General features: G+C 76.6%; 44 protein-coding genes and 2 tRNA genes (1 of these 46 running past the window's edge). 21 read left to right on the forward strand and 25 right to left on the reverse strand.

The annotated features are described in order from the left end of the window. The first annotated feature begins 177 nt into the window (after window positions 1–177). Window positions 178–1731: an NPCBM/NEW2 domain-containing protein gene (locus ACRYM2_RS04995; protein ID WP_432520348.1), complete on the forward strand. Its 1554-nt coding sequence runs from the start codon at window positions 178–180 to the stop codon at window positions 1729–1731. 38 nt (window positions 1732–1769) lie between these two features. On the opposite strand, the gene ACRYM2_RS05000 is transcribed toward ACRYM2_RS04995, so the two are convergent. From ACRYM2_RS05000 to rsmI, 3 genes are all read right to left on the reverse strand, one after another. Next, window positions 1770–4502 (reverse strand): glycosyltransferase family 2 protein, encoded by a 2733-nt coding sequence (locus ACRYM2_RS05000; protein ID WP_432520349.1) that lies wholly within the window; start codon window positions 4500–4502, stop codon window positions 1770–1772. 23 nt (window positions 4503–4525) lie between these two features. Then, window positions 4526–5611 (reverse strand): acyltransferase family protein, encoded by a 1086-nt coding sequence (locus tag ACRYM2_RS05005; RefSeq protein WP_432520350.1) that lies wholly within the window; start codon window positions 5609–5611, stop codon window positions 4526–4528. A 114-nt stretch (window positions 5612–5725) separates the two neighbouring features. Then, a complete protein-coding gene (gene rsmI, locus ACRYM2_RS05010) occupies window positions 5726–6580 on the reverse strand; it encodes a 16S rRNA (cytidine(1402)-2'-O)-methyltransferase (RefSeq protein WP_432520352.1) in 855 nt (284 codons plus the stop codon). Window positions 6581–6699: 119 nt separating this feature from the next. Here rsmI and ACRYM2_RS05015 point away from each other — a divergent pair, with 119 nt between their 5' ends. Next, window positions 6700–8157, forward strand: a complete 1458-nt coding sequence (locus ACRYM2_RS05015; protein ID WP_432520353.1) for an asparagine synthetase B family protein — start codon at window positions 6700–6702, stop codon at window positions 8155–8157. Between the two features lie 18 nt (window positions 8158–8175). Here the strand turns inward: ACRYM2_RS05015 and ACRYM2_RS05020 are convergent, their stop codons facing one another. Both ACRYM2_RS05020 and ACRYM2_RS05025 read right to left on the reverse strand, forming a co-directional pair. Then, on the reverse strand, window positions 8176–9729 hold the full coding sequence (locus ACRYM2_RS05020; protein ID WP_432520354.1) for an MOP flippase family protein: 1554 nt from the start codon (window positions 9727–9729) through the stop codon (window positions 8176–8178). Further along, window positions 9726–11000: a polysaccharide pyruvyl transferase family protein gene (locus tag ACRYM2_RS05025; RefSeq protein WP_432520356.1), complete on the reverse strand. Its 1275-nt coding sequence runs from the start codon at window positions 10998–11000 to the stop codon at window positions 9726–9728. The genes ACRYM2_RS05020 and ACRYM2_RS05025 overlap by 4 nt, the downstream gene beginning before the upstream one ends. A gap of 192 nt (window positions 11001–11192) precedes the next feature. Between ACRYM2_RS05025 and ACRYM2_RS05030 the strand changes: the two genes are divergently transcribed. The 7 genes from ACRYM2_RS05030 to ACRYM2_RS05060 all read left to right on the forward strand — a co-directional run bounded on the left by ACRYM2_RS05030 (window position 11193) and on the right by ACRYM2_RS05060 (window position 22739). Next, on the forward strand, window positions 11193–12824 hold the full coding sequence (locus ACRYM2_RS05030; protein WP_432520357.1) for a dolichyl-phosphate-mannose--protein mannosyltransferase: 1632 nt from the start codon (window positions 11193–11195) through the stop codon (window positions 12822–12824). A gap of 63 nt (window positions 12825–12887) precedes the next feature. Next, window positions 12888–13751 carry a beta-1,6-N-acetylglucosaminyltransferase gene (locus ACRYM2_RS05035; RefSeq protein ID WP_432520358.1) on the forward strand — a complete coding sequence of 288 codons (864 nt, stop codon included), beginning with the start codon at window positions 12888–12890 and terminating at the stop codon, window positions 13749–13751. A gap of 419 nt (window positions 13752–14170) precedes the next feature. Further along, window positions 14171–16828 (forward strand): NPCBM/NEW2 domain-containing protein, encoded by a 2658-nt coding sequence (locus tag ACRYM2_RS05040; RefSeq protein ID WP_432520359.1) that lies wholly within the window; start codon window positions 14171–14173, stop codon window positions 16826–16828. A gap of 257 nt (window positions 16829–17085) precedes the next feature. Continuing rightward, the gene (locus ACRYM2_RS05045; RefSeq protein ID WP_432520360.1) at window positions 17086–17997 is read left to right on the forward strand and encodes a hypothetical protein; all 912 of its coding nucleotides are present in this window, start codon (window positions 17086–17088) and stop codon (window positions 17995–17997) included. Between the two features lie 10 nt (window positions 17998–18007). After that, a complete protein-coding gene (locus ACRYM2_RS05050; protein ID WP_432520362.1) occupies window positions 18008–19318 on the forward strand; it encodes an O-antigen ligase family protein in 1311 nt (436 codons plus the stop codon). A 45-nt stretch (window positions 19319–19363) separates the two neighbouring features. Then, window positions 19364–20110 carry an acyltransferase gene (locus ACRYM2_RS05055; protein WP_432520363.1) on the forward strand — a complete coding sequence of 249 codons (747 nt, stop codon included), beginning with the start codon at window positions 19364–19366 and terminating at the stop codon, window positions 20108–20110. A gap of 1540 nt (window positions 20111–21650) precedes the next feature. Then, the gene (locus ACRYM2_RS05060; RefSeq protein WP_432520365.1) at window positions 21651–22739 is read left to right on the forward strand and encodes a DUF4124 domain-containing protein; all 1089 of its coding nucleotides are present in this window, start codon (window positions 21651–21653) and stop codon (window positions 22737–22739) included. A 24-nt stretch (window positions 22740–22763) separates the two neighbouring features. On the opposite strand, the gene ACRYM2_RS05065 is transcribed toward ACRYM2_RS05060, so the two are convergent. Together ACRYM2_RS05065 and ACRYM2_RS05070 are read right to left on the reverse strand one after the other, a co-directional pair. After that, window positions 22764–23678: a glycosyltransferase family 2 protein gene (locus ACRYM2_RS05065; RefSeq protein WP_432520427.1), complete on the reverse strand. Its 915-nt coding sequence runs from the start codon at window positions 23676–23678 to the stop codon at window positions 22764–22766. Then, window positions 23671–24561 carry a glycosyltransferase family 2 protein gene (locus ACRYM2_RS05070; protein WP_432520366.1) on the reverse strand — a complete coding sequence of 297 codons (891 nt, stop codon included), beginning with the start codon at window positions 24559–24561 and terminating at the stop codon, window positions 23671–23673. The genes ACRYM2_RS05065 and ACRYM2_RS05070 overlap by 8 nt, the downstream gene beginning before the upstream one ends. A gap of 124 nt (window positions 24562–24685) precedes the next feature. On the opposite strand from ACRYM2_RS05070, the gene ACRYM2_RS05075 reads away from it, so the two are divergent. After that, window positions 24686–25969: a glycosyltransferase family 4 protein gene (locus ACRYM2_RS05075; RefSeq protein WP_432520367.1), complete on the forward strand. Its 1284-nt coding sequence runs from the start codon at window positions 24686–24688 to the stop codon at window positions 25967–25969. A gap of 32 nt (window positions 25970–26001) precedes the next feature. On the opposite strand, the gene ACRYM2_RS05080 is transcribed toward ACRYM2_RS05075, so the two are convergent. The 13 genes from ACRYM2_RS05080 to galU all read right to left on the reverse strand — a co-directional run bounded on the left by ACRYM2_RS05080 (window position 26002) and on the right by galU (window position 37792). Further along, window positions 26002–27168, reverse strand: coding sequence for a glycosyltransferase (locus ACRYM2_RS05080; RefSeq protein WP_490055056.1), 1167 nt, complete (start codon window positions 27166–27168; stop codon window positions 26002–26004). Next, window positions 27165–28085, reverse strand: coding sequence for a glycosyltransferase (locus tag ACRYM2_RS05085; protein WP_432520369.1), 921 nt, complete (start codon window positions 28083–28085; stop codon window positions 27165–27167). The genes ACRYM2_RS05080 and ACRYM2_RS05085 overlap by 4 nt, the downstream gene beginning before the upstream one ends. Window positions 28086–28102: 17 nt before the next feature. Then, window positions 28103–29056, reverse strand: coding sequence for a glycosyltransferase family 2 protein (locus ACRYM2_RS05090; protein ID WP_432520371.1), 954 nt, complete (start codon window positions 29054–29056; stop codon window positions 28103–28105). Then, window positions 29053–29877 (reverse strand): WecB/TagA/CpsF family glycosyltransferase, encoded by an 825-nt coding sequence (locus ACRYM2_RS05095; protein WP_432520372.1) that lies wholly within the window; start codon window positions 29875–29877, stop codon window positions 29053–29055. The genes ACRYM2_RS05090 and ACRYM2_RS05095 overlap by 4 nt, the downstream gene beginning before the upstream one ends. A 71-nt stretch (window positions 29878–29948) precedes the next feature. Next, window positions 29949–30881, reverse strand: coding sequence for a glycosyltransferase family 2 protein (locus ACRYM2_RS05100; RefSeq protein WP_432520373.1), 933 nt, complete (start codon window positions 30879–30881; stop codon window positions 29949–29951). 165 nt (window positions 30882–31046) lie between these two features. Next, window positions 31047–32609 carry a sugar transferase gene (locus ACRYM2_RS05105; RefSeq protein WP_432520374.1) on the reverse strand — a complete coding sequence of 521 codons (1563 nt, stop codon included), beginning with the start codon at window positions 32607–32609 and terminating at the stop codon, window positions 31047–31049. 275 nt (window positions 32610–32884) lie between these two features. Further along, window positions 32885–32957: transfer RNA gene (locus tag ACRYM2_RS05110), tRNA-Ala, on the reverse strand. An 83-nt stretch (window positions 32958–33040) separates the two neighbouring features. Beyond that, window positions 33041–33901, reverse strand: a complete 861-nt coding sequence (locus ACRYM2_RS05115; protein WP_432520375.1) for a hypothetical protein — start codon at window positions 33899–33901, stop codon at window positions 33041–33043. Window positions 33902–34001: 100 nt separating this feature from the next. Next, entirely contained in the window at window positions 34002–34601 is a 600-nt protein-coding gene (locus ACRYM2_RS05120; RefSeq protein WP_432520376.1) for a GNAT family N-acetyltransferase, read from the reverse strand. Continuing rightward, window positions 34598–35107 (reverse strand): MogA/MoaB family molybdenum cofactor biosynthesis protein, encoded by a 510-nt coding sequence (locus ACRYM2_RS05125; RefSeq protein WP_432520377.1) that lies wholly within the window; start codon window positions 35105–35107, stop codon window positions 34598–34600. The genes ACRYM2_RS05120 and ACRYM2_RS05125 overlap by 4 nt, the downstream gene beginning before the upstream one ends. Beyond that, complete coding sequence (moaC, locus tag ACRYM2_RS05130; protein ID WP_432520379.1) at window positions 35100–35576, reverse strand: cyclic pyranopterin monophosphate synthase MoaC; 477 nt, start codon at window positions 35574–35576, stop codon at window positions 35100–35102. The genes ACRYM2_RS05125 and moaC overlap by 8 nt, the downstream gene beginning before the upstream one ends. Further along, window positions 35573–36847, reverse strand: a complete 1275-nt coding sequence (gene glp, locus ACRYM2_RS05135; RefSeq protein WP_432520381.1) for a molybdotransferase-like divisome protein Glp — start codon at window positions 36845–36847, stop codon at window positions 35573–35575. Before glp ends, moaC begins: the two co-directional genes overlap by 4 nt. A 24-nt stretch (window positions 36848–36871) precedes the next feature. Then, entirely contained in the window at window positions 36872–37792 is a 921-nt protein-coding gene (gene galU, locus ACRYM2_RS05140) for a UTP--glucose-1-phosphate uridylyltransferase GalU (protein ID WP_432520382.1), read from the reverse strand. A gap of 182 nt (window positions 37793–37974) precedes the next feature. Between galU and ACRYM2_RS05145 the strand changes: the two genes are divergently transcribed. The 5 genes from ACRYM2_RS05145 (at window position 37975) to ACRYM2_RS05165 (ending at window position 44340) form a co-directional block, all read left to right on the forward strand. After that, entirely contained in the window at window positions 37975–38604 is a 630-nt protein-coding gene (locus ACRYM2_RS05145; protein WP_432520384.1) for a 5-formyltetrahydrofolate cyclo-ligase, read from the forward strand. Window positions 38605–38649: 45 nt separating this feature from the next. Continuing rightward, window positions 38650–40152 (forward strand): potassium/proton antiporter, encoded by a 1503-nt coding sequence (locus tag ACRYM2_RS05150; RefSeq protein ID WP_432520386.1) that lies wholly within the window; start codon window positions 38650–38652, stop codon window positions 40150–40152. A 21-nt stretch (window positions 40153–40173) separates the two neighbouring features. Continuing rightward, entirely contained in the window at window positions 40174–43134 is a 2961-nt protein-coding gene (locus ACRYM2_RS05155) for a phosphodiester glycosidase family protein (protein ID WP_432520387.1), read from the forward strand. A gap of 85 nt (window positions 43135–43219) precedes the next feature. Then, window positions 43220–43570 (forward strand): FmdB family zinc ribbon protein, encoded by a 351-nt coding sequence (locus ACRYM2_RS05160; RefSeq protein ID WP_432520388.1) that lies wholly within the window; start codon window positions 43220–43222, stop codon window positions 43568–43570. Window positions 43571–43665: 95 nt separating this feature from the next. Next, window positions 43666–44340: an SAF domain-containing protein gene (locus ACRYM2_RS05165; protein WP_432520390.1), complete on the forward strand. Its 675-nt coding sequence runs from the start codon at window positions 43666–43668 to the stop codon at window positions 44338–44340. 8 nt (window positions 44341–44348) lie between these two features. On the opposite strand, the gene ACRYM2_RS05170 is transcribed toward ACRYM2_RS05165, so the two are convergent. The 4 genes from ACRYM2_RS05170 to ACRYM2_RS05185 all read right to left on the reverse strand — a co-directional run bounded on the left by ACRYM2_RS05170 (window position 44349) and on the right by ACRYM2_RS05185 (window position 52287). Next, window positions 44349–46442 (reverse strand): putative bifunctional diguanylate cyclase/phosphodiesterase, encoded by a 2094-nt coding sequence (locus ACRYM2_RS05170; protein WP_432520391.1) that lies wholly within the window; start codon window positions 46440–46442, stop codon window positions 44349–44351. A 213-nt stretch (window positions 46443–46655) separates the two neighbouring features. Continuing rightward, complete coding sequence (locus ACRYM2_RS05175; protein WP_432520392.1) at window positions 46656–46826, reverse strand: hypothetical protein; 171 nt, start codon at window positions 46824–46826, stop codon at window positions 46656–46658. Continuing rightward, entirely contained in the window at window positions 46823–50587 is a 3765-nt protein-coding gene (locus tag ACRYM2_RS05180; RefSeq protein ID WP_432520394.1) for a hypothetical protein, read from the reverse strand. Before ACRYM2_RS05180 ends, ACRYM2_RS05175 begins: the two co-directional genes overlap by 4 nt. 35 nt (window positions 50588–50622) lie before the next feature. Further along, window positions 50623–52287 carry a PP2C family protein-serine/threonine phosphatase gene (locus tag ACRYM2_RS05185; protein WP_432520395.1) on the reverse strand — a complete coding sequence of 555 codons (1665 nt, stop codon included), beginning with the start codon at window positions 52285–52287 and terminating at the stop codon, window positions 50623–50625. A gap of 143 nt (window positions 52288–52430) precedes the next feature. Here ACRYM2_RS05185 and ACRYM2_RS05190 point away from each other — a divergent pair, with 143 nt between their 5' ends. Both ACRYM2_RS05190 and ACRYM2_RS05195 read left to right on the forward strand, forming a co-directional pair. Continuing rightward, window positions 52431–53207, forward strand: a complete 777-nt coding sequence (locus ACRYM2_RS05190; RefSeq protein WP_432520396.1) for a histidine phosphatase family protein — start codon at window positions 52431–52433, stop codon at window positions 53205–53207. Next, a complete protein-coding gene (locus ACRYM2_RS05195) occupies window positions 53204–54121 on the forward strand; it encodes an NAD(P)H-hydrate dehydratase (RefSeq protein ID WP_432520398.1) in 918 nt (305 codons plus the stop codon). The genes ACRYM2_RS05190 and ACRYM2_RS05195 overlap by 4 nt, the downstream gene beginning before the upstream one ends. A gap of 42 nt (window positions 54122–54163) precedes the next feature. On the opposite strand, the gene ACRYM2_RS05200 is transcribed toward ACRYM2_RS05195, so the two are convergent. Then, the gene (locus ACRYM2_RS05200) at window positions 54164–54577 is read right to left on the reverse strand and encodes a hypothetical protein (protein WP_432520400.1); all 414 of its coding nucleotides are present in this window, start codon (window positions 54575–54577) and stop codon (window positions 54164–54166) included. 262 nt (window positions 54578–54839) lie between these two features. Between ACRYM2_RS05200 and ACRYM2_RS05205 the strand changes: the two genes are divergently transcribed. From ACRYM2_RS05205 to ACRYM2_RS05220, 4 genes are all read left to right on the forward strand, one after another. Beyond that, a tRNA-Arg gene (locus ACRYM2_RS05205) sits at window positions 54840–54912 on the forward strand. 111 nt (window positions 54913–55023) lie between these two features. Beyond that, window positions 55024–56340, forward strand: coding sequence for a methyl-accepting chemotaxis protein (locus ACRYM2_RS05210; protein WP_432520401.1), 1317 nt, complete (start codon window positions 55024–55026; stop codon window positions 56338–56340). Between the two features lie 148 nt (window positions 56341–56488). Then, a complete protein-coding gene (locus ACRYM2_RS05215) occupies window positions 56489–56764 on the forward strand; it encodes a hypothetical protein (protein WP_432520402.1) in 276 nt (91 codons plus the stop codon). A 44-nt stretch (window positions 56765–56808) separates the two neighbouring features. After that, window positions 56809–57671 carry the 5' portion of a sodium:solute symporter family protein gene (locus ACRYM2_RS05220; RefSeq protein WP_432520429.1) on the forward strand. 817 nt of this gene lie beyond the right edge of the window, so 863 of the gene's 1680 nt are visible here — the first part of the coding sequence; the start codon lies at window positions 56809–56811; its stop codon lies off the right edge, out of view.

Below are 57671 nucleotides of genomic sequence, written 5' to 3' on the forward strand. Positions count from 1 at the left end.
CCCGCACCGCCTCGGCGGTGCGGGGCCCTGCTGCGCGGGTCAGCTACTCAGCGTGATGTCTAGAAGCGGGGGCACCGCACACGGGTGATTGGGCGCGGGCGCGCTGAAGGAAGGGGCCGGGGCGACCCGATGGGTCCACCAACGCCACGAACCGCCTCGTCACCCGGAGGACCCCCCATGCTCCGCCGTCGCCTGTCCGCCACCCTCGCCGCCACCGCATCCGCCCTCGTCGCCCTGACCGCGGGTGCCTCCGCCCAGGCCATCGCCGCACCGGCCGCCACCGTTACAGCCGCGAACGCCGACTCGGTGATCTCGCGCACGATGCCCGCCGGGGGCGTCTTCAGCGCGGGGACCGCGTGGAAGCTCGACGTCAGCAAGGCTCCCAAGCACGCCAACTCCGCGGGCATGGTCAAGACGGTGGCCGACCAGACCGCCGCCCAGTACGGCGGGGTCGCGGCCTTCAACGCCTACCAGTACAGCACCAGCGTCTACACCGTCTCGGCGAGCACGCCGAAGGTGGACGTGAAGTGGAACAACTGCCAGGGCAAGTCCTGGACCCCGGCGGGCCTGATCGGCCCGGGCGGGCAGTTCACCCAGGTCCCGATCCCCGCCGACGCCGTGCCCGCCAAGGGCACCGACAGCCAGCTGACCGTCTACTCCCCCTCCACCGACCAGCTGTGGGAGTTCTGGGTCACCAAGAAGGTCGACGGCGTCTGGAGCGCCTGCTGGGGCGGGCGCATCGACGGCGTCTCGCACAGCGAGGGCTTCTTCCACGACGGCTTCGGCGCCAGCGCCAGCGGCCTGGCCCTGGCCGGCGGCACCATCGGCATCAAGGACGTGCAGTCCGGTGTCATCGACCACGCCCTGGCCCTGCACCTGCCGGCGCCCGGGACGTGGAAGGAGTTCAGCTACCCCGCCCAGCGCAGCGACGGCTTCGACACCTCCGCCAACCGCGTCCCCGAGGGCACCCGGCTGCGACTGGACCCCAGCATCGACGTGAACGCGCTGAACATGCACCCGGTCGCCAAGATGGTCGCCAAGGCCGCGCAGAAGTACGGCTTCATCGTCACCGACAAGGCCGGCTGCACCGCCGTCGTCGCCGAGAGCCCCGCCGCCGCGATCGCCGCAACCGGCGTCGACCCGTGGAAGGCCCTGCTGGGCAGCACCCCCAGCTACTCGGTGATGAAGAACTTCCCGTGGGGCAAGCTGCAGGCCCTGCCCAAGGACCACGGCAAGCCGGTCCCCGGCTCCACCGCGGGCGGCGAGGTGGTGGCCGTGCCGACGACGCCGGTCGGCCCGATCACCAGGTACGCCTCGGACACGCAGTACCGGGCGCTGCGCAACGGCTGGGGCCCGGTCGAGAAGGACCGCAGCAACGGCGAGATCAAGGCCGGTGACGGGCGGGTCCTGAAGATCGCCGGCGTCAGCTACGCCAAGGGCTTCGGCGTGCACGCGCCGTCCGAGATCGTCGTCCCCGTGGGCACCGCGCGCACGTTCTCCGCGAAGGTCGGCATCGACTCCGAGGTCGGCGCGAGCGGCGCCGTGCAGTTCCAGGTGTGGGCCGGCGGCACCAAGCTGGCCGACAGCGGCGTGGTGCGCGGCGGCCAGGCGGCGAAGACCCTCGTCGCCGACGTGCGCGGCAGGACCGAGATCCGCCTCGTGGTCACCGACGGCGGCAACGGCACCGCCGGTGACCACGCCGACTGGGCGGACGCCGGCTTCTCCTCCTGACCCCGGTGAGCGGCAGGCGGGTCGCCCGGTCCCGGACGTCAGTCCGGGACCGGGCGGCCCGCCTGCTGCGCGCTGCGCCGCGCACGCCACCACGCCGCCGGCCCGTCCAGGAAGCCGCGGACCTCGGTGGCCAGCACGTCGGCCGGGTAGTCGTCGCGGCCGCGGGCCACCTCCACCGCCCGGCGCGCCAGGTGCCGCGGCACCCCCACCGCGACCCGGCCCAGACCGCGGACGTCGCCGTGGCGGGCGGCGACCTGCAGGTGGTAGGCGACGTGGCCGCTGGAGTAGGCCCGCACCTGCCGGCGCAGCCCCGCCCGGTCCGCGCGGTGGTGGTGGCGCACGACCGCGGTGGGCTGGTAGACGATCGTCCAGCCCGAGCGCAGCACCCGGTAGAAGTACTCGGTGTCCTCCCCCACCCCCGAGGGCCGGCCCGGCCCGAGGGTCTCGTCGAAGGGGCCGAGACCGGCGAGCACGTCGCGGCGCACCGCCGCGTTGGCCGTGGCGCCGATCTCCCAGGTGCGCGCCGGCCCGCGCGAGCCCACCAGCCAGGAGCGGTCGTAGGTCCAGCGGTGCGGGCCCCGGCCGAGCCCGCCGTAGTCCTCGAAGACCTGCGGGTCGAGCAGCTCGAGGTTGGCGGGGACGACGTTGCCGGTCACCGCCCCCACGGCGGGGTCGGCGAAGGGCGCCAGCAGCTCCTCCAGCCAGCCGGCGGTGGTCTCCACGTCGTCGTCGACGAGGACGACGACGTCGCCGCGCAGGTGCGGCAGGCCCGCGTTGCGCGCCGGGGACAGCCCCGGCCACGGCTCGTGGACGACCTGGACGCCCGGCAGTCCCGCCGTCACCGCCCTGGTCGCCGAGGGGTCGGGCGAGTTGTCCACGACGACGACCTGCAGCGGGCGCCCGGTGCTCGCCAGCAGCGCCTGCAGGCTGCGCCGCAGCTCCTGCGGGCGGTCGCGGGTGGCCATGAGCACGCTCACCGGCACGTCGGCGGGCAGCCGCTCGGGATCGGCGGCCAGCGCGGCCCGCAGCGCCGCCGCCAGCGGGCGCGCTCCCCCGGTCCGGGCCGCGGCCAGGTCGTGCCAGGAGGTGCCGGGGCGCAGCAGCGCCGGTCCCAGCCGGTCGACGAGCTCGCGGGCCAGCCGGGCGGCGCCGACGCGGGAACCGTCGGCGGCGACGGCGAACGCCGCCTGCGGTGCGCCCGCCCGCTCGACGAGCACCCGCAGCCGGCGCTGCCCCGGCGAGGGCGGGCCGGCCGGCAGCTGCGCGGCGAGCGGCCCGGCGCCCAGCAGGTCCACCCGCACGACCGGGTCGGCCCGGCGCGGGCGGCGGCGCCCCGCGGGGCGGTGGACCAGCGCGGGCGCGGGCGGTTCCCCGGGGTGGCGGGCGGCCTCGGCGGCGGCCTGCCGCCGGGCGGCCCGGTAGTAGCGGCCGACGACGGCGTCCACCGCGCCGCGGGTGTCGGCGCGGGTGAGCTCCGGCGGGTACAGCTGCGGCCACACCAGGCTGCGCAGGTGGGCGCGCGCGTGCTGGCGCACGAACCAGCGGGCCGCGAACGCCCCGAGCTCGGCGGCCTGGACGCCGCCGTAGTTGCCCGACGCCCCCGCGAAGATGCTGTAGGCGCCGGTGCCGTTGCCCCGCAGCTGCCGGGCGAGCTGGTCCATGCCGGTGCGGTGGCGGTGCAGGACCACGGCGGCGGGTTCGTAGACGACGAGGCCGCCGGCGGCCAGCACGCGGAAGTACATCTCCAGGTCGCCGCCACCGCCGGTGGGCGTGCCCACGTCGAGGGCGGTGTCGAAACCGCCGAGGGCCAGGGCCCGCTCGCGCCGCAGCGCCGTGCTGGCCCCGGTGCCGGCCCCGCCCGTGCCGGGGTGGCGGCGGGCGGCCACCTCCCCGCTGTCGACCGCCGCGGAGAACCACCGCCGGCGGTACCCGCGGCCGAACCCGCCCACGGCCTCGAAGAGGACCTGCGCGGGGGTGCTGAACTCCGCCGGGGCGACGAGGCCGGTGACGACGACGGCGTCGGGCTCCTCGGCGAAGGCGCGGGCCAGCTCGGCGGCCCAGCGCGGGTGCACGAGGACGTCGTCGTCGGCGAAGGCCACGACCTCCGTGCGGGCCTCCAGCAGCGCGCGGTTGCGGGCCCAGTCCAGCCCGGCGCGCGGTTCGCGCACGTACCGGGCGCCGAACTCCTCGGCGACCAGCCGCGTCCGCTCGTCGCGGGAGGCGTTGTCGACGACGAGGACCTCGGCCACCGGGCCCTGCAGGCGGGCGATCGAGGCCAGGCAGCGGCGCAGGTCCTCGGGGCGGTCGCGGGTGCAGACGGCCACGGTCAGCGTCGGGAGGTCCGCCGGGGGCGCCGGGTGCGGCACGTGCTCCAGGCCGTTCGCGAGCGCCGCCCGCAACCCGCCGGGCACGAGCAGGGCGTCCAGCAGCAGGTGCTCCAGGACCTGCCGCTCGAACTCGCGGGCCGCGCGGGCGGGCAGGGCGCCGAGCACCACGGCCGGCGGGCCCGGGACGGTGAGGTCGCCGACCGGCACGCCGTGGAACCAGACGAGGGCGTGCACCCCCTCGGGCTCGTGCTGCGGGGGTGTCGAGGGCGTGCGCAGCCGCGCGGTGGCGGCGTCGAGGTCCACGTCGGCCACGGCCAGGGCGCGGTAGCGGCGGCGGGTGCCGGGCGGGCGGTAGCGGTCCAGGCCCTGCGGGCGGCGGACCGCGGCGACGCCCTGCTGCAGGGCGGTGCGCGCCAGGCGGGCGGCGCGGGGGGTGGGGCTCACGCCTCGATGGTGGCGGACGCCGTTCAGCTCGCCGGTGAGGACGCCGGGCGCGGCGCGCCCCCCGCTCCGCGGCGCGGCCAGCGCCCGCCCAGCACGAGCGCGCGCGCCCAGGCCGAGCGGCGGGCCACCAGCTCGACGAGGACGCCGGCCGCGATCCCCGCCAGCAGACCCACGAGCACGTTGAGCGTCACCGACGACGCGCCGACCCGCTCCAGGACCAGGCGCGCGGCCGAGGTGCCGAAGACGTGGCAGGTGTAGACCGTGAAGGAGAAGCCGCCGAGCACGGCCAGGGGGCGCCAGCTGCGGCGCACCAGCAGCAGGCTCAGGCAGGCGGTGACGCCGAGCAGCGCGGCCACGGCGTCGTGGCGCTCGGGGACGCGGGCGACCACGCCCTGCAGGCCGAGCTGGGACCACAGCGCCAGCAGGAGGGCCGCGGCGACGACGGCGGCCCGGGCCGGGCGCGGGGCCGTGCGCCAGCCGAAGCGGTGGGCCGCGACGCCGGAGAGGAAGAACGGCAGCAGGAAGAGGGCGTCGCGCAGCGCCAGCACGTTCGTCGGGGACGGCACGAACGCGTCGGCGAGGACCGCCAGCCCGATGAGCGGCACCACCGCTGTCCACCGCTCCAGCAGGCGGAAGCGGTCGGCGAGGCCGACGAGCAGGAAGACCCAGAAGACCGCCTCGAGGAACCAGAAGTGGGCGACCGGGACGACGTGCCAGAGGTACCAGGGGGTCTGCTCGCCACCGTCGGCCACCCCGGCCGCCCGGCGCACGAGGGCGAACGCGGTGCCGACGACGAGCATCGGCACGAGCAGGCGGCGGGCCTTGCCCTGCGCGAAGCGCGGCCAGCGCTCGCGCAGCGGCCGCAGCGCGTAGACGTAGCCGGACAGGAAGCTGAACAGCGGCATCCGCAGGTAGACGAGGGAGTCGACCAGGTAGGACCAGGGGTTGCCGCGGTCCAGGCGCAGCCCGTCGGTGGGCCCACCACCGCGCACGTGGTAGAGCACCACGAGCAGGCAGGCCAGACCGCGCAGGGTGTCGACGGAGGGGTCCCGTCCCGGTGGGGACGCGAGACGGCGCGCGAACTCGCGCACCGGTTCCACGGCTGCCACGGACGCCTCCCACCGGTCGCCACGAACTGCGTTCGGGCCCCGTCGCCGCTCCGCCGGGACCGTACACGAAGATCACGGCGGGTGACCAGGGCGCTGCACCGCGTCCGGCAGCGTTCAGCCGCGGCTGGCGAGGACCGCGTCGTAGAGCAGCTTCCTGCTGATCCCCTCGCGCAGGGCGATCGCGCCGGCGACCTCCTTGAGCCGGCCACCGGCCGCCACCTGCTCGTGGGCCTCGGTCACCAGCCGGTCCAGGTCCGCGGCCGGCGCGGGCGGGGCGCCGCCGACGACGATGCAGACCTCCCCCCGCACCTCGCCCTGCTCGGCCCAGGCCACCAGCTCCGCCAGCGGGCCCCGCACGACCTCCTCGTAGGTCTTGGTCAGCTCCCGGCACACGGCCGCGGGGCGCTGCGCCCCCAGGGCGTCGCGCATCGCGGCCAGCGTCGCCGCCGTCCGGTGCGGGGACTCGAAGAAGACCGTCGTCCGCGGCTCGGCGGCCAGCGCGGCGAAGGCGCGGGCGCGCTCGCCGGGCTTGCGCGGCGGGAAGCCCTCGAAGGCGAAGCGGTCGGTGGGCAGCCCGGACAGCGCCAGCGCGCTGAGCACCGCCGAGGGGCCCGGCAGCACCGTGACGCGCAGGCCCGCGGCCACGCACGCGCGCACCAGCCGGTAGCCCGGGTCCGACACCGACGGCATGCCGGCGTCGGAGACGAGCACGACCGTGCGCCCGGCCGCGACCGCCTCGACGACCTCGGCGGCCCGCGCCTCCTCGTTGTGCTCGTAGCAGCTGACCACCCGGCCGCGGGGCGTCACGCCGAGGGCCTGGCACAGCCGGTGCAGCCTGCGGGTGTCCTCGGCCGCCACGAGGTCGGCGCTGCCCAGCGCCTCGACGAGCCGGGCGGAGGCGTCACCGGGGTTGCCGATGGGGGTCGCGGCGATGAGCAGGACGCCGGACGCGTCCTCCGAGGCGGTCACGGGTCCCGATGATGCCCCAGCGGCGCCGGTGCGTCGCCCGCGCCGGGGCGCGGCCGGCGGCGACGACCCCGCCGCAGGGGGGCAGACACGCCGTGTAACACGCTGTTAACGTCCGGCTCGTGGAGCTCTACGACCAGTTCGTGCTCTCGCGGGGTTCGCGCCCGCACCCCTCCGGCTGGGCGGAGCGGACCAGCGGCCCCTGGGTCCTGGCCACCAGCCCGACGCTGCCGGTGACCCCGCTGCGGGACGGGGACGGCGGGCTCGCGGGCTGGCTGCTGGGCTGGGTCGTCGGGCCGGGCGGTGAGCTGCTGCACGAGCGCGCGGAGCTGCCGCTGGAGGCCGTCGAGGCGCCCGGCGGGGACGTCGAGGAGCGGCTGTACCGCTTCTCCGGCCGGTGGGCGTGCCTGCTGCTCGGGGACCGGCCCCGCGTCCACCTGGACCCCGCCGGCTCGCTGGCCGCCGTCTACTCCGAGCAGGAGCAGGCGCTGGCCTCCACCACGACCGTGCTGTCCTTCGGCGACGCCGCGCGCGAGGACCGCTACGCGCAGCGCGTGCTCGGCCCCGGCCAGTACCACCCCGCCGGGCTCACCAGCGACCCCAAGGCGCGGCGCCTGCTGCCCAACCACCGCCTGGACCTCGGCACCTGGGAGGCGGTGCGGCACTGGCCGCCGGCACCGGTGCAGCGGGTGGACCCGGCCGACGCGGCGGGGCTGCAGGCGTGCCAGGAGGCGATCGCCGGGGGTCTGCGCGAGCACGTGGAGGCCCTGGCCGCCCGCCACCGGCTCGTGCTGCCGCTGACCGCCGGCCGCGACAGCCGGATGCTCATGGCCGCGGCCCGCCGGGTGCTGGACCGCTGCACCTTCGCCGTCTTCGCCTACGAGGACGAGCGCAGGGCCGACCTGGCCTACGCCCGCGAGGTGGCCCGGCGCTTCGGCCTGCGCCTGCAGGTGCTGCCGCTGCACGAGGTGGACGAGGCCGCCGCCCGCTCCTACCTCGAACGCGTCGGCTACGACGCCAACGAGGGCAAGGCCGGCGACTTCGACCTGGCGGCCCGCGCCCTGCCGCTGGACCACGCGTGGCTGACCGGCTTCGCCGGCGAGGTCGGGCGCGGGGCGTACTGGAAGGCCGCGACCATCCCCCCGGAGCCGACCGCCGAGGAGCTGCTGCAGCTGATCCGCCTGCCCCACGACCCGGCGCACGTCGAGGCGCTGGCGGCCTGGCGGGCGGGGGTCCCCCACCAGGACGTCCACGAGCTGCTGGACCTGGCCTACCTGGAGCTGCGCGTGGGCTGCTGGGCCAGCCCGCAGCTGTACGGGGCGGCGCCGTTCGCGCTGAGCACGATGCCCGTCGACCAGCGCTCCGTCTTCACCGCGATGCTCCGGCTGCCCCCGGCGCTGCGCATCGAGCAGCGGCCGAACCCGCCGGCCGTCCGGATCAACTGGCCGGAGCTGGCGGAGCTGCCCTACGAGCGGGCGCCGGGACCGCGCGGCTGGCCGGACGCGGCGCGCACCGGGATCGCCGCCGCGCGCGAGCGGCTGGCGCTGGGCACCCGCGCCGCGCGCCTGCTGCGGCGCTGACCGGGCCCGCCCGGTTCGTCAGGAGCTCTGGCGGCGCCTGACGAGCCGGACGGTCTCCAGCAGCCGGGCGCGCTGCAGCAGCAGCGAGCCCGCCAGGTACAGCACCACGCCGAGCACCACCTGGACGGCGACCACCGCCGGCGACGCCGGGTCCCAGCCGAGCGCGTGCGGCAGGGCCCACACCAGGGCGCCCATCACCGCGGCGGTCAGCAGCGTCGGCGCGGCCCCGCGCAGGGTGGTGCCGACCCGCAGCCCCACGACCCGGCCGGAGACGTGCAGGGCGACCGGCGCCATGACCCAGGACTTGGCGAGAACGCCCCAGGCGACGCCCACGATGCCCCAGTGCAGACCGGCCACCATGGCGACCACGCCGACGACGGACCCGATCACCCCCATGACGAACATCGTCGTGGTGCGCCCCTGGGACTGGTAGAGCCAGCCGACGCTCGTGCTGACGCACTGCGGCACGCCCGCGATGCACAGCACCTGCAGGACCGGGACGACGGCGGTCCACTGCTCGCCCCACAGCAGCGGGACGAGGCCCTCCGCGGTGGCGGCGAGCCCGACGAGGACGGGGATCGTGACGAAGTTGATCGTCCCCAGCGACCGCAGGTACATCGAGCGCACCCGCGGGTGGTCGTCGCGCACCGCGGCCAGGGCGGGGAACATCACCCGTCCCAGCGTGCCGGTGATCTGCGTGACCGGCAGCAGCATGAGGTTGTACGCGCGCCCGTACAGGCCGAGCGGGGCGGCCCCCAGGAACCGGCCGATGATGAGGTTGTCCGCGTTGCGGCCCCAGTAGTTCACGACGTTGAACCCGAGCATGCCCCCGGAGAAGCGCCAGAGCTCCCGCAGGCTCCTGCGGTCGATGAAGTGGCGGGGACGCCAGCGGACCACGCAGAACAGCACGATCGAGGTGAGCGAGGTCGTCACCAGCGGGCCGGCGACGAGCGCGAAGGTCCCCGCCCCCAGCAGCGCCGCGACCACGGTCGTGACGTGGCCGGCGAGGGCCGTCGACAGGTCGACCGCCGCCAGCGCACGGAACCTCAGCTGCCGCTGCAGCAGCGAGTAGTGCACCACCCCCAGGGCCAGCGTGAAGGTCAGGGCGACGAAGGGCATGAGGCTCGTCATCCGCGGGGCGTCGAAGAACTCCGCGACCAGCGGGGAGATCGCCCACATGAGACCGGCGTAGAGGACACCGCTGAGGGCGTTGATCCAGAAGACCGTCGACAGGTCCCGCTCGCTGGGCGAGCGCTGGTGCACCAGGGCGGCCCCGAGCCCCATCTCGAAGAACAGCGTGGCGAAGCCCGTGACGACGTAGATGCTGGCCAGCAGGCCGAAGTCCGCCGGCGCCAGCAACCTGGCCAGCACCAGACCGGCCAGGAACTGCAGGCCCTGGGTGCCGAGCTTGCTCATCCCCGCCCACTTGGCGCCGGAGACGACCGCGCCCTTCATGGAGCCGGAGGTGTCCACCGTCGCGGCCGCCGCGGCCGCCGCGGTGCGCTCGTCGGCGGCGGCGACCTGCTCGCCCGTCGTCCGCTCGCCCGCCGCGGGTTCCACGCCGTGCGTCACGCGGACCTCCGCTGCAGGACACCCGCCACGAGGGCGCCGACCTCCTCGGCGCCCGCCGCCATCGCCGGCACCGCGGCGGCCACCTGCTTGCGCACCCGCGGGGCGTCGTCGAGCAGCGCGAGGACGCGCTGGCTCAGCACCTGCGGCGTGACGTCGTCGATGTCGACGGTCCACTCCGGCAGGCCCAGCTGCCCCCACACCTCGGTCGTCTTGTACTCGTAGGCGATCGTCAGCGTCGGGACCCCGGTGCACACGGCGCTGATGGCGCCGTGCAGGCGGGTGGACAGCATCGCGTCGAAGCCGGCCAGGACGTCGATGAGCTCCTCGGGGTGGTGGGCGGCGCGGTCGACGACGACGTGCTCGCGGACGTCCTCGGGCAGCCCCTCGGCCACCCGCAGGGCGAACTCCGAGTCGTCGCGCACGTACTCCGGCCGGCCCTGACAGGTCGAGACGAAGGTCACCTCGGCCCCGCGCTCGCGCACCGCGCTCGTCACGGCCGCGCGCAGCGAGTCGGCGTAGTCGGCCATGCCGCGCTGCTTGTCCTTGTCGCGGAAGTGGGCCCACTCCCGCACGCTGACGGCCAGCCGCGGCGGCCCGGCGCCCTCGACGCGCTCGGCGTCGGCCAGCTCCGGGCGGGCCAGGGCGAAGACGACGTCGGGGACGACGCGGCAGCGGGCGGGGTCGGCGCCGATCTCGACGACGTGCTGCAGGGAGCGCTCGTCGCGCAGCAGCACCAGGTCGGCGGCGGCGAGGACCGGGCGCAGGCCCTCCCGGTTCTCCGGCTTGCGGAAGGGACCCGCCGACTGCGGGAGGAAGACGAGCGGCTTGCGCAGCCGGCGCGCCACGTCGAGGTCGAAGACCTTGTCGGCCAGGTTGTAGTTGTCCGTGAGCGTCGTGCCCCCGGTGTAGGCGATGACGTCCGCCCGGACCATCTCCTGGAAGGGGCGCGCCACGGACGAGGGCAGCACGGCCCGCGCGGGCGCGGACAGCCCGCGCCCCACGAGCGAGGCCGCCACCTTGACCCGCGCGCAGCGGGCCCGGTGGAGGACGGCCCGCGCACGCGCCGGCAACCGGCGGCCGGGCGCCAGCGCAGGCAGCAGGAAGGGGACGAACGGGATGTCCGGCAGGTAGGTGGCCGCCGCCTCGGGGTGGGTGTCGGACACCGAGACCCGTGCACCGGGCCACTGCCGCTGGAGCACGCGGCGCTGGGCGATCAGGATGGCTGCATCGCCGCCGTTGAGCGAGACGAGGCCGAGGATGTGCACGTGCATCCGAAGCGACTGCCTTCCGTCCGTTGACTGACCCCGTCACCAGGTGCGGCTCCGGGCCGACCTGATGGACCGGACGGACGGCATTGTCACCCCTGGTCGGCGCAGTCATGTAACCGCACGTGCACGCTCGGCGGCAACCAGCGAGGTCGCCTCCCAGCGCGCACCGGCCGGGCGCCGGGGGCCGCACCTACGATGCCGAGGGTGAGCACCGCCCTCCGCACCCCGTCCCCACCGGCCCAGGACCTGCGCGAGCGGCTGCTGGGCGGGCCCTCGGAGATCGACGGGGAGTCCTGGAAGCGCAGCTGGCTCCCCCTGCTGCTCGTCACCGCGATCGGCGGCTTCCTGCGCTTCTTCCAGCTCGGCCGCCCCCACCAGCTCGTCTTCGACGAGACGTACTACGTCAAGCAGGCGTGGTCGCTGCTGCAGCACGGCGTCGAGCTGCGCAACGACCCCGCGCTGGGCAGCACCCCGGACGCCCTGTTCACCGCCGGCACCCCCGACGTCTTCGACACCGCCGGCGACTTCGTCGTCCACCCCCCGGTGGGCAAGTGGATGATCGCCGTCGGCCAGTGGATCTTCGGGGTCGACTCCTCCTTCGGCTGGCGCTTCTCCGCCGCCGTCGTCGGGACCCTGTCGATCCTGCTCATCGGCCGCGTCGCGCGCCGCATGTTCCGCTCGACGCTGCTGGGGGTCACCGCCGCGGTCCTGCTCTCGGTGGAGGGCCAGCACTTCGTGGAGAGCCGCACCAGCCTGCTGGACGTCTTCCTCATGTTCTGGGTGCTGGTGGCCTTCGCCTGCCTGCTCGTCGACCGCGACCGGGCGCGCGAGCGGCTGGCCCGGGCGGTGGCCGCCGGCCCGGTGAGCGGGCTGGGGCCCCGGCTGGGCTTCCGCGGCTGGCGGCTGGCGGCCGGGGTCAGCCTCGGCCTGGCGTGCGGGGTGAAGTGGTCGGGCCTGTACGTGCTGGCGGTCTTCGGGCTGCTGACGGTGCTGTGGGACGCCGGTGCCCGGCGCGCGGTCGGCGTGCGGGCCTGGCTGCCCGCCGCGGCCTGGCGCGACGGCCTGCCCGCCTTCGTTCTGCTCGTGCCGACCGCCCTGGTGGTCTACGTCGGCACCTGGGCGGGCTGGTTCGCCTCCGACGCGGGCTGGGACCGCTCCTGGGGCGCCGAGCACCCCGCCACCGGCGCCGGTCGCCTCGTGCCGGACGCGCTGCGCAGCCTGTGGCACTACCACCAGCAGGCCTACGCCTTCCACGTCGGCCTCGACAGCCCCCACCCGTACTCGGCCAACCCGTGGTCCTGGCTCGTGCAGGGCCGCCCGACGTCCTTCTTCTACGAGTCCAGGACGCTGGGGCAGGAGGGCTGCGACGTCACCGACTGCGCCAAGGCGATCACCTCGCTGGGCACCCCGGTGCTGTGGTGGGCGGCCGCGCTGGCGCTGCTGGTCGTCGTCGCCCGCTGGGCGCTCGTGCGCGACTGGCGGGCCGGTGCGGTGCTGGCGGGGTACGCGGCCACCTACCTGCCCTGGTTCCAGTACCAGCACCGCACGATCTTCACCTTCTACGCCGTCGTGCTCACCCCCTTCGTGGTGCTGGCGCTCGTCCACGTGCTGGGGCTCGTGCTGGGCCCGGACCCCCGGGCGGCCGCCCTGCGCGGCGGGGTCCGCCTCGAGGCCGCCGTGCGGCGCCGGCGATGGGGGGCCCTGGTCGCCGGCGCGGTCGTCGTGGCGTGCGTGGCCTGCTTCGCCTTCTTCTGGCCGGTCTACACCGCCCAGGTGATCCCGTACGAGAGCTGGCAGCGCCGGATGTGGCTGCCCAGCTGGGTCTAGGCCCCGCCCCCGGCAGCCGGCGGTCGTGGCTGCCGCCACCCGCGGCGTGCCAGGATCACCGCCATGCGGGTGACCTACCTGGTGCTGGCCCACCACAAGCCGCAGCAGCTGGCGTCCCTGCTGCACCTGCTGCTCGCCGAGGGGGACCGGGCGGTCGTCCACGTCGACGCGGCCGCCGACGAGGCCCCCTTCCGCCGCGCCGCGGCGGACCTCGGCCCGTCGGTCGCCTTCACCGGGACCCGGCACCGGGTGCGCTGGGGCGGGTTCGGGATGGTCGCCGCCACGCTGAGCGCGCTGCGGCAGGCCGTGCGCTCCCTCCCGGCGGACCACTACGTGCTCCTCAGCGGCGCCGACCTGCCGATCAAGCCGATCGCGGCCCTGCACCGGGAACTGGCCGCCGGTCAGGTGCGCATGAACTGCTGGCCGATGCCGGACGAGCGGCGCGGCAAGCCGATGTCGCGCCTGGAGCGGTGGTACGTGGCGCCGCGGCACCGCGACAGCAGGGTCGCGGCCCGGCTGAACCGGTTGCTGGAGCGGTTGCCGCGGCGCGACGTCGCCGCGGCCCTGGGCCCCGCGCGCCCGCACGCGGGCTCGCAGTGGTGGACGATGCCGCACGGGTGCGCCGAGCAGGTGCTCGACTTCGTCGACCGCTCCCCCCGCTTCGTGCGCTTCTTCCACCACGTCCGGGTACCCGACGAGATGTTCTTCCAGACGGTCGTGAAGGCCCTGCCGACCGACTGGGACGTGCGCCCCAACCTGACGTTCACGCGCTGGAGCTCGCCGGGCCGGCTCAGCCCGGACACGCTCACGTCGGCCGACGTGGCGGCGCTGTCGCGCACGGAGGCGTTCTTCGCGCGCAAGTTCGACCTCGACGCCGACCCGCGGGTCCTCGAGGAGGTCCGCACCCGGCTGCTCGCCCCCGGCTGAGGCCGGCGCCCGCAGGGCCGCGGCCCGGCCGGGGAACCCGTGCCCACCCGATCGGGACACGGGGTGAAACACCCCCGCCCCGGCCGGCGATGTCGCCTTGGGAACTCGTCGAGGAACCCGTCGAGGAACCCGTCGAGGAACCCGCTGCGGAACCCCGGGTCGGGCGTGGATCACCCTGCGCGAGGGGGTCGCGGCGGCTGCACAGGCGTTCGGGCGCATCGTCACGCTGCGCGACGACTACGGCTCACCCGAAGGAGTGGAGGCCCGGGGCACCCGCTCCCCCGGCGGCGGGGGACGGCGTGTGACATCGGCCGCGTGAAACTCCGCAGCCGGGTGAACCCGCGGCGCCGGGTTGAAGGCCGGGCCGTGGCGGGCCCGATGGGTCGGGTGTCGAAGAGAACTCGTCACCTGGAGCTCCCGTGATCCGCAAGCGCCTCACCGCCGCCCTCGTCATCGCCACCGCCTGCGCCGTGCCCGTCACGGGCGCCGGCACCGCCGCCGCCGTGAGCGCCTCGTCCACCACGGGCAGCACCGCGGCACCGTCGGCGGTGGAGATCGGGATGCCCGCCGGTGGCGTTTTCACCAGCGGGACGGCGTGGAAGCTCGACGTGAGTTCCGCTCCGCTGCACCCCAACAGCGCCGGCATGGTGAGCAACGTCGTCCAGCAGACCGCCGCCCAGTACGACGGTGTCGCGGCCTTCAACGCCTACCAGTACAGCACCAGCTTCTACACCGTCCCGGCGGACCAGCCCCGCGTCGACGTGCAGTGGAACAACTGCCAGGGCAAGAGTTCCACGCCGCCCGGCCTGCTCGGGGAGGGCGGGCAGTTCACCCAGGTCCCGATCCCCGCCGACGCCGTGCCCGCCAAGGGCACCGACAGCCAGCTGACCGTCTACTCCCCCTCCACCGACCAGCTGTGGGAGTTCTGGGTCACCAAGAAGGTCGACGGCGTCTGGAGCGCCTGCTGGGGCGGGCGCATCGACGAGGTCTCCAAGAGCCACGGGTACTTCGCCGGGAGCTTCGGCGCCAGCGCCAGCGGCCTGGCCCTGGCCGGCGGCACCATCGGCATCGAGGACGTGCAGTCCGGTGTCATCGACCACGCCCTGGCCCTGCACCTGCAGGCACCCGGGCGCGCCGACGAGTTCAGCTACCCCGCCCAGCGCAGCGACGGCTTCGACACCTCCGAGAACAGGGTTCCGGAAGGAACCCGGCTGCGGCTGGACCCCAGCATCGACGTGGACGCGCTGAAGGTGCACCCGATCGCCAAGATGGTCGCCAAGGCCGCGCAGGAGTACGGCTTCATCGTCACCGACAAGGCCGGCTGCACCGCCGTCGTCGCCGAGAGCCCCGCCGCCGCGATCGCCGCCACCGGCGTGGACCCGTGGAAGGCGCTCATGGGCAGCACCCCCAGCTACTCGATCATGAAGGGCTTCCCCTGGGACTCCCTGCAGGCCCTGCCCAAGGACCACGGCAAGCCCGAGGTCCTCGACGGCAGCGCGGGCGGGGTCTGGACCGACCACGACCCCGAGGGCGTGGACGTGACGTACGTGTCCGACACCGCGTTCCGCACCGTGCGCAACGGCTGGGGCCCGGTCGAGAGGGACCGCAGCAACGGCGACATCGCCGCCGGCGACGGCCGCCAGCTCAAGGTCGGCGCCATCACGTACGCCAAGGGCCTCGGCGTCCACGCCGGGTCCGAGGTCGTCGTCCCCACCCGCGGCGCGACGACCTTCACCGCGAAGGTCGGTGTCGACAACGAGGTGGGCACCAGCGGCTCGGTCGTCTTCCAGGTCTGGAACGGCACCACCAAGCTGGCCGACAGCGGCGTGCTGCGCGGCGGCCAGGCGGCCAAGGCCCTCAGCGTCGACGTCTCCGGCGCGACCGAGATCCGCCTCGTGGTCACCGACGCCGGCAACGGCAAGACCGGCGACCACGCCGACTGGGCCGACGCCCGGCTCTTGACGCCGACCGGCGCGGTCCCGGTCCCCACGCCCACCACGCCCCCCACCACGGCGCCCACCGTCCCGGTGAGCACCACGTACGCCTCGGACACCGCCTACCGCGTCGTCCGCAACGGCTGGGGCCCGGCCGAGGCCGACCGCAGCAACGGTGAGCTGAGCGGCACCGACGGCGGCACCCTCACCGTGGCCGGGCAGGCGTTCGCCAAGGGCTTCGGCGTCCACGCGGCCTCCGAGATCGTCGTCCCCACCGGCGGTGCGAGCACCTTCAGCGCCGAGGTCGGCATCGACGACGAGGTGCTCCCCCGCGGCACCGCGGTCTTCCAGGTCTGGAACGGCGAGACCAAGCTGGCCGAGACGGGCGTGGTCCGGGCCGGCTCGACCGCGCGCAAGCTCTCCGTGGACGTCTCCGGGGCCACCGAGATCCGCCTCGTCGTCACCGACGGCGGGGACGGCACCTCCGGCGACCACGCCGACTGGGGCGACGCGAAGCTGATCACCCCCACCACCACGCCCACCGCGACCCCCACCGCGACCCCCACCACTGAGCCGACCGCGACCCCGACCACCACGCCCACCGCCACCCCGACCACCACGCCCACCGCCACCCCGACCACCACGCCCACCGCCACCCCGACCACCACGCCCACCGCCACCCCGACCACCGAGCCCAGCACGACGCCGACCACCGGGCCCGTCCCCGTCTCGGCCACGGCCTTCCGGACCGTGCGCAACGGCTGGGGCCCGGTCGAGAGGGACCGCAGCAACGGCGAGATCAAGGCCGGTGACGGCCGCACCCTGAAGATCGGCGGCAAGAGCTACGCCACGGGCCTGGGCGTGCACGCGGCCTCCGAGGTCGTCGTGCCCGTGGCCGGGTTCCGGACCTTCACGGCCGAGGTCGGCGTGGACGCCGAGGTGGGCACCAGCGGCTCGGTCGTCTTCCAGGTCTGGAACGGCACCACCAAGCTGGCCGACAGCGGCGTGCTGCGCGGCGGCCAGGCGGCCAAGGCCCTCAGCGTCGACGTCTCCGGCGCGACCGAGATCCGCCTCGTGGTCACCGACGCCGGCAACGGCACCACCGGCGACCACGCCGACTGGGCCGACGCCACCCTGTCCTGAGCCCCCGGCGGGGCGCTCGACAGGACGACGAGGGAGGGCACCGGCTGCGGCCGGTGCCCTCCCTTCTCACTGTGCGTCGCTGTTGATCTCCCCGCCGGGACGCGAGGTGACGCTGCGTCATCCCGGCGTGAGGGTTCGATGTGCGGACACCGCTCCTACCGCACGATGTGGGTACTCTCTGCCTCGGTCCGACTACCCGAAGCGAGCCCGCCGACCCAGATGGAGCAGCATCAGTGGCCCAGGTGACCGACACCCCCGTGAGTCCGCTCACCGCCCTCGCCAGGCGGTGGAAGCTCGCCGCACTCCTCATCGCGGCGGGCGCAGGCCTCGGTGCCGGTGCGGCCTACGCGACACCCACCACCTACACGGGTGAGGCGCGCATCGCGGTCGGCAGCCAGAGCCTGGACGCGCGGGTCGTCGCCGGGTACACCGACGCCTCCCAGCAGCTCGCCTCGGACGTCTCGCGCTACGTCAACGACCGGCAGGCCCAGAACGACCTGACCCCCGTCCTCGGCGAGCAGACGGACTCCGTCGAGCGGATCTCCGCCTCCCCCATCGCCGGATCCAGCGTCATCCTCGTCGAGGTCGACGCGGCCGACGAGGCTGCGGCGACCCGGGGCGCGCAGACGATCGCCCAGCAGCTCGTCGACCAGGTCAACGCCTCCTACGCGAACCCCGACGCGCTGCTGCAGCGCTACACCGACCTCAGCGCCCAGGTGCAGGCCGCCCAGCAGGCCGTCCAGGCGGCGAGCGCGGCCGTCGGGGCGGCGCAGGCCGACGGCACGCCCGCGGAGCTCGAGGCCGCCCAGACCGCGGCGGCGCAGCGGGCCACCGAGCTCGACGTGCTCACCGTCCAGCAGCAGGCGCTGGCGACCCAGTACCGCAACTCCGCGGCGGCCACGCCGTCGGCGGGCGGGCTGACCATCGTCCGCGCCGCGCAGATCTCCCGCACCGACTTCTCCAGCACCCTGCAGCGCGACGTCCTCGCCGGCGTCGGCGTCGGCGGCCTGCTCGCCCTGCTGCTGGCCACCGTCCTGGAGCGCCGCAAGCGCCGGCACGGGACCGGGGCGGACGCCGCGGCGGGTGCCGGCACGGCTGCGCTGCACCTGGACGAGGACGGCAGGCCGCGGGCGGCGTCCTCGGTCGCCTCCTCCGCGCAGCGCCTGTGAGGCGCTGACCGTGGCGAGCGCTGCACCGGGCACCGTCCGCGCAGCCGGGGCGGACGCCCCGGCGCTGACGTCGACCCCCGCCTACGTCTGGTGCTTCCTGGCGACGATCGTCTTCAACATCTTCTCCGGCCACTGGGACCGGCTGGGGGTGCCGCTGGGGCTGGACCGCATCGCCTTCGCCGGTGGTGTCCTCCTGCTGGCCCTGGACCCCTGGGCGTGGAAGCAGCGGCGCCTGCTGCTGCGCCCGGTGCACGTGGCCATGGTCGCGCTGCTCGCCCTGGCGACGCTCTCCGCGGCGGGGCACGGCACCCTGCTGAACACCTACGGCCTCTTCGCGCTGCTGGACCGGCTGCTCGTGCCGTTCGTGATGTTCTGCCTGGCACCGGTCGTCTTCGCCCGGCCGGCGCACCGCGCCCTGCTGCTGAAGACCCTCGTGCTGCTCGGGCTGTACCTGGGCGTCACGGCGGTGCTGGAGACGCTGAAGATGTGGTCCCTGGTCTTCCCCTCCTACATCGGCGACCGGAGCGTGGGCATCCAGTTCGGCCGGGCGCGCGGTCCCTTCGCCGCCTCGGAGGCGATGGGCATGGCGTGCGCGGCGTGCTTCTTCGCCGCGGCGCTGGCGGTCTCCCGCTTCCGGGGGGCCTGGCGCCTGCTGAGCCTCGTGGTGGCCCTGCTGAGCGCCGGCGGGGTCCTGATGTCCCTGACGCGGTCGGTGTGGGTCGGGCTCGTCCTCGGCGCCCTCGTCGTGATGATCACCACGCCGGGGCTGCGCCGGTACATCCCCGTCGCGCTGGCGGGCGGGGCCGGCGCGGTCGCCGTGGCGCTCGCGGTCGTCCCCGGGCTGCAGGCGAGCGTGCTGGAGCGCGCGGGGACCTCCCGCTCGGTGCTCGACCGCTACAACACCAACGAGGCGGCGCTGCGCATCGTCGAGCAGGAGCCGCTCACCGGTGTCGGCTGGGTGAAGTTCCTCGACGTCTCCCCCGAGTGGGTCCGCCAGGCCGACACCTACCCGATCACCAACGTCGAGATCGAAGTCCACAACGTGGTGCTCAGCCGCGCCGCCGAGCTCGGCATCCCGGGCGCGGCCCTGTTCGTCGCGTGCATCCTGCTGGGTCCCTGCCGGGCCGTCCTGCAGCGGCGCTACGCCGACGCCGAGCTCGCCGGCTGGCGCGCGGTCTCCACCGGGATGACCGCCGTCTGGGGGGTCACGCTCATGCTGAGCCCCGTCCCCTACCCGCTGCCGAACACGCTGACCTGGCTGCTGGCCGGGATCGCGCTCATCCCGTACGTTTCCACTCCACGGACTCCGAGTGAGCGGTAGTCGACGATCCGCGACGGATCGGCGGTTTCGAGAACAGGAACTGGCGTGAGCGAAGGCGCGGCACCGCAGGGGGCGTCCCCGGCGGCGGGGAGCGCGGGCGTCCGGCGGGCGCAGCGGCTGGCGGCCGCGGCCGCCTACCTGGGCGTGGGCCGGCACCTGCCCTGGTCACCGCGCCCGGGCGGCGGGATCGCGCGGCGCGCCCGCGCGCTGACGGCCCGCTGGATGCTCGACGAGTGCGGTGCGGACGTGAACATCGAGCACGGGGCCTGGTTCGGCTCCGGCAAGGGCGTGCGCGTCGGCGACCGCTCCGACATCGGCATGGACGCCCTCGTCATCGGTCCCGTCCACATCGGCGCCGACGTCATGATGGGCCCGCGCTGCATCCTGCTCGCCTCCGCCCACGAGACCCGCCGGGTCGACGTCCCCATGAACCGGCAGGGCTTCCGCGAGGACCGCCCCATCGTCATCGAGGACGACGTCTGGATCGGCGCGGGCTGCATCGTCCTGCCCGGCCGCCGGATCGGGAAGGGCAGCATCGTCGGTGCGGGCTCCGTCGTCGTCTCCGACGTGCCGCCGTGGACGGTGGTCGCCGGGAACCCGGCGCGCATCGTCAAGCGGCGGCGCAGCGGCGATCAGCTCCCCGAGGCCGTCCAGCCGTCCGTGCCGCCGCCGGTGCTGGACGCGGCCGAGGTCGGTGCGGCCGTCGCGGAGGCCGCCGAGGTCGGTGCGGCCGTCGCGGCCGCGGAGGCCTCCGAGGCGGAGGCGGTGCTCCGCGGGCGCGGGCGACCGTAGTCCTCCGGCAGCGCCTGCAGGTCCTCCCAGGGGAAGCCGGCCATCACCTCGTAGTGCGGCACCCCCTCCAGCAGCTCGTCCCAGGGGTTGACGGCCCCCTGGGTCAGCCGGCCCGTCTCCGCCGAGACGGCCACGGCCCCGGCCTTGTCGACGACGATGAAGCCGTACCGCTGCGCCGCCTCGGCGACCATGCGCGCCACGGGCGTGAGGTCGAGCGCGTCCACGTCCACGTTCGGGTCGAGCCGCAGCCGCAGGCCCTCGGGGATGGCGTCCGGGTCGTCGCTGAAGCCGTCGCTGCGCTGGGCGGGCCAGCTGACGTGCTCCCACGACTTCGGCTCCACGATCTGCAGCGCCAGCGCGTGGTCGATCCGCCCCGCCCGGACGTCGTCGACGCGGACCATCCCCCCGGAGATCGCCAGCCCGCTGGCGCTCGAGCCGAACCCGCCGCCGAAGTAGCCGCGGCTGCGCGAGACGTCGTCGAGCCGCCCGCCCCAGCACGCCTGCCAGCCGTCGTCCACCCGCTCCGCCCGCCAGAACTCCCACAGCCGGTCCGTGGAGGGCTGGTAGACGGTCAGCTGGCCGTCCCAGCCGCGCGCGGGGACCGCGTCGTCGGGGATCGGGACGTTGGCGAACTGCCCGTCCGGGCCCCGCAGGCCGTCCGGGACGTAGCCCTTGTCCTGGCAGTCGTCGAAGGCCACGTCGACCCGCGGCTGGTCCGGCCCGACGACGTAGAAGGACGTGCTGTAGTTGCTGACGTTGAAGGCCGCCACCCCGTCGTAGTGCTCCTCCACCTGCTCCACCAGGTGCTCCACCATCTGCTCGGAGCGCTCGTTGAGCGGAGCGGCCGAGACGTCCTGGCGCCAGACGCTGCGCTCGCCGAAGGGGTAGTCCCCCGGGACGGGGACCGGCTCCCGGGGTGACGGCGCGGCGGACGTGGGGCCCGCGGGTGCCCGCCCGCCGTCGTCCGGGTCCCGCAGCACCAGCAGCGCGACGAGCACCAGCACCAGGACCCCGGCGGACAGGGCCAGCCACGCGAGCCGGCGCCTCCTGCCGGGGTGGGCGGGGACGGGGGGCTGACCGGGGTAGCGCACGGTGGTGGGCCTCCTGAGGGGGTCGTCCCGTGGTCGTCGCCGCCCACCCTACGAGGGGGCGGCGGCGGCGTCCGCCGCCGGTGCCCCGCGGGCACCGAGCCACCCCCGTGGGCACCCGTCCGTGCACCCGTCCGGGTCGGCGGGCACCGCCGGCGGGCCGTGCCGGCACGCTCCGCAGCGCCGGGCCGCGCCGGTTGAGCCGTTCGGGCGCACCCGGGCCGGCGTTCCGCTCACCGCGGGTGAGGAGTCACCCGCTGCTCCATCCGGAGGCGCTCCGGGACGTCCGTCGCGGGTGGTCGGGACACGCGCTGTGACGAGCCCCCGGGCACCGTTGCCCCGTTCCGGTGGAGGCGGCGCCGCACCGTGGACAGGAGCACAACAACCGGTCCCCGGTGGCCGATCCAGAGGGTGCGACCGCAGCAGACACCGCACCCCGAAGGAGCCCTCCCGTGCGCACCTCCCGTCGATCCCTCCTCAGCGCCGCCGCCGCAGCGGCCGCGCTGGCCGTGGCGACGGTGGTGGTGCCCGGTGCGGCCTCCGCGGCCTCGCCCGTCGTGCCCCGCCAGGAGCGGGCGGTCTCCGGACGGCCCTCCTTCCCCGTGGGCGCCGACGTCAGCGGACCGCGCGGCGGGCTGTTCGGGCCGACCAGCGTCTGGCGGCAGGACGTCCGCTCGGCCCCGGTGAACCCGAACTCGCGGGCGCTGGTGGCGGGGCTGCACGAGCAGGTGAGCACCCTCTACAACGGGGTCGCCGCCTTCAACGTCAGCAACTACAGCACGAACGTCTACTCCGTCGCCGCGACCCAGCCGCGGGTCGACGTGGCGTGGGACAACTGCCAGAAGAAGACCTACACGCCCAAGGGGCTGCTGGGCCCCGGGGGGCAGTTCACCGCCGTGCCGATCCCCGACGACGCGGTCCCCGCGCGCGGCAGCGACGGTCAGCTGACGATCTACTCCGCGGCCACGGACCAGCTGTGGGAGTTCTGGCAGGCCAAGCGGGTCGGCGGCCGGTGGCAGGCCTGCTGGGGCGGGCGCATCGACCGCGTCTCCACCAGCCCCGGCTACTTCTCCGACGGCTTCGGCGTCGCGGCGACCGGGCTGTCCTTCTCGGCGGGCGCCGTCGGCATCAAGGACGTCCAGGCCGGTTCCATCGACCACGCGCTGTCGCTGCAGGTCGTCTGGCCGGCGAAGTGGACGACCTTCAGCTGGCCGGCCCAGCGCAGCGACGGCTTCTCCACCGACCCGAACGCCATCCCCGAGGGGCTGCGCTTCCGGCTCGACCCGAGCGTGGACGTCGAGGCGCTGAACCTCACGCCCATCGCGAAGATGGTGGCGCGCGCGGCGCAGAAGTACGGGTTCATCGTCACCGACAAGGCCGGAGCCGTGGCGCTGACCGCGGAGAGCGGCTCGGCGGTCAAGGCCGCCACCGGGGTCGACCCGTGGACGAAGCTCATGGGCGGCACCCCGCACTACGAGGTCATGCGCGGTTTCCCGTGGGAGCGGCTGCAGGCGCTGCCGATGAACTACGGCAAGCCCTGACCGCCCGCGCCGCCGGCCGCCCGCTCAGCCGCGCTGGGCGCGGCCGCGGCGGTGCGCGCTCCAGTAGCCCCAGTCGTAGCAGGCCCCGGCCAGCGCGACGAACCGCTCGGCCCGGGCGCGCCCCCCGCGCGGCAGGGCCGCGCCGAAGCGCAGGGCGGCCCGCCCGGTGCGCACGACGAGCCGCCACGCCGGCAGCGGGGCCACCACGTCGAGCCCGCGGTCGGACCAGTCGCGGCGCAGGCCGTGGTGGCTCTTGCCGTAGCGGTAGTTCTGCTCCAGCAGCTGGCGGGCCTCGCTGCGCGGCACCCACTCCATGAGGACGTCGGGCACCACGTCCAGGCGGTGCCCGGTGGCGACCTGCAACCGCCAGCACAGGTCGGCGTCGCCGCCGCTGCGGACGGTGGAGAAACCGTCCACGGCGTCGAAGTCGCTGCGGCGCACCGCGAGGTTGCACGTCGGCAGGTACGGCAGGAAGAAGGGCTTCGCGACGTACTTGTCCAGCCGGCTGAACTGCTGCACCTCGCTGGCGCGCTCGGCGAGGGAGTCCCCACCGCGCACCAGCGTGTCGGAGCCGACGATGCCCACCTGCTCGTCGGCGAAGCGCTCCAGCGTCCGCTGCACCCAGTCCGGCCGGGGCCGGCTGCGCGCGTCGAGGAAGAGGACGACCTCGGCGTCGGTGGCCGCCACCCCGAGGTTGCGGGCCGCGTAGGGGCCCGCCCCCGCGCTGTGGACCACGCGCACGGGCGCGTCCAGCACCAGCACGGGTTCCGGGGAGTCGTCGACGACGACGACCTCGTCGACGGGGACCGTCTGCGCCGCCAGCGCCTCCAGCGCGCCCTCCAGCAGGGCGGCGTGGCCGCGCACCGGGATCACCGCCGCCGACCGCGGCCGCCGGCCGGCCGGGGAGGCGGCGGGCGCGGCGGGGACCTCCTCACGCATCGGCACGCACGTCCTCCCCGTCCGTGCCGCGCCGGGGCGCGGCGCGCGGGGTCAGGCGCGGCTGGGGCACGCGGCCGCGCCGCCCCTGCCGACCGGCCTCCCAGCGCGCGACGATGTCCAGCGCCCGGGTGCGCCCGAAGCGGCGGGTGGGCGAGACGAACGGGTCCGAAGGGGCGTGGCGCACCCAGTCGGCGAGCGCCTGCGTCGCCGGGTAGGGCCCCAGCGGCCGCACGTGCTCCAGCGCGCGGATCTCCCTGACCATCCGGTGGTGGTAGGCCCGCACCCCGGCGCCGCGGCGGTGGCTGCCGCTGACGGTCAGGCGCGGGTCGACGACGAGGTGCCGGCCGCCGGTGACGGCCCGCCACGACCACTCCTGGTCCTCGGTGGCCACGAGCGAGTCGTCGAAGGGGTGCGCCCGCCAGACCTCCGAACGCCACATGCTGGCCGTGTTGGTGAACCCCCAGTAGCGGTACCGGCCGAGGTAGTCCGCGTCCGCGCGCAGCGGGGCCGTGAGCGGCCGGTTCTCCCCGTCCACCTCGCCCCCGCAGACGGCGACGGCCCCCGCCTGCAGGTGCTCCAGCCCGATCTCGACCCAGTCCGGGCGGGGCAGGACGGTGTGGCTGGACAGCGCGCCGCAGAAGGGCGTGGTGGCCGCCTGCGCCCCCGCGTTGAGGGCCCCTCCGTAGGAGAACTCCTCGTGCGGGATGCCCACCAGCCGCTCGGCGCGCTCCTGCGCGATGCGCAGCGTGTCGTCCGTGGACCCCGAGTCGACGACGACGACCTCCACGGGCAGGCTCTGGGCCCGCACCGAGTCGATGGTCGCGGTCAGCGTGGCAGCGGAGTTGTACGTGCGGATGACGATGCTGACGACGGGGGGCACCACGTGCGTCCGGTCCTCCTCAGGTCTGGGCCGTCGGCTCACGACCACGAGTCGCCGCATGGTAGCGCGACGTCCCGTGACGGCAGAGGCGCGCTTGGTCACCGGCCACGCCCGTTAGGGTGCGCCCATGGCCTCGCCCCCGGGACCGCCCACCCCCTCCCCCGACGCTCCCGCCGTCGCCTACCTCGTCAGCGAGTACCCCACGCTCTCGCACGCCTTTATCGAGAACGAGGTCGAGGCGCTGCGGGCCCGGGGCGTGCAGGTGCACACCTTCTCGGTGCGGCCCACCACCGCCGCGCAGCACCGCTCGGCGCGCAGCCGGCGGGAGGCGGCGGGCACGACCGTGCTGCTCGACCGCGCCCGGGCGCGCGAGCTGGCGGGCACGGCCGCGGCCTCGCTGCGCCGGCCGCGGGCGCTGGCCACCGGTGCGCTGCTGGCCGCGCGGTCCGGTCCGGGCGGGGCGCGCGGGCGGCTGTGGCAGGGCTTCTACCTCGCCGAGGCGCTCGTGCTGCTGGAGGAGATGCGCCGGCGGGGCCTGCGCCACCTGCACGTGCACTTCGCCAACAACGGCGCCGACGTGGCGCGCCTGGTCGTCGCCCTGGGCCGCGCCCAGGACGGCCCGGACAGCGGCTGGCGCTGGACGATGTCGATGCACGGCCCCACGGAGTTCGAGGCCGTCGACGCCTTCGACCTGCCCGCGAAGGTGCGCTCGGCGGACGCCGTGGCCTGCATCAGCGACTTCTGCCGGGGTCAGCTGATGCGGCACACCCCGCCCGAGCACTGGCGGAAGCTGGGCGTGGTGCGGATGGCCGTCGACGTGGACCGGTTCGCCGACCGCTCCGCCGAGCGGGCCGCGCGAGCGGCCGGCCCGCTGCGGGTGCTGTTCGTCGGCCGCCTCGTGCCGGAGAAGGGCCCCTCGGTCCTGCTGGACGCCGTCGCCGCCCTGCGCGGCGGCCCCGACCCGCTCGACGTGCGGGTGCGCCTGGTGGGCGCCGGACCGCTGGCCGACGACCTCGCCGCGCAGGTGCGCCGGCAGGGCACCGCGGACGTCGTGGAGCTGCTCGGCCCGGTGGGCAACGAGGACCTGCCCGAGCAGTACGCCTGGGCGGACGCGTTCTGCCTGCCGAGCTTCGCCGAGGGCGTCCCCGTCGTCCTCATGGAGGCGATGGCCACCGCCCTGCCCGTCGTGACCAGCCCGATCGCGGGCATCCCCGAGCTCGTCCAGGACGGCGTCAGCGGCCGGCTCGTGCCGCCGGGGCGGGCGGACGAGCTGGCGCGGGTGCTGCGCGAGCTGGCGGCCGCCTCCCCGCAGGAGCGGGCCGAGCTGGGGCGGCGGGGTCGCCGCCGCGTCGCCGAGGAGTTCGGGGCGGAGCTCAACGTCCGGCGGTTGCGGGACGTCGTCGGGATCTGAGGCCCGGGGTCCGAGGCGTCGGGACCCGCGGCTCAGGAGCCGCCGGCGGCGCGCGCCCGGTCGTAGACCTGCTCGATGCGCGCCGTCGTGACGCGGATGTCGAAGGAGCGCACGGCGTGCTCGCGCGCGGCCAGGCCGAACGCCGCCCTCAGGTCGGCGTCGGCGCCCAGCTTCTCGACGGCGGCCGCCAGGGCGGCCACGTCCCCCTCGGGGGCGAGCAGGCCGGTCGTGCCGTCCAGGACCGACTCGACCAGCCCGGAGTGCGCGTAGGCGACGACCGGGCGCCCCGACGCGGCGGCCTCCAGGCTCACCACCGGCAGCCCCTCGCAGTCGCCGTTCGCGGCGCGGCGGGAGGGGATGACGACGGCCTGGGCCTCGCGCATGGCGGCGCGCACCTCGTCGCTGGTGCGCGTCCCCAGGAAGCGCACGTCGACCCGCAGGTCGCGGGCCCGCTGCTCCAGGCGCTCGCGCAGCGGGCCGTCGCCGACGACGGTGAGCGGCGGCGGCGAGGCCAGGCCGGCCAGGGCCTCCAGCAGGTCGGCGAGCCCCTTCTTCTCCACGAGCCGGCCGACGAAGAGCAGCCCGCCCCCGGCCGGCGGGGGCGTGGCGACCACGCGCTCGGTGTCGACCCCGCAGGCGATGACGTCGATCGCCCCGGGGTCGGCGCCCCTGCGGGTGAGCTCGGCGGCGATGAAGCCGCTGACGGCGATGGTGCCGGCGGAGGAGGCCAGCAGCTGCGCGCGGCGTTCCAGCAGCAAGCGCCCGGAGGGTGAGCCGGCGAGGGCCTCGTCGTGCAGCGTCGCGTCGTAGCCGTGCCAGGTGACCACGAGCGGGATGCCCAGCTGCGCGGCCACCTCGCTGACGACGGCGGCGTCGGTGCCGAAGTGGACGTGCAGGACGTCGGGCCGCAACCGGCGCAGCGCGGAGCGCAGCTGCCGCTCCTGGCCCTGCTGCGGGCTGCCCGCGACGCGCTCGGGCAGGCGGGAGCGCACGCGGGCGACGAGCGGGTGCTCGCGCGCCTCCCGCACGGGGACGCCGGGGACCTCCAGCGCGTCCGGGGCGCGCCAGGAGGTCAGCGCCGTCGGCCGCCACCGCTGCAGCGACAGCAGGTGGTCGCGGACGAAGGTCTCCGACCGGTTGAGGAAGACGCGCCGGTAGACGGCGACGTCGCCGCCCGCAGGGGCCGCCGGTGCGCTCAGAGGTACACCACCCGGAACTTGACGCTGCCGACGACGCGGCCGGCGCGGTAGGCCGCCTCCCGCGCCAGCTGGTAGCGGACCTCGCGGCCGCGGTAGGCCCGGGGAGCCGTCACGAGCAGCCAGCGCAGCCGGCGCAGCGACTCGCGCGCGTCCCAGGTCATCCCGTGGCGGCGGAAGTCGCGGTAGAGCATCGGCGCCTGGCGCCCCCAGACGTACATCTGCCGCACCCCGGCGCGGAAGCTGGAACGCATCCGGTAGTGCACGAGGGAGTCGGCGGCCTCCACGAGGGAGAACCCCTCCAGCTGCAGGCGCCAGAAGAACTCCGTCTCGGTGCCGCCGCGCACGTAGGTCTCGTCGAACCCGCCGAGGCGCTCCCACACCGACTTGCGCAGCCCGGCGTTGGCGCCGATGGGCCGGGGCAGGAAGCCCAGCTGGGGGACCACCCCGTTGTGCCCGTGCGGCGTCCCCCACGCCTGCACGTAGGCGTCGTTGAGCTTGAGGCGGTCCAGGCGGCCGCCGACGCCGTCGGCCTCCTCGAGGGCGTCGGCCATCGTCTCCACCCACCGCGGGTCGACCTCGTCGTCGGCGTCGCACAGCAGCACCAGGTCCGAGCGGGCGGCCGCGATGCCGGTGTTGCGCGCCACGTTCGAGCCGGTCCGCGCGCTGGCGTCGATCCAGCGCAGCCCCGGCAGGCGGTCGCGGTAGCCGTCCACGAGCTCGCGGGTGCCGTCGGTGGAGCCGTTGTCCGCCACGAGGACCTCGAAGGTCCGCGAGGTCCGCTGGGCCGCGAGCGCGTCCAGCTGCACGCCGAGCGTGCGGGCGGCGTTGAGCGCGGGGATGACGACCGAGACGTCGGGCTGCGCCAGCGGGTCCGGCACGCCGGTCCCCTCGCGGCCGGTCCCCGTGGTCGTGCTCACTGCTGCCTCCTGGGTCGTCACGGTCGCTGCCCGCTCCCCCGCGTGCGCACGGCGCACGTCAGCTTCGCGCCGAAGGTGTAGTAGCGCATCCACAGGGCGACCGCGACGTAGCGCGCGCGGTTGCGCGGGCTGGGGTGCGGCAGGTCGCCGGAGCGGCGCAGGGTCGAGCGCGGGCTGGGGTTCAGGCTGGCCCGCACCACACCGGGGTCGAAGGCCGGCCGCCCGCTGCGGCGGCGGTTCTCCACGTCACCGCGGGCCACGCGGCGGGCCTTGCCCTGCAGCTCGGCCATCCGCGCCCGGGCCGGGTGGCGCACGACGGCCTGCGGGCAGTAGACGGCCCGCACGCCCAGGCGGGAGGCGCGCTCGCCCCACTCGCGGTCGCCGCCGCTCTTGAGCCGCTCGTCGAAGGCGCCGACCCGCTCGAAGGTCGGGCGCAGCACCAGCAGGTTCGCCGTGGCCGCCCACCCCTGGGTGCGGACGTAGTCCTCCTGCTGCAGGAAGTTCAGCACGTCCCACAGCTCCGCGAGCGTGGGCCGCTCGGGGTCGCGGGCGAAGAGGCGGACGGCACCGCCGACGAACGCCGGCTGCTGCTGGGCCAGCAGGGCCGAGACGCCCTCGCGCAGCCACCCGGGCTCGGGCAGGCAGTCCGCGTCGGTGAACGCGAGCACCTCCCCCGCCGCGACGGCCAGGGCGGCGTTGCGCGCCGCGTAGGAGCCGGGCGTGCTCTCGCGCACGAGCTGGACCGAGGGCAGCGCGCCGGCGCTGCGCTCCAGGCCGACGTTGTCGCCGTTGTCGACGAGCACGACGTCGAGCGGGCCCGGGTAGTCCTGCGCGGCCAGCGCCCGCGTGGTCCCCTCCAGCTCCCCGCGGTCGCCGTGGACGGGCACGACGACCGTGACGGCCGGCCACGCCGGCGGGTCCTGCCGCCCGCGGACGACCGGGGCGGTCGTGGCCCGCAGGTCGGCGCTCACGCCGCGCGCCGCGCGCTCGTGCGCCGCGCGACCGAGCGGGCCATCAGCCCCGCCGCGTACGGCAGGTCGTGCACGAGGTAGCGCTTGGCCATCCGCCGCGGTTCCATCGCCAGCCGGTGCACCCACTCCAGCCCGCTGCGCTGGATCCACACCGGAGCGCGCGAGACCTCCCCGGCGACCATGGTCAGGGTCCCGCCGCAGCCGATGAACCAGGTCGAGGGCAGGTGCTCGCGCAGCAGCTGCATGAGCCGCTCCTGCTTGGGGAAGCCCAGCGCCACGAAGACGATGTCGGGCTTCGCCTCGACGACGGCCCCCACGACCTGCTCGAGCACCCGGGCGTCGCGCTCGAAGCCGAAGGGCGGGCAGTCCCAGCCGGCCATCCGCAGGTCGGCGAACTCCTCGGTCAGCCGGTCCGCTGCCCGCTCGGCGATCCCCTCCGCGCCGCCGAGCAGGTACAGCGTCCGGTCGGACTCGGCCGCCGCCGCCGAGATCGACCAGATGAGCGAGGAGCCGGTGACGCGTTCGGGCAGCTCCTCGCCCTGCAGCCTGCTCGCCCACACGATGGGCATGCCGTCGGGCACGACGAGCTCGGCTTGCTCGGCGAGGTCGCGCAGCTGCGGCCGGCGCAGCTGCCGCAGGATGTCCACGTTGGGCGTGATGAGGTTGCCCCCGCGGCCCGCGTCGAGGGCGGCCATCACGTGCGCGACGACCTCCTGCTCGCGCAGGGCGTCGAAGGCGATGTCGTCGACGGTGATCTGCTGGCGGGCCGCAGACGGGTCGGTCTCCCCACGGATGTTCGCCGTGCGAGTCCCCGCGCTCACGGAGCGTAGCGATGGGATGGAGTGAAGAGCGGACGAGTCGAGAGCCATGCGATCTCCCAGGTCGACCGGTGTCAGCGCGTCGAGGAGTCCCGCTGCCAGGCAGTGGCCTGCCGACGGCGAGCGGAGACCCGCGACGCGATGGTGACACCGGTGTAGACGGCGAAGGACGGGATCAGACGAGGTCGCCCCAGAGCCAGGCGCATCAGGGCGGTCGACGTCGCCGACGTCGTCCGCGCGAAGGACGGTGGACCCCCGACGGCGCTCCCGCCGGAGACCTCGGTCTCCGCGCGCCCCCCGGCGCCAGGTTCGGCCTTGCTCAGCTGAGCGTTCCCGGCGGCTGTCCGGGTGCGGACCTTGAGCAGGTTGCGCAGGTCCCGCGGGACGGCGACGAGGAACTCCCCCTCGCTCGTCGCCCTCTCGTGCTCGGCGAAGAGCCGCTGCACGAAGAGGTCGTCGCTCGTCAGGTCCGGGAACTCCTCGAAGCGGGAGCGGCCGGTCTCCGACAGCCCGTAGACGCCCAGGCCCACGAGGCCGTCGCGCACGTAGGGCAGCTCCGCGTACGCGCGGTAGAACGCGCGCACCGGCCAGGAGGACGCCGAGGTGTCGAAGCGCACGCGCGGCGACGCCGCGAGCACGCCGTCGGCGCGCAGCCGCTCGGCGAGCGCGTCGAGCGTGCCCGGCGTCAGGACGATGTCGGCGTCCAGGTAGACGCGCGGGAAGGCGGTGGCGACGCGGTCGCCCGCGCGCAGCGCGGCGGCCTTCGAGGCCTGGCCGAGCTCGACGACGACCGCGCCGGCGGCCCGCGCCACGGCGGCCGTGTCGTCGGTGCAGCCGTTGGCCACGACGACGACCTCGGCGACCTCGGTCCTCGCGGCCGAGCGCAGCGCCTCGAGGGTGCCCCGCAGCGTCCGCGCCTCGTCGTGGGCGGGGACGACCACGGAGACGGTGGGCGTGCGTCGCGGGGAGGTGACCGCCGGCGAGGGGTCGGGAGCCGTCGTGGTCACGCTCCTCCTCCCCTCGCCCGTCGTTCGGGCGCGTTGCCACTCGTCCGGCAGATCGTGGTCACTTGTGGTCACTTACCGGTGCGCATCGTAGCCAGAGTTCACCGGATCGGCGCAACCCCGGGGCAGCACCGCTCCCTGCGACCCGTGTCACACGCGGGGTGCACCTCAGTACGCCCCCCGCCCGCCGAGCACGGCCCGGACGGTCTTGGCGAGGATCATGAGGTCGAAGGCGGGCGACCAGTTCTCCACGTACTGCAGGTCCAGCCGGGTGGACTCGTCCAGGTCGAGGTCGGAGCGTCCGCTGACCTGCCACAGCCCGGTGAGACCAGGCTTGACGAGCAGCCGGCGGCGCAGGTCCTGGCCGTACTCGGCGACCTCGCTGGGCAGCGGCGGCCGCGGGCCCACCAGCGACATGCTGCCGGTCAGGACGTTGAACAGCTGCGGCAGCTCGTCCAGGGAGTAGCGGCGCAGGAACGCGCCCGTGCGCGTCACGCGGGGGTCGCGCTTCATCTTGAACAGCAGGCCGTTGCCCTCGGAGGCCTCCCGCAGGTCGATGAGCCGCTGCTCGGCGTCGACGACCATGGAGCGGAACTTCACCATCGTGAACTCCGTGCCGTCGCGCCCGACCCGGCGCTGGCGGAAGAAGACCGGCCCCGGCGAGTCCAGCCTGATGAGGACCGCCACGAGGACGAACAGCGGGCTCAGCGCCAGCAGCCCCAGCGCCGCGCTGCCGCGGTCCAGCAGGGTCTTGCCCACGTGGCGGATGCCGCGCAGCTCGGGGCGGTCGACGTGCAGCAGCGGCAGGCCGGAGACCGGGCGGATCACCACGCGGGGCCCGCCGACGTCGGTCAGCGCGGGCGCCACCACGAGGTCGGCGCGGGTGTTCTCCAGCTCCCAGCCGAGGCGGCGCAGGACCGGCCCGTCCAGCTCGGGGCAGGTCAGGGTGGCGACCACGTCCACGTCCACCTCGCCCGCGACGGCGGCGACCTCCTCCAGGGAGCCCAGCACGGGGACGCCCAGCGCCTGCAGCTCCTCGGTGCTGCGGCCCCCGGGCGTGCAGGCCGCGTCCACGCGCAGGCCGTGGTCGGTCTGGCGGCGCACCTGGCGCACCAGGGAGGCGACGGCCTCCGGGTGGCCGGCGACGAGGGTGGACTGCATGCACTCCCCCGCGGCGCGGCGCACGTGCAGGTAGTGGCGCACGACCAGGCGGGAGAGCACGGTCAGCAGGCCCGCCACCGGCAGGGCGACGACCACGAAGCCGCGGGCGATCTCCAGCTGCAGCGCCCAGGAGGCGGTGCCGACGAAGGCGACCACGGTGGTGCCGGCCAGCAGCACCCGCTGGAACTCCTCGGACCCGACGGCGAGGAAGCGCGGTTCGTAGGCGCGGAACAGCAGCATGGAGGCGACCCAGACCGGCGGCAGCAGGACCATCGTCCAGGCCACGGACAGGCCGCCGAGGCCGGTGGCGTGCAGCGGGGTGTCGCCGAAGCGCACGGCCCAGCCGAGCAGGGCCGCCAGCAGGGCGGAGACGGCGTCGGAGACGGCGATGGTGCGCACGTACTCGCGCTGCCAGACCGGCCGCCGGCCGGCGGGGCGCGGCGCGCTGGCCGGGCGGCGGCGCGTCAGCGGCAGGAACGCCTGGTCGGTGCTGAGGGTCGGTGTGCCGTCGTTCGCGTCGATGATGCGGCGTCGCTGCGCCGGCAGTACCCGTACTTCCTCAGCCGCCATGGCCTCCCCCGTCGGTCGTGGTCGTCAGGACCCACGCCGCTGTGGGAGCCAGTGATCCGTCCGGGCGTGTCGCGCTGCTACGGACGGGTGAGCTGACGACACCCATGGTAGCGGGGGGTCACCCGTTGGACGCAAGTCCCTCACAGCTGGATCACGAACGGAGCACGGTGAGCACGAGGCGCGCAGGGCAGCCGGAGGCCGGCCCGAGGCGGCGGCGGGGAGCGGCGGGAACGCGAAGGGCCCCCACCGGTCTCCCGGTGAGGGCCCTTCGAGGGTGGAGCTGAGGGGATTCGAACCCCTGACCCCCTCGTTGCGAACGAGGTGCGCTACCAGCTGCGCCACAGCCCCTTGCCGTCCCGCTCGTGCGCGGTGACGGAGAAGAGGTTACCAGCTGCCGGGGACCGCCCCCGACCACGGGTGTCGCACCGCGTTCAGCCGTTGACGACGCGCACGTGCTCGCGCAGGTCGATGACCTGGGTCGGCTCGTCGTCGACGGCGACCGCGGAGCGCTCCTGCTCGCGGTCGGCGGCGGCCGCGGGCGCCAGGTGGGGCGCCTTGTCCTTGAGCAGGTACGTCGGCAGCGGGACGGGCACCGGCTGCCAGCCCGGCGCCGGCGCGGCCGCCGGGGCCGGCGCGCTCGCGGCGGGCTGCTCGCGCGGCGCCGGGACCGGGACCCCGGCGTCCACCCCGGCGCGCGGCTCGGGGTGCAGCGCCACGGGCGGCAGGCCCGGGCGCACCGCCGGCAGCACCGCGGTGGCCTCACCGGCGCGCGCCGGGGCGGCGGTGCGTGCGGGGGCACCGGCCCCGTGCCGGCTCAGCGCCGCGACGACGAGCAGCAGCCCCGCGCTCGGCACCGCACCGCAGACCCAGGGGGCCAGGCCGGTGGCGACCAGCACCCAGCCCGCAGCGGTCAGCGCGACCGCCGTCGCCAGCAGGCGGCGGCGGCGGACGACGACCCGCGAGGGCCCGCCCGCGCGCGGCGCCGGGACGCTCGCCGCCGCCACCTGCACCGCCGCGCGCACCGGCGCCTGCACCGGCGGCAGGGCGGCGGGGGCCGGCCCCGCGGCCAGCACCGGGCGGCTGGAGGGTGCGCTCAGCGCCGCCGGCAGCGGTGCCGCCGCGCTCCCGGGCACCGCCGCCGGAGCGCGGCGGACGACGACGCGCATGGCCTGCGAGTCCCGGTCACCGGTGCGGGCCGACGCCGCCCGCCGGTGCTTGTGGATCGCCGCGGGCACCAGGTAGGCAGCCCACAGGACGATGATGACGATGAAGATCAGGCTGCTGGCGGGCACGTGGAAACGGTATTGGTCACCGGGCCCGGCGCGGCGGATCACCCGGGCGTGTCGCACCTCGGGCTCGCCGTGAACCGCGCGGTGTGCTGCTGCCGGCGCCTCAGCCGCGGCTGCGCGAGGTCCGGTAGCGCGCCAGCACGCCCTCGGGGACCTCCTCGGCCGTCAGCGCGAACGTCCGGTGGTCGCGCCAGGAGCCGTCGATGTGCAGGTAGCGCTCGCGCAGGCCCTCGTCGCGCATCCCGAGCTTGGCGGCCACCCGCAGCGAGGCGGAGTTCTCCGGCCGGATGTTCACCTCGACGCGGTGCAGCCGCAGCGTCCGGAAGCAGTGGTCGGCCACCAGCGCCAGCGCCACCGGGATCGTCCCGCGGCCGGCCACGCGCTGGTCGATCCAGTAGCCCACGTGCGCGGACCGCAGCGAGCCCCAGGTGATCCCGGAGACGGTGATCTGACCGACGAGCCTGCCGTCGAGCTCGACGACGAAGGGCAGCATGCGACCGGCGCGGGCCTCGCGGGTGAAGCCCCGCACCATCTGCGCGAACGTCGGCGCGGGCCCGGAACCCTCCGGGCTGGTCGCCTCCCAGGGCCGCAGCCACGAGGCGTTGGCGGCGCGCACCGCGCGCCAGGCCGTCCCGTCCCGCCGGCGCAGCGGCCGCAGCCGCACCGCCCCCTCCACCAGCTCCACCGGCCAGCCGCTGCTCACCGCCCACCTCCGCGGCGCGCGTGGTCCTCCCCGTGCAGCTGGCCGACGGCGTGCGCGAGGAAGCCCGCGAGCACGGCGACCCCGTCGCGCGCGGCTCCCGGCGAGCCCGGCAGGTTCACGACGAACGAGCGGCCGGCGACACCGGCCAGCCCGCGCGAGAGCACCGCCGTCGCCACGCCCTTGGCCACGCCCGCCGCGCGGATCGCCTCCGGCACGCCGGGGACCTCGTAGTCCAGGACGCGGCGGGTGCGCTCGGGGGTGAGGTCCAGCGGGCTCAGCCCGGTGCCGCCGTTGGTGACGACGACGTCGTAGCCGGCCTCGACGGCGTCGCGCAGCGCCTCCTCGACCGGGTCGCCGTCGGGCACCAGGAGCGGTCCGTCGACGGCGAACCCCAGCGAGCGCAGGCCCTCCACGACGATCGGCCCGGAGTCGTCGGAGTACACCCCCGCCGAGGCGCGGTTGGAGACCGTCACCACGAGCGCGGTGCCCGCAGAACCCTCAGCCATCGACGCTCCAGTCCCCCGAGCGGCCACCGCTCTTGGCGGTCACCCTCACACCGTCGAGCACGGTGCGCTTGTCGACGGCCTTGACCATGTCGACGAACGTCAGCGCCGCGACCACCACGCAGGTCAGCGCCTCCATCTCGATGCCCGTGCGGTCGGCGGTGCGCACGGCCGAGCGGATGTGCACCCCGTCCTCGACGACGTCGATGGCGACCTCCACGGCGTGCACGGCCACCGGGTGGGCCAGCGGCACCAGGTCGGGGGTGCGCTTGGCCGCCTGCAGGCCGGCGATGCGCGCCACGGCCAGCGCGTCGCCCTTGGGCAGCCCGCCCTCGGCGAGCAGCGCCAGGACCTGCGGCGAGCAGCGCACGTACCCCTCGGCGCGCGCCTCGCGCGCCGTCACGGGCTTGGCGGAGACGTCGACCACCCGCGCGTGGCCGGACTCGTCGAGGTGGGTCAGCCGCTCGCTCACCGCGCACCCCCCGCGGGCTGCTGCGGCAGCGGTCCCAGCAGCACGCACTCGACCTCGTCGCCCGGCTCGACCGCCGCGACGCCGACGGGCACGACGGCCAGGCAGGTGGCGCGGGCCAGCGCGGTCACCAGGTGCGAGCCGTGGCCGGAGACGGGCGCGACGTGCAGCCGCCCGTCCAGGCCGGGGGTGAAGGCCGCCCGCACGTACTGCTCCTTGGCCGGCGGCGAGCTCCAGCCGGCCGCCGCGACGCAGCGCACCCGGGGCCGCTGCGGATCGGGCCCGGCCGCGCCCAGCATCCGCCGCAGCGCGGGGCGCACGAACACCTCGAAGGAGACGAACGCGCTCACCGGGTTGCCCGGCAGGGTGAAGACGGGGACCCGCTGCTCGCCCAGCGTGCCGCAGCCCTGGGGCATCCCCGGCTGCACGGCCACCCGCTCGAAGCGCACCGCGTGCTGCCCGCGCGCGGACAGCACCTCCTTGACGGTGTCGTAGGCGCCCTCGCTGACGCCGCCGGAGGTGATGACGACGTCGGCGCGCACGAGCTGGTCGTCGAGGACGGCGGCCAGCTCCCGGGCGTCGTCGGCGACCACGCCCACCCGGTAGGCCAGCGCCCCGACGTCCTCGGCCGCGGCCGTCAGCAGGTAGCCGTTGGCGTCGTGCAGCTGCCCGTGGGCCAGCACCGTGCCCGGCTCGACGACCTCGCTGCCGGTGGAGACGACCACGACGCGCGGGCGCGGGCGCACCCGCACCCGCGCCCGGCCCAGCGCCGCCAGGACGCCCACGTGCCGCGGCTCCAGCCGGGTCCCCGCCTCCAGGACGAGCACGCCGGCGGCGACGTCCTCCCCCGCCCGGCGCACGTGCTGGCCGGGCACGGGCGCCCGGCGCACCTGCACGTGGCTCACGCCCCGGTCGGTCCACTCCACGGGCACGACGGCCTCGGCACCGGGCGGCACGGGGGCGCCGGTCATGATGCGCGCGGCGGTGCCGGCGGTCAGCCGCAGCGTCTCCGCGTGCCCGGCGGCGATGTCGGCCAGCACCGGCAGGCCCACCGGCGCCTGCTCGCTGGCACCCTCCACGTCGCGCACCCGCACCGCGTAGCCGTCCATGCCGGAGTTGTCGAACGCCGGCAGGGCGCGGGGGCTGACGACGTCCTCGGCCAGGACGCAGCCGAGGGCGTCGCGCAGCGCCAGGTCCAGCGGCGGCAGCGGGCGCACCAGGTCCAGGCACGCCCGCTGGTGCTGCGCGACGGTGGTGAGGGTGTCGGCTGTCACGTCCGGAAGGTTGTCACGCCGCGCTCAGCGCGGAGCGCCGGCACCCTCGGCGACGTAGCCGGCGAGCCACTCGCGCAGCTCGGGGCCGATGTCCTCGCGCTCGCTGGCCAGCCGCACGACGGCCTTGATGTAGTCGAGCTTGTCGCCGGTGTCGTAGCGGCGGCCGCTGAAGACGACGCCGTGCACGCCGTGCCCGGGCCCCTCGCCCTGGGCGAGCACCTGCAGCGCGTCGGTCAGCTGGATCTCCCCGCCCTTGCCCGGCGGGGTCTCGTGCAGCACGGCGAAGACGGCCGGGTCCAGCAGGTAGCGGCCGATGATCGCCAGGTTGCTGGGGGCCTCCTCGCGCTTGGGCTTCTCCACCAGGCCGGAGACCTTCACGACGCCCGCGACGTCGGTGGGCTCGGCGACCGCGCAGCCGTAGAGGTGGATCTGGTCCTCGGGGACCTCCATGAACGCCACGACGCTGCCGCCCAGGCGCTCGCGCACCTCGATCATCGTGTCGAGCAGCGGGTCGCGGGCGTCGACGATGTCGTCGCCGAGCAGGACGACGAACGGCTCGTCGCCCACGTGCTGCTCGGCGACCAGCACGGCGTGGCCCAGTCCCTTGGGGTCGCCCTGGCGCACGTAGTGCACCTGCGCGAGGTCGGTGGACTCCTGCACGCGGGCGAGCTTGGTCTTGTCGCCCTTGGCCTCCAGGCCGACCTCGAGCTCGACGTTGCGGTCGAAGTGGTCCTCCAGCGGCCGCTTGTTGCGCCCGGTGATCATCAGCACGTCGGTCAGGCCGGCGCGGACCGCCTCCTCGACGATGTACTGGATGGCCGGGGTGTCCACCACCGGCAGCATCTCCTTGGGCATGGCCTTCGTGGCGGGCAGGAACCGCGTGCCCTGCCCGGCGGCCGGGATGACGGCCTTGCGGACGGTGCGGCGCTCGTCGCGTTCGCTCATGGGGCGGGAGGCTACCGCCCGTCCGCACCCGTGCACCGCCCGCTGCCGCACTCGCCCGCACGAGGTCCCCGTCGCACGTGGACACCACCGGGCATGGCGCTGCGCGTAGCCGAGAGGCACACTCTGGGTGAGGAGATGTCCCGAGGACCCGTGGACGAGCTCCTCCCGGACCAGGAGCCGCCGTGGCCACCACCGCCGACACCACCGCCGACACCGCCCTCACCCTCAGCCCCGACGTGCTGGAGGTGCAGGCGCGCAAGGCGCGCCTGCGCCGCGACGTGCGCGCCGACCGCCGCACCCGCGACGCCCGGGCCGCCGCCGCCGTCGAGGCCGACCTCGCCCGCGTGCTGCTCGGCTGCCCGCTGCTGGCCGGGGCGGGCCGCATCGCCTGCTACTCCTCGCTGCCCGGGGAGCCGGGCACCGGCGCGCTGCTCGCCGAGCTGCACCGCCACGGCGTGCAGGTGCTGCTGCCGCACCGCACGGCCGACGACGACCTCGACTGGCACCGCGCCGGGGGTGCCGCCGGGGAGGGCGCCGGGGCGGAGGCGCTGCTCGGCCCGGAGGCCGTCGCGGCCGTCGACCTCGTCGTCGTGCCGGCGCTGGCGGTGGACACGGCCGGGCGCCGGCTGGGCCAGGGCGGCGGCAGCTACGACCGCGCCCTGCGGCGGGTCCCGGCGCGGGTGCCCGTCCTCGCGGTCGTCCACGACGAGGAGCTGCTCGACGCGGCGATCACCCCGCTGCCCTCGCTGCCGCACGACCGGCTCGTGCACGCCGTGGTGACGCCGACGCGCTGGCTCTGGCTCGCCGCCTGAGCCCGTCCCGGGCCGCCGCGACGGCGCGGCTCGGTACGGTGGCCCATGACCCTGGAGGAGTTCAGCCGCGTCCTGCTGCTCTCCTGCGGGGTCCTGCTGGTGGCCGTCCTGGCCGTGCGGCTGTCCGCGCGCAGCGGTCTGCCGTCCCTGCTGCTGTACCTGGCCCTCGGCCTGGTCCTCGGCGAGGACGGCTTCGGCATCCCCTTCGCCGACGCCGAGGTGGCCCAGGTCCTCGGCTACGGCGCCCTGGTCCTCATCCTCGCCGAGGGCGGGCTGACGACGCGCTGGTCCAGCGTGCGGGCCGTGCTGGGCCCGGCGGCCGTGCTGGCGACGCTGGGGACCGCGGTCTCCACCGCCGTCGTCGGCGCGGGTGCGCACCTGCTGCTGGGCACCGACTGGCCGGTCTCGCTGCTCATCGGCGCCGTCGTCTCCTCCACCGACGCCGCGGCGGTCTTCTCCGTGCTGCGCTCGGTGCCGCTGCCCGCCCGGCTGTCCGGCCTGCTGGAGGCGGAGTCCGGGCTCAACGACGCGCCCGTGGTCATCGCGGTCGTCGCCCTCACCGGGATCGCCACCGGCCACGGCGGGCACGCCTGGTGGTCCCTGCCCGTCGAGGCCGTCGTCGAGCTGGGCGTCGGCACCCTGGTGGGCCTGGGGATCGGGGCGCTGGGCACCTTCGCGCTGCGGCGCGCGGCGCTGCCGAGCTCGGGGCTGTACCCGATCGCGGTCCTGGCGCTGGCCGTCGGCGCCTTCGCCGTGGCGGACGTGCTGCACGGGTCGGGCTTCCTGGCCACGTACCTGTGCGGTCTCGTGCTCGGCAACGCCCGGCTGCCGCACCGGCACGCGACGCGGGGGTTCGCGGAGGCCTCCGGCTGGCTGGCCCAGATCGGGTTGTTCGTCATGCTCGGGCTGCTGGCGACGCCCTCGCGGCTGCCGGGTGCGCTGGTCGACGCGCTGCTCGTCGGCCTCGTGCTCACGGTGCTGGCGCGCCCGGCCTCGGTGGTGGCCAGCCTGCTGCCCTTCCGGGTGCGCGGCCCCGACCTGGTGTTCCTGTCGTGGGCGGGGCTGCGGGGCGCGGTGCCGGTGGTGCTCGCGACGGTCCCCCTGGTGGCGGGGACCGCCGGCGGGCAGCGGCTGTTCGACCTCGTGCTCGTGCTCGTCGTCGTCTTCACCCTCGTGCAGGCGCCCACGCTCGGCCCGCTGGCCCGCCGGCTGGGGCTGGCCCCGGCGGCTCCCACCGAGGAGCTCGACGTCGAGGTCTCGCCGCTGGGGACGCTGTCGGCGGACGTGGTGCAGGTGCGCGTGGGGCCCGCCTCCCGCCTGCACGGCGTCGAGGTGTTCGAGCTGCGGCTGCCGGCGGGGGCCAACGTCACGCTGGTGGCCCGGGACGGGGCGACCTTCGTGCCGCAGCCGCGCACGGTGCTGCGCCGCGGGGACGACGTGCTCGTCGTCACGGCCGCCGGCGAGCGGGAGCGGGTGGAGGCGCGGCTGCTGGCGGTCAGCCGGTACGGCAAGCTCGCCGACTGGCGCACGAGTGACAACTCTGAGTAAAACACCAGTTACTTTGTGTCCGTGCGCGTGCTGCGAACCCTCCTCGCGGGCGTCGTCCCGCTGCTCCTGGCCCCCCTGCTGCAGGCCCCCGGCGCCCTCGCCCAGGCGCCCGCCGCCCTCGTCGAGGAGGCGCCCGGCACGCTGGAGGTCACCGCCTCCCAGGAGGTCGTGGCCCCCGGCCTCGTCCTGGAGCGCCGGGCCACGCTCGACGCCGCCGGCCCCGTGCGCAGCCAGCTGCTGCGGCTGGCCCCCGGGTCCACCACCCGCCCCGCGCTGCTGCAGCAGGACCTCTCCTCCCCCCGCACCCCGGCCGAGCTGGCCACCGCCGCCGGCGCGGTGGCCGCCGTCAACGGCGACTTCTTCGACATCGACCGCACCGGCACCCCCGACGGCCCCGTCGTCGTCGGCGGCACGCCGCTGAAGGCGGACGCGGCGGTGCAGTCGGCCGTCGCGATCGCCCCCTCCGGCACCGGCTGGAGCGGGCGCGTCGGCGCGGTGCAGCTGCAGGGCGCGGTCACCGTCGGCGCCCGCACCCTGCCGCTGGCCGCGCTCAACACCCGCACCGTCGCCCCCGACGCCGTCGCGCTGTTCTCCCCGGCCTGGGGCGACGGGAACCGCGCGCTCACCGCGGGCGCGGGGATCGAGCTGGAGGTCCGCGGCGGGCGCGTCAGCGCCGTCCGCGCCCCCGGCGCCACCCCCGTGCCGGCCGACGGCTTCGTGCTCGTCGCCACCGGCAGCGCCGCCGCCGCCCTCGCCGGCACCGCGCCCGGCACGAGCGCGGTCGCGGACACCCGGGTGCGCGACGAGGCGCTGGCGGGCGGGTCCGGCGCCCCGGGCGGCTTCGCGGTCGGCGCCCGGCTGGAGCTGGTGCGCGACGGCAGGATCGCACCCATCGACACCGCCGACCCCACGTGGGCGGCGCTGCGGGCGCGCACCGCGATCGGCTGGACCGCCTCCGGGGAGCTGCTGCTGCTCACCGTCGACGGCGGCACCGCGGCCTCCCGGGGCGTCACGGCCACCGAGACGGCGCAGCGGATGCTCCAGGCCGGTGCCGTCGGCGCGGTGATGCTGGACGGCGGCGGCTCGGCGCAGATGGTCGCCCGCGCCCCCGGCGACGCCGGCGTCCGCGAGGTCGGCGCACCCTCCGACGGCGCCGCGCGCCCCGTCGCGCACGCGATCGGCCTGGTGACCGCGCCCGGCACCGGGCAGGCGGGCCTCGTGCTGCGCACCCCCTCCCCGCGCGTCTTCCCCGGTCTGCACCGCGGCGTCGAGGCCGTGGTCACCGACTCCGCGGGCGCACCGGTCCCGTCCGCGGCGCCGCTGCAGGTCACCGCCGCGGCCCCCGACGTCGCCGCCGTCACCGCCACCGGCACGCGGGCCGTGCTGAGCGGCCTGCGCCCGGGCACCACCACGCTCACCGCCCGCGCCGGCACGGCCACCGCCACGCTCGACGTCGAGGTCCTCGCCCCGCTGGCCCGCCTGGAGCTGGAGCGGCCCGTGGCCCTGCCCGCCGCGGGCGCCAGCACCGACGTGCAGGTGCTCGGACGCGACGCGGAGGGCCGCAGCGCCCCGGTCGACGCGGCCGAGGTGGCCGTCGACGCCGACCCCGCGCTGGTGCAGGCCGGCGCCCTGCCCGACGGGCGGCTGCGGCTGACCGCGCGCGCCGGCGGGCCGGCGGCGACGGCGGTGCGGCTGCAGGCGGCCGGCGTCAGCACCACCGCGGGCGTGGCGCTCGGCCTGCTGCCCCGCACCCTGGACCGCCTCGACGACCCGGGCCGCTGGAGCGCGAGCGCCACCCGCGCCACCGCCGGCGTGAGCAGGGTCGCCGTCGACGACCTGCCCGGCGCGGGCGCGGCCCTGCGGCTGGCGTACGACTTCCGCGGCCAGGCCCCCGGCACCGGCGTCGCCGCCCTCGTGCCGTCCGCGCCCGTGCCGCTGCCCGCGGGCAGCCGCGAGCTGGGGCTGTGGGTGCGCGGCGACGGCGGCGGCGGGTGGCTGCGGGGGACGCTGCGCGTCGACGGCGCCGGCCGGCCGCTCACCTTCGCGGCCCGCGTCGGCGCCGGCGGCTGGCAGCGGCTGGCCGTGCCCGTGCCCGAGGGGGCCCGCGAGCTCGCCCTGGAGCGCGTCTACCTGGCGCAGACCGACCCGGCGGCGCGCGCGGCGGGAGCCCTCGACCTCGCGCTGCTGCAGGCCGGGGTGCCGCCGGAGGCGCCCGGCGGGCCCGACGCCGTGCGCGACGCCGCGCTGGGACCCGCCGCGCCCACCGGCCCGCGCACCTCCCGCACGGCGGTCGTGGCCGGCACCCGCGTCCAGGCCTCCGACCCCTCCTCGGAGGCGGCCCTGGTGGCGGCGCTGCGCCGGGCGGTCGCGGCCGGCGCGCAGCAGGTGGTGCTGACCGGCGACGTCGCGGGCGCCGGGGCGGCCGACGTCGCGGCGGTGCAGGCCGTCCTGGCGCGCGAGCTGCCGGCCGGCGCGGCCTGGAGCTGGCCGTCGGGCACCGGTGCGGTGGGCGAGCGCCGCGACCTGGCGGGCACCCGCTGGCTGGTGCGGGGCGCCGGGGGCGCCGGGGGCGTCGCCGGGCTGGCGTGGCTGCGCGACCAGCTGCGCACGGCCGCCGCGGACCCGGCCGTCACCGGTGTGGTCGTGGTGGCGGGGGCGCAGGCGCCCACCGCCGAGGAGGCGGCGCTGGTGCGGGGGTGGACGGGCGCGCTGCGCGCGGGCGGGAAGCGGGTGGCCGTGCTCTCGCCGGCCGCCGCGACCGGTGCCGTGCGCGAGGAGGAGGTGCTGCGGGTGGGCGTGGGCCCGGCCCGCAGCGCGGTGACGTCCGCGGGCTCGTGGGCGCTGGTGTCGGCGGCGGCCGACGCCGCCAGCCCGCCGCCGGTGGCGCGCGGCCTGCCGGCCGGCACCGACGACGGCTGGCTGCGGGTGCAGGAGGCCACCACGGGCCCGGTCGTCCTCCCCCGGCCGCGGACCGCGCGCTGAGGGCGGCGCGGGCGCCCGGACCCGAGTACCCTTGGCACTCGAACACCCTGAGTGCCAATCGGGGTCCGGTACCCACGGAGACGACGTGCCCACCTACGCCTACGCCTGCCAGTCGTGCGGACACTCCTTCGAGATCCGCCAGTCGTTCAGCGACGACGCCCTGACGGTGTGCCCCGAGTGCTCGGGGCAGCTGCGCAAGCTGTTCAACAACGTCGGCATCGTCTTCAAGGGGTCGGGCTTCTACCGCAACGACTCCCGCAGCTCCGCGGGAGCGTCCTCGGGCGGCTCGGCCTCCTCGGACTCCTCGGGCGGCTCGCCCTCCTCGACCTCGTCCGGCTCCTCCGGCGGTTCGGCGGGCACCTCCTCGTCCTCCACCTCCACGTCCGGTTCCTCCGGCTCCGGCGGCAGCTCCTCGAGCGGCTCGTCCGCCGCCTGAGCACCGCGGTCCCCCCCGCCGCGAGGGGGCCCGCCCCGTCCACAGCCGCGCTCCGGCGGGGACGGCGCAGCGCCCGTCGTCCCTAGCGTGCGGCCATGGCCCTCGCCCTCCCCGCCGACCGCACCCGCTCCGGACCGGGTCCGGCTGCCCGCCGCCGGCGGCGGCTGGCCCGCCGCTGGCTGACGGCCGGGCTCGTCGCCGGCGCGGGGGCGGTCGCGGTGGGCGCGCTGGCCCCGCCCCGGCCGGCGACCCGCCTCGTGCTCGTCGCCGACCGGGACCTGCCGGCGGGTGCGGTGCTCGCCCCCGGGGACGTGCGCGAGGTGCGCTGGGCGGCCGAGACCGTCCCGGTCGGCGTGCTGGGCGGCGACGACCTGCCCGGCCCGGTCCTGGCCACGCCGATGCGGCGCGGTGAGCTGCTGACGCGGACCCGCACCCGGGGCGCCGACCTGCTGGCGGGTCAGCCGGCGGGCACGCTCGCCGCCACCGTCGACGTCGGCGACACCGCCGTGCTGGCCAGCCTGGCCCCGGGCGCCCACGTCGACGTGCTGGCCCGCACCGAGGACCCGGTCACCGGCCGCGCGGCCGGTGCCGAGCGCGTGGCCACGGACGTCGTGGTCCTCAGCGTCCCCGCCGCCGGCGCGACGGCCGGCCTGCTGGCCGGCCCGGGCGCGGGCCCGGCGACGAGCGTGCTGGTGGCCGTCGACGCGCCCGCAGCGGCCCGCCTGGCGGCCAGCGCGGGCCGCACCGTCGTCGCGCTCCACGCGCGGTGAGCGCCCGCTCAGCCCTCCAGGGGCAGCGGCGCGCGGGCGGCCGGCGGCACGGGAGCGCCGCCGGCCGCCGGCTCCTCGCCGCGCAACCGGCGCAGCAGCCGCTGGGCGCTGACGGGCGCGCCGACGTGCGTGCCCTGGGCGACGTGGCAGCCCAGCGCGGCGAGGACCTGCTGGGTGCGGGCGTCCTCCACCCCCTCGGCGACGACGCGCAGGCCCAGGTCCCGGCCCATCTGCACGGTCGAGCGCACGATGACGCCGCGGGCCCGGTCGGTCGTCATGCCGGTGACGAAGCTGCGGTCGATCTTCAGCTCGTCGACCTCGAGGTCGGTGAGGTAGGTCAGCGAGCACTGCCCGGTGCCGAAGTCGTCGACGGCGACGGCGCAGCCGAGCGCCCGCAGCCGGCGCACGACCGCCCCCGCCCGCCGGGGGTCGGAGACGATCCCCGTCTCGGTCACCTCGAGGACCAGCGCCGAGGCGTGCACGCCGTGGCGCTGCAGCACCTGCTCCACGAGGGAGGGCAGCTCGGCGTCGGTGAGCAGCCGCGCGGACAGGTTGACCGACAGGGTCGGCCGGAAGCCCTCCGCGCGCCAGCGCGCGAGGTCGCCCACCGCCACGTCCAGCACCAGCGAGGTGATGCGCCCGACGAGACCGGACTGCTCGGCGAGCGGGATGAAGCGGTCGGGAGCCACGGCGCCGAGGTCGGGGTGGTGCCAGCGCACCAGCGCCTCCACGCCCACGAGGCGGCTGGTGGCCGGGTCGACCTGCGGCTGGTACTGCACAAACAGCTCGCCGCGGTCCACGGCCCGGCCGAGGTCGCCGAGCAGCCGCAGCCGCTCGACGCTGTGCACCTCCCGCCGCCCGGCGTAGGTGCAGGCCCGGCCGCGGACCTCCTTGGCCTGGTAGAGGGCGACGTCGGCGCTCTGCAGCAGCGCGGACGCGGTGCTGCCGTGCTCGGGTGCCAGGGCCACGCCGATGCTGGCCGGCAGCAGGACCTGCAGGTCGCCGACGCGCAGCGGCCGGGACATCTCGCCCACCACCGCGGCGGCGAGCGCCTCGGCGCGGGTGCCGTCGGCCACCAGCAGGGCGAACTCGTCGCCGCCCAGGCGGGCGACGACGGCGTCCCGCGGCGCCCGCACGAGCAGCCGCTCGGCGACCTCGCGCAGCAGGGCGTCCCCCACGGGGTGGCCCAGGGTGTCGTTGACGTCCTTGAAGTGGTCGAGGTCCACGACGAGCAGGCCGGGCCCGGCTCCGGGCCGTCCCGTCGGGCGCAGCGCGCGGGCGGTGGCCCGCAGCAGCGCCCCGCGGTTGGGCAGCCCGGTGAGGTCGTCGACCAGGGCGCGCCGCTCGTGGTGGCGGGCCAGCGCACCGTTGACGACGAGCACGCCCAGCGGCACGCAGACGAGCAGGAGCAGGGAGGCGCCGCCCTCGGCGCTGACGGCGACGACGGGCGCCGAGGCGACGACCGCGAGGGTCAGCAGCGGACCGGACGCGGTGCCCGCGCGCAGCCGGCGGCGGTGCGGGCCCTGGCCGACGACCCGGCGCGCGGCGGCCCGGGCGAGCGTCTCGGCCAGCAGGCCGGCGGCACCGGCCAGCAGCACGGCGGGCCACTGCTGCGGTGCGTCCAGGGCCGGGACGGCGCTCAGCGGGGTGCCGAGCACCTCGTCCAGCACGAGGCGGCAGACGAGGACGCCGGTGACGGCCGTGGCGGTGCGCACGAGCAGCGCCGGGACCGGTGCGCCGCGACGCACGTCGCGCACGAGCGAGGGCACCGCGCGCACGAGCAGCGCCAGCGACAGCGGCCCGAGGGCCGTGAGGGCGACGAGGAAGCCCCAGGCCACGGGCAGCAGGTCACCGCGGGTGCCGGGGCGCACACCCGCCGGGCGGCACTCGGCGGCCACGACGACGACGGCCAGCAGCAGGGCGAAGGCCGAGGTGCGCCACGGAGCCCCGGCGGAGGCCCCGAGGACGGTCGCGAGGACGAGGACGGCGGCGGCGGCGACGGTGAGGACGGCGGTCAGGGGTGCCGTGCGCGCTCCGGGTGCGCGGGGTGCCGGGACGGGCGCGGCCACGGGGGCGGGGACGGTGGCCGTGACGTGGTGCATCCTCCGCCTTCCGCCGTGGTCGAGCCGGTCCGCGGGTGTCCCCCGGACGGGGGACACCCGTCGAGGTTCCGCGCCCATGATGGGGGCCCGCGCGGCCCTGGCAGAAGGCCTGCCGCCGGTCGAATCCGCACATTCGACCGAGAGTGACGCAGCGGCAGCGTTGGGTGGGCGCGTTGTCTCGCAACGCGGTCAGCCGCTCACCGTCCGTCGTGGTCAGTCCCAGTGCGGCGGGCGCTGGGACAGGTACCAGTCGTCGTCGTGGCCGGACGACGGCCGCTCCCCCCAGCCCTCGTCGTGATCGTCCGCGGAGCGCTCGTCCTCCAGCGGGACCTCCCGGTCCCCGTCGCCGCCGCGATCGGGCCCGTGCTCCGCCGGGACGCTCACGAGGCCTCCCGCTCGCGCACCCCGCCGGGCTCCCCCGTCACCGGGGCGCTCCCGGCGGTCAGGCCGGCGACGGCCTGCTCCGGCTCGGCCGGGGCCTCCTCGAGCGAGGCCACGTCGACCACCCACGGCAGGTCGTGACCGGTCTCGACCAGGACCTCCCGCCACAGCGCCGCGATCCGGCCGGCCTCGGCCGCCGCGTCCGCGTGGACGTCGGCCTCCAGCACCTGCACGTACCGCCAGCCGCGGCGCTCGACGCGGGTGGGCCCGTCGACCTCGCGGTCGAGCACCTCCGCCGCCGCCCACGCCGGGTCGTCGACGTGCACGGCCAGCGCCGGGCCGGTGCCGACCCGCGAGCGCGCGTCGCGCACGACGAGCGGCAGGACGCGCGAGGTGCCCACCTCCAGCTCCACCGGCAGGCCCGCGTCCGCGCACGCCGCGGCCAGGCGGCGCACCAGCGGCGAGCGCCCGCGGCCCGCGCCGGCCTCCTGCGGCCGCTCCCAGGCGAGGGCGAGCTGCACGAGCAGCCGCCGCCCCTCGGCGACGTCGCCGGCCCCCTCCCCGGTGCCCGTGCCGGCGCCCGTGCCGGTGCCCGCCCCGGTGGCCGTGCCGGCCGGGGAGGTCCAGCCGGAGTCGTCGAGCAGCAGCGTCGTGCGCAGCCGGGAGCGGGTCAGCGCCATCCACACCTGCGCCACACCGGCACGGGCGCTGCCCGCGGCGCCCAGGCCGGGGCCGTTGAGGACGGCGTCGGCCAGGACCAGCACGTGGTCGCGGCGCTCCCCCGTCCAGCGGCCCGCGGCCGCGACCAGCAGCGGTTCGCGGCCGACGGCCAGCGGCAGGTCCGCGGCGAGCGCGCGGCGGCGCACGGCGTCCGCCAGCAGCTCCGCGCCGGCGGCGTCGGGGACGACGACGCCCAGCGACTCCTCGGGGTGGCGGCGCAGCGCGGTGAGGGCGGCGTCGACGGCGAGGTCCACGAGGGCGTCGGGGCCGCGGCGCGCGCCCGGGGGCCGGCTGGAGGTGCGCACCACGCGGCGGCCGTCGCGGCCCGGGCCGGGCAGCGAGTCCTCGGGCGCCGCGCGCAGCACCTGCGGCACGCCGGCCAGCAGCCCGTCGTCGAGCAGGGCGTGCTGGCGGTCCAGCCGCAGCGTCGGCAGCACGCCCTCGGTGTCGGCGAACAGGCTGCCGGCGGCGTCCGCCGGCACCTCCTCGCGCTCGCGGGCGGTGTGCAGGTCGACGGGCCCCGGCAGCGCCGGGTCGCCCACGACGAGCACCTGGCGGGCGCGCGAGAGCGCGGGCAGCGCGGTCGCGGTGGCGGTGGCCTGCGCGCCGAGGACGACGACGAGGTCGGCCTCCTGCAGGCGGTCGGCCAGCGCGGCCACCCCCGCCGCGGAGACCGCGGTCACCGGCAGCAGCGCCGCGGGGTCCTCGTGCTCGCCGGCGCGGGCGTCGACGGCGTCGCGCACCGCGCGGGCCTGCCGGGCGTGGGCGGCGGCGACGGCCAGCTGCAGCTCGTGGCGCGCGCGCCGCAGCGCACCCGCGTCGGCCGCTCCCACGTGCGGGTCGGCCAGCGCGGTGGTGTCCAGCACCCCGGCCCACCAGGCGGCCTGGACCTCCGCGGGCAGGTCCAGGCTGCCGGGTCCGCTCCAGCGCACCTGCAGCTCCTCGAGCAGCGGCCCCCAGCCGACGGCGGTCAGCTCGTCCAGGAGCACGGTGCGCCGGGGCAGGCTCTCCAGAGCGGCGGCGTCGGCGGCCAGGGAGCGCAGCAGGGTGGTCAGCTCCGGCAGCTGCACCTCCAGCGGCGAGGAGGCGCCCAGCTCGGTCCAGGTGCGCGCCGGCAGGACCTCGGCCAGGGCGAGCAGCTCGTGGCGCAGCGCGCTGACCTCGGCGACGAGGGCGTCCAGGTCGGCGGGGGCGGCGGGGGCGGCCTCGCGCACGGCGACGCGCTGCCAGGTCAGCCGCTGCGCGCGGGCCTGCTGCAGCCAGTCGTGCAGGGTCGCGGAGTCGGCGACCTCGACGTCCGGGCGCACCAGGGCGCGCGCCTGCCGGCGCAGCCGCCAGCGGGCCAGCAGCCCCAGCCGGACGTCGCGGTCCTTGCGCCACTGCGGGCTGGCGGTGGCCGCCGCGACGTCGCCGAGGGACTGGGTGAACACCTCGGGGCCGAAGCGGGCCGTCGTGGCCCGCACGCCCTCCAGCAGCTCGGTGCGGGCCTGCGCCTCGGCCACGGAGGAGGCCCCGCGCAGGCCGGCCGCGTCGCACGTGGTGGCCAGCAGCGCCCGCACGGCCGGCAGCTGCTCGCCGACGAGGCGCTGCACGCGCCGCAGCGCCTGCTCGGCCGCCTCCGGGCTGCGCAGCTGCGCACCGGCCCAGGGGGTGCTCGCCGGGCTGACGTCGAAGGCGCCGAGGTCGACGGCCTCCACGAGCGCGCGCGCCCAGCGCTCGACGTCGGCGCGCGAGCAGCGCTCCAGGGCCTCCCCGCGCAACCGGCGCGACGTCGTCGGCGGCAGCGGCCGCTCGGCGAGGGCCGCGAGCGCCTGCACCGCCTCGTGGGCGCTGACGCCCCAGGGCTGGCGGGGGCGGTGGAAGGCGAGCGCGTGCTCCTCCAGCAGCCGCGCGGGACCCGCCAGGTCCGGCGCGCCGGGGGCGCCGCGCTCGGCGCAGGCCCGGGTGCGGGCCTCCCGGTGGGCCGCGGCCAGCTGCGCGGCCGCGTCGGCGTCCACCGCCGCGGGGTCGAGGTCGGCGACCAGGTGCAGCAGGAGCCGGCCGAAGCCGTGGTCGCGCAGCCGCTCGTCGACCGCGCGCCGGTCGGCGGCGGAGTCGGCCACGAGCAGCACGCGGCGGCCCGCGGCGGCCGCGTCGGCGACGACGGCGGCGGCCACCTGCGTGGCCCCGGTGCCGGTGGGGGCGTGCAGGCGCAGGTCGGCGCCGCCGCGCACGTGCTCCAGCGCCCGCCGCTGGGAGGGGTCCAGGGCCAGGCCGCAGGGCGCGTCCGGGGCCGGCGCCCGCCCGGTCGGCGGTGCCGGGGCCTGCACGGGCGTGCCGGCGGCGAGCGCGCGCACCACGCGGTGCTCGCGCACGAGCGCTCCGCGCCGGCGCAGGTCCTCCAGCAGGTCGGCGCCGGGGTCGGCGAAGGTGGCCAGCAGCAGCCGGCGCTCCACCCGCACGCCACCGGCGCCGGCCAGCTGGCGGCGCAGCTCGTCGAGGGCGGGCGCGGGGTCGAAGCCCCAGTGCGCGCCGACGGCGGCGACGACGCGGCGGGCGTCCAGGTCGACGCCGAGCTCGGCGCGGGCGGTGCGCACGAGCACGGGGTTGACGATGACCTCGGCCGCCAGCTGGACGACGAAGTCGTCCAGGGCCTCCGTCGTGGGCGTCACGGTGCAGCGGCGCAGCAGGACGGGGGTGCGCCGCGGTGTGCGCGGGGGGACCTGGGCGGCGGCGGCCGGCGTGGACCAGCCGGCGGTGCCGACGGCGACCGCGGGCGAGCGGGTGCCGCGCTGGGCCAGCAGCACCCCGGCGAGCCGGTGGGTGGCGCGCACGCGGCGGCGGGCCTCGGCGAAGGCACCGGACTCGCGCACGAGGCTGGACAGGGGGGTGGGGCCGCCGGCGAGCAGCTGCGCGAGGCCGGAGGGGTGCGCCGTCGTGAGGTCCAGGACCGCGTCGGTCCCCACCGGGCAGTCCAGCAGGGCGGACGTCCCGCCGAGGCGCTCCGCCTCCGCCCACCAGCGCCGACGCGTCGTGTCCGGCCCGGCTGCGGGAGAAGACGTCACGGAGCAACAGTAGGCGTCCCGGCGAGCGGTTCGGCTCAGGCGAGGGGTCCCTGCGCGCCGTCGCGCGCGAGCGGCGGGCCGGGAGCGGCCGAGGAGGTGGCCCGCGCCAGCGCCACCAGCGTCACGTCGTCGCGGGCGCGCCCGCCGCTGAAGCTGCGGGCCACCTCCAGGGCCTCGTCGACGAGCGCCTGGGGCGTCAGCTCGGGCAGGCGCCCCAGCGCGGCGAGCACCCCGGAGATGCCCAGCTCGTCGGTGCTGCCGGTGGGGCGGGCCTCGGTGAGGCCGTCGGTGTAGACCACGAGCACCGAGCCCGGCGCCATCGAGGCCGTGCGGGTGCGCCAGGTGCCCGGCACGTCCAGGTGCAGCCACGACAGCAGCGGTCCGGTCGGCTCCAGCTCGGTGACCACGCGCACCCCCTCGCCGTCGGGGCGCAGCACGACGGGCGCGGGGTGGCCGGCGTTGGCGTAGGTGACGGTCCCGGAGTCGGGGTCCACGACGACGACGACGCAGCTGGCGAAGCGCTCCGCCTCGTCGGAGAAGACGCGGGCCGCCATCGCCAGCGCCAGGTCCGGTTCGGGCGCCAGGTGCAGCGCCGCCTCCAGCAGCCGCTTGAGCTGGATGGCGACGATCCCGGCGCGGGCGCCGTGGCCGGAGACGTCGGCGACGACGACGGCGAAGCGGCCGTCGCGCAGCGGCAGCACGTCGTACCAGTCCCCCGCCAGCAGCCCCTCCGCCGGGCGCAGCGCGGCGGCCGCGGACCAGCCGGGCACGACGGGCAGGTCGTGGGCGGCGAGCTGGTCGCGCACCTCCGCCACGAGCGGCTGGCCCTGCTGCAGCGCCTCGCGGGCGGAGACGGCGTCGGCGAGCTCGTCGAGGATGCGCCGCCGCATCGCCTCGGCGGCGGCGGCCACGGCGGCCAGCTCCGGCGGGCCGGGCAGTCCGACGGGGGTCTGCAGGTCGCCGCCGCCCACCCGCAGCAGCTGCTCGGAGAGGCTGTCGAGGGGGTGGACGACCCAGCGGCGCACGAGGTAGAGGACGGTGGGCACGAGCAGCAGGGCGACGGCGGCGACGCCGAGCTGGACGAGCTGCGCGCGCTCGCTCTCGTCCCTGGCCTGCTGCAGCGCCGCGTCGCGCTCGGTCCGCAACGTGCCCAGGAGCGCCTCGATCCGGTCGTAGACGACCGTGAAGCGGCGGGAGGTGGGGGCGTCGAGGATCGAGCGGTTGAGGCCGTCCGCGTCGGCGGTGGCCTTGTACCCGCCCTGCTCGTCGACGGCGGCGCGCCACTCGTCGACGGCGACGAGGATCCTGCCCAGCTGCTCCTCCTGCGGGTCGCTGAGCGCCTGCTCGGCCTGCGCCCGCACCTGCTCCGCACGCTGCTCGGAGCGCCGGATGAGCTCCTCCCGCCGCTGCTCGGTCTGCTGCAGGCGCCGGGCGTCGCTGGCGGTGATGTACCGCCACTGGATGGCCTGGACCTCGACGAGGTCGCCCTGGTACTCCTGCAGCGTCGCCGTGAACTCCTCCGCGGCGTCCTGGTGGTCCTCGTCCTCGCCCGTGGAGCGCACCATGTTCACGAGCAGCACGACGGTGAGCGCGAGGACGACGAGCAGGAACGTCAGGCCGACGACGGACACCCGCCGCTGCAGCGAGGTGCGGAGCATGAGGCGGTGCCACGCCTGCGCCACGGCGCCCAGCTGCCCCACCCCCTCGCTCCGGTCACCGGCCCGTCCCGGTGACGGGTGGGAGACACCATGTCATCCCCCGCACCCGTCGCGTCACCCTCGGCAGCCGGACGGGTGCGTGTCTCACCGGGCGCGCTCGCCGCCCAGGCGGTAGACGTTGACGCGTGATCGACGCCCGCACCTGGCCGGACCAGCTCGTCCTCGTCCGCCACGGGCAGTCGACGGGCAACGTCGCCGACGCCCGGGCCCGGGCCGAGCACGCCGAGCTCGTCGACGTGGGCGAGCGCGACGCCGACGTGCCGCTGTCCGCGCTCGGGCGCGAGCAGGCCCGCGCGGTGGGCCGGTGGCTGGCCGGCGACCCGCAGGCCCCGGCCGCGCCGCAGGTGGTGGTCAGCTCCCCGTACGAGCGGGCGCTGCGCACGGCGGAGGCGATCCTGGAGCAGGCCCGCGCGCAGGGGCGCGAGGTCGCCGAGGTGCGCACCGACGAGCGGCTGCGCGAGCGCGACCTGGGCTGGTGGGACGGGCTGACGGGGCTCGGGGTGCGCGCGCGCTTCCCCGAGGAGGCCCGGCGGCGGCGCGCGCTGGGCAAGTTCTACTACCGCCCGCCGGGCGGGGAGAGCTGGTGCGACGTGGCCCTGCGGGTGCGCAGCCTGCTGGCCTCGCTGCGCGAGGAGCACGCCGGCGAGCGGGTGCTGCTGGTCTCCCACCAGGCGGTGATCATGAACTTCCGGCTGGTGCTGGAGGGGCTGGACGAGGCGACGCTGCTGGGCCTGGACGCCACGCAGCCGCTGGCGAACTGCTCGGTGACCTCCTACGTCCGCGGCCGGGCCGGCCTGCGGCTGCAGCTGGCCGGGGACACCACGGCCACCCGCGAGGTGCGGGTGACCGACGACGACGTCGACGACGAGCCGGACGCACCGGCCGGGCGAGGAGCACCGTGAGCGGCACCGGCGGGACCAGGGACGCGGCAGAGCGGGCGGTCACGGTGACCTCCTCGGTGCTGCGGCGGTGGCCGCTGCCCCCGCCGGGCACGGGCAAGGAGGCGCGCGGGCGCACGCTCGTGGTGGGCGGCAGCACCCGCACGCCGGGGGCGGTGCTGCTGGCGGCGGAGTCCGCGCTGCGCAGCGGGGCGGGCAAGCTGCAGGTGGCGACGACCGCGACGACGGCGGCGCCGCTGGCGGTGGCGCTGCCGGAGGCGCTGGTGCTGCCGCTGGCGGAGACGGCCGGCGGCGGGATCGACGCGGGCTGCGGCCGGCGCGGCGGGGAGCTGGCGGAGCTGGTCGAGCAGGCGCACGCGGTGCTGCTGGGCGTGGGGGCGGTCGGCGAGCCCGACGTGCGCGGCCTGCTGGAGGACCTGGTGCCGCAGGTGAGCACGGTCGCGGTGCTGGACGCGCTGGGACTGGCGCCGGTGACCGCCGACGTGACGTTCCTGCACCACCTGCAGGGCCGGGCGGTGCTGACGCCCAACCTCACCGAGCTGGCGATCGTGCTGGACGCGGACCCCGAGGAGATCGCCGCCGACGTGCCGGCGGCCGCGCTGGAGCTGGCCGCGCGCAGCCGCACCGCGGTCGCCGCCGGTGGCGGGGAGTCGTGGATCGCCGCCCCGGACGGGCGGCTGTGGCACGACGCGACGGGCGGCGCGGGTCTGGGGGTGTCCGGCTCCGGCGACGTGCTGGCGGGCATCGTCACCGGGCTGTGCGCGCGGGGCGCCGACCCGGTGCAGGCGGCCGTGTGGGGGACGCACCTGCACGGGCGCGCGGGCGACCGGCTGGCCAGCTCGGTGGGCCGGTTGGGCTTCCTGGCCCGCGAGCTGCCGCCCCAGGTGCCCCGGGTGCTGGCCGAGATCGAGGTCTGAGGCCTCCGGGCCCTCGGCCCGCGGGACCTCGACCTGCGCAGCTCAGCTCAGCAGCGCGGCGGCGGTGGGCGCGAGGTCGTCCATGGGGATGTCCAGCTGCCAGGTGGTGGAGGAGCGGTCGACGCAGTCGGCGGGGTCGCCCTGCGGGCCGGCCCAGGTCTGGGGCCGGGCGGTGACCTTCCAGGCGGCGCCGCCGTGCTGGCGGGCGCGGCCGGCCAGGGCGTCGTCGCCCGAGCGCACCGCTGCGGAGGCGATGACCTCGACGGCGCGGCCCAGGGAGCGGGCGTCGTAGAAGGCGACGGTGCAGCCCGCGGCCGTGGAGCTCGTGGCGACGAGGATGCAGCCCGACTCCTGCAGCGCGGCGTCGATGGCGGCGACGGCGGCCTGCTGGCGGGGGGCGCGGCGGGGGGCGGGGACGGCGGCGCGCGAGTCGGTGCGGACGCTGGTGACGGACATTCCGGGTGCTCCTCGAGGTGACGACGTCGGCCTGGTGTCGGAGTCGTCATCGACCCGGCCCGACACCCAGGAGACGGCATCGGTCGGCGTGCTGTGCGCCTTGAGTGTAGGTCCCCCGGCGGGTGCACCCGACCACGAGGGCCTCCCGTTCGCCTGGGGCGCAACCCCTTTGCAACGACAGGCTGTCGTAGTTCGACGCTGTCGGACGGCGGGGGCGCCCAGCTCGGGGCCGGGCCGCGCGCACCGGTAGGGTGCCACCCGGGCCCCCGTAGCTCAGGGGATAGAGCATCGGTTTCCTAAACCGTGTGTCGCAGGTTCGAATCCTGCCGGGGGCACTGGTCCGTTCGGCGTGGTCGCCGTGGACGGGGTCAACCGACCCGGCGCGGCGACCGATGCACCACGGGGGGCCGTGCCGCCTCCGCCGCCCACGCCGAGGACCCGCCCCCATGCCGCAGCACCCCGCCGCCACCCGGCCGCCGCTGGCCCTGCGGCCGTTCACCGCCGTCCTCGGCGCCCTCGCCCCGTCCGCCCGCGCCGCCGTCCTCGTGCTGGCGGCGCCGGCCGTGGGCGGGTGCGCCCTGCTCGCCGGGCGGGTGGCGGGCGCCCCCGCCGGCCCGACCGCCTCGCTCGCCGCCGTGCTGCTCGCCCTCCTCGCCGCCGGGCTGGTCGCGGCCGGTGCCGCGCTGGGCGCCGCCGAGCGCCGCGCGGCCCAGGAGGCGCTGGAGCTGGCGCGCGCGCAGGTGCGGGAGCGGGAGCGGGAGCTGGCGCAGGCCGCCGAGCAGCTGGCCGAGCAGGAGCGCGCGAGCTTCGTGCGCCAGCAGTTCACCGAGAAGCAGTCGCGCGCCCGCGCGCAGGAGCTCGTCGACGACTCCTCCTCGCAGATCGTCGGGCACCTCGCGCAGGTCGAGGGGCAGGTCGGCAGCGTCCGCTCCGCGACCGCGGCGATCGACGAGAAGGCGCTGACGGCGGCCGCCGCCACCCGGGGCATCCTCGAGCGCGCCGAGCAGGCCGACGCCGACGTCGCGGCGCTGGAGGAGTCGCTGCGCTCGGTGGGGTCGATGGCGACGGTCATCGCGCAGGTCGCCGACCAGACCAACCTGCTGGCCCTCAACGCCACCATCGAGGCCGCCCGGGCCGGCGCGGCGGGTGACGGCTTCCGCGTGGTGGCGGCCGAGGTGAAGGAGCTGGCGGCGACGACGGGCCGCTCGACGGCGGAGATCGCCGCGACGGTGAGCGCGGTGCAGGAGAACGCGCACGCGGTGCTGCGCAGCCTGCGCTCGGTGCAGGAGCACCTCGGCGGCATCGACGAGGCGGCCGCGGGCGTGCGGGAGGTGGCCGCCCACCAGTGCGAGGTGGTCGAGCTGCTGCAGGCGTCGGTGGCCGCGGCCGTGGACGGCGCCCAGCGGATGGGCGACCTGGCCACGACGATGGAGCGCCGTCGCGTGGCGCGCTTCGCCTGCCGGCAGCCGCTGACGGTCTCGCTCGGCGGCCGCGACGAGCAGGCGACCGCGCTCGACCTGGGGCTGGGCGGTGCGCGGGTGCGGGTGGTCGGCGCGCAGCCGCCCGGCGTCGGCAGCCGGGTGGTCGTGCGGTGGCCGCACCCCGCGGGCCCCCTCGTGCTCGAGGCCGCGGTGGCGCGCACCACGTCCGTGCCGGACGGCTGCGAGCTGGGGGTCGTCTTCGACGCGGGCGCCGCCGGGGCCGCGCAGGCGCTGCGCGAGCTGGTCGCGGGGCTGGAGCGCCAGCAGGCCCTGCGGGAGTGACGCGCGGGGGCTGAGCGGGGGCGCGGAGGGGGTGATGTCGCTCACACCGCTCACCCGCCCGCCCGCGGGCGCACCCACCCCGGTGCAGTGCAAACGTTGCAACGTGCAAAGGTAGCCGCCGTTCCTTCGACGTTGCACTGGAGCTCTCGTGTCTGCACAGCGCGGGAGGGCGGACGGCAAGGCCGACGTCCTCTTCGACATCCGAACCGTCATCGGCGGCCTGTTCGCCGTCTACGGCGTGGTCTGCCTGGTCTGGGGCCTCGTCTCCTTCACCGCCGCCGACGAGGCGAAGACGGGTGGGATCAACCTCAACCTGTGGGCGGGCATCGGCATGATCGCGCTCGCCGCGGTCTTCATCGGCTGGACGCTCGCCCGGCCGCTGCACCCGGCCGAGCCGACCGCCGACGAGGTGGAGCAGCCGTGACCGCCGCCCTGCCCACCGTCCTGCCCGGCGTCCTGCCCGGCGTCCTGCCCGGCGCCCTCGCCGGCGCCCCGCAGCGCATCGACGCCCACCTCGTCGACTACCTGCTCGTCGCCTTCTACTTCGTCGTGGTGCTCGGCATCGGCCTCATCGCCCGCCGCAGCGTCTCCTCCAGCCTCGACTTCCTGCTCTCCGGGCGCAGCCTGCCCGCGTGGGTCACCGGCCTGGCGTTCGTCTCCGCGAACCTGGGCGCCACCGAGCTGCTGGGCCAGGCCGCCAACGGCGCCCAGTTCGGCGAGCAGGCCTTCCACTACTACTGGATCGGCGCGATCCCGGCGATGGTGTTCCTCGCGCTGGTGATGATGCCGTTCTACTACGGCTCCAAGGTCCGCTCGGTGCCCGAGTTCCTCGGCCGCCGCTTCGACGCCAAGACCCAGCGCCTGCAGGGCGTGCTGTTCGCGGTCGCCTCCGTGCTGCTGGCCGGCGTCAACCTCTACGCGATGGCCATCGTCGTCAACGCCCTGCTCGGCTGGCCGACGTGGCTGGCGATCGTCGTCGCGGGCGTCATCGTGCTCGCCTACACCTTCCTCGGCGGGCTGTCGGCGGCCATCTACAACGAGGTGCTGCAGTTCTTCGTCATCGTCGTGACGATGGTCCCGATCACGCTGGTCGGCCTGCACCGCGTCGGCGGCTGGGACGGTCTCGTGGGCCGGCTCACCGCCCAGGGCAGCACGGAGATGCTCCAGCCGTTCCCGGCGCAGGAGCTCACGGGCATCGGCTCCTCGATCGGCTCGACGATCGGCGTCGTCCTCGGCCTCGGCTTCGTCACCAGCTTCGGCTACTGGACGACGAACTTCACCGAGGTGCAGCGCGCGTTCTCGGCCCGCAACGCCTCCGCCGCGCAGCGCAC

Origin of the sequence: Kineococcus aridisoli, from assembly GCF_050871885.1 — a bacterium.
In the GTDB taxonomy this organism is placed as follows: domain Bacteria; phylum Actinomycetota; class Actinomycetes; order Actinomycetales; family Kineococcaceae; genus Kineococcus.

What these genes read in the sequence shown, in the direction of transcription:
- ACRYM2_RS04995 (WP_432520348.1), top strand. Translation starts at nt 178, where the DNA reads ATGCTCCGCCGTCGCCTGTCCGCCACCCTCGCCGCCACCGCATCCGCC.
- ACRYM2_RS05170 (WP_432520391.1), bottom strand. Translation starts at nt 46,442, where the DNA reads ATGCACCACGTCACGGCCACCGTCCCCGCCCCCGTGGCCGCGCCCGTC.
- ACRYM2_RS05030 (WP_432520357.1), top strand. Translation starts at nt 11,193, where the DNA reads ATGCCGAGGGTGAGCACCGCCCTCCGCACCCCGTCCCCACCGGCCCAG.
- ACRYM2_RS05075 (WP_432520367.1), top strand. Translation starts at nt 24,686, where the DNA reads ATGGCCTCGCCCCCGGGACCGCCCACCCCCTCCCCCGACGCTCCCGCC.
- galU (WP_432520382.1), bottom strand. Translation starts at nt 37,792, where the DNA reads ATGAGCGAACGCGACGAGCGCCGCACCGTCCGCAAGGCCGTCATCCCG.
- ACRYM2_RS05105 (WP_432520374.1), bottom strand. Translation starts at nt 32,609, where the DNA reads ATGGCGGCTGAGGAAGTACGGGTACTGCCGGCGCAGCGACGCCGCATC.
- ACRYM2_RS05065 (WP_432520427.1), bottom strand. Translation starts at nt 23,678, where the DNA reads ATGCGTGAGGAGGTCCCCGCCGCGCCCGCCGCCTCCCCGGCCGGCCGG.
- ACRYM2_RS05165 (WP_432520390.1), top strand. Translation starts at nt 43,666, where the DNA reads ATGGCCCTCGCCCTCCCCGCCGACCGCACCCGCTCCGGACCGGGTCCG.
- ACRYM2_RS05025 (WP_432520356.1), bottom strand. Translation starts at nt 11,000, where the DNA reads ATGCACGTGCACATCCTCGGCCTCGTCTCGCTCAACGGCGGCGATGCA.
- ACRYM2_RS05200 (WP_432520400.1), bottom strand. Translation starts at nt 54,577, where the DNA reads ATGTCCGTCACCAGCGTCCGCACCGACTCGCGCGCCGCCGTCCCCGCC.
- ACRYM2_RS05125 (WP_432520377.1), bottom strand. Translation starts at nt 35,107, where the DNA reads ATGGCTGAGGGTTCTGCGGGCACCGCGCTCGTGGTGACGGTCTCCAAC.
- ACRYM2_RS05035 (WP_432520358.1), top strand. Translation starts at nt 12,888, where the DNA reads ATGCGGGTGACCTACCTGGTGCTGGCCCACCACAAGCCGCAGCAGCTG.
- ACRYM2_RS05150 (WP_432520386.1), top strand. Translation starts at nt 38,650, where the DNA reads ATGACCCTGGAGGAGTTCAGCCGCGTCCTGCTGCTCTCCTGCGGGGTC.
- ACRYM2_RS05210 (WP_432520401.1), top strand. Translation starts at nt 55,024, where the DNA reads ATGCCGCAGCACCCCGCCGCCACCCGGCCGCCGCTGGCCCTGCGGCCG.